The organism is Faecalimicrobium sp. JNUCC 81 (assembly GCF_053667625.1).
The window spans coordinates 1,614,037-1,671,707 of sequence record NZ_CM132203.1 but is presented as its reverse complement, the minus strand read 5'-3'; the positions used below and the strand labels follow the sequence as shown (position 1 = coordinate 1,671,707).

The 57,671-nt window shown below is 27.7% G+C and carries 51 protein-coding genes, 2 riboswitches and 1 other annotated feature (2 of these 54 only partly in view); of the genes, 5 read left to right on the top strand and 46 right to left on the bottom strand.

Translation table 11 applies throughout. From position 1 onward, the window contains the following. From JNUCC81_RS08260 to JNUCC81_RS08195, 14 genes are all read right to left on the bottom strand, one after another. Positions 1-814, bottom strand: the 5' portion of a protein-coding gene (locus JNUCC81_RS08260) for a bifunctional 3,4-dihydroxy-2-butanone-4-phosphate synthase/GTP cyclohydrolase II (protein ID WP_454096150.1). Its footprint begins 386 nt before the window's first position; 814 of the gene's 1,200 nt are visible here — the first part of the coding sequence; its start codon is at positions 812-814; the stop codon falls past the left edge of the window. 21 nt (positions 815-835) lie between these two features. Beyond that, on the bottom strand, positions 836-1,495 hold the full coding sequence (locus JNUCC81_RS08255; RefSeq protein WP_454096149.1) for a riboflavin synthase: 660 nt from the start codon (positions 1,493-1,495) through the stop codon (positions 836-838). 16 nt (positions 1,496-1,511) lie between these two features. After that, the gene (gene ribD / locus JNUCC81_RS08250) at positions 1,512-2,594 is read right to left on the bottom strand and encodes a bifunctional diaminohydroxyphosphoribosylaminopyrimidine deaminase/5-amino-6-(5-phosphoribosylamino)uracil reductase RibD (protein ID WP_454096148.1); all 1,083 of its coding nucleotides are present in this window, start codon (positions 2,592-2,594) and stop codon (positions 1,512-1,514) included. A 290-nt stretch (positions 2,595-2,884) separates the two neighbouring features. Next, a riboswitch (FMN riboswitch) is annotated at positions 2,885-3,001 on the bottom strand. Positions 3,002-3,122: 121 nt separating this feature from the next. Beyond that, positions 3,123-5,399: an alpha,alpha-phosphotrehalase gene (locus JNUCC81_RS08245; RefSeq protein ID WP_454096147.1), complete on the bottom strand. Its 2,277-nt coding sequence runs from the start codon at positions 5,397-5,399 to the stop codon at positions 3,123-3,125. 27 nt (positions 5,400-5,426) lie between these two features. Then, positions 5,427-7,067 (bottom strand): glycoside hydrolase family 13 protein, encoded by a 1,641-nt coding sequence (locus JNUCC81_RS08240; RefSeq protein WP_454096146.1) that lies wholly within the window; start codon positions 7,065-7,067, stop codon positions 5,427-5,429. A 26-nt stretch (positions 7,068-7,093) separates the two neighbouring features. Then, positions 7,094-8,116, bottom strand: coding sequence for a LacI family DNA-binding transcriptional regulator (locus JNUCC81_RS08235; RefSeq protein WP_454096145.1), 1,023 nt, complete (start codon positions 8,114-8,116; stop codon positions 7,094-7,096). 409 nt (positions 8,117-8,525) lie between these two features. Continuing rightward, a complete protein-coding gene (locus JNUCC81_RS08230; protein ID WP_454096144.1) occupies positions 8,526-9,695 on the bottom strand; it encodes an AI-2E family transporter in 1,170 nt (389 codons plus the stop codon). A 224-nt stretch (positions 9,696-9,919) separates the two neighbouring features. Beyond that, positions 9,920-11,263, bottom strand: a complete 1,344-nt coding sequence (locus JNUCC81_RS08225; RefSeq protein WP_454096143.1) for a hypothetical protein — start codon at positions 11,261-11,263, stop codon at positions 9,920-9,922. Between the two features lie 10 nt (positions 11,264-11,273). Further along, a complete protein-coding gene (locus JNUCC81_RS08220; RefSeq protein ID WP_454096142.1) occupies positions 11,274-12,071 on the bottom strand; it encodes a hypothetical protein in 798 nt (265 codons plus the stop codon). Positions 12,072-12,173: 102 nt separating this feature from the next. Then, a complete protein-coding gene (locus JNUCC81_RS08215; RefSeq protein WP_454096141.1) occupies positions 12,174-13,397 on the bottom strand; it encodes a hypothetical protein in 1,224 nt (407 codons plus the stop codon). 9 nt (positions 13,398-13,406) lie between these two features. Further along, positions 13,407-14,225: an ABC transporter permease gene (locus JNUCC81_RS08210; protein ID WP_454096140.1), complete on the bottom strand. Its 819-nt coding sequence runs from the start codon at positions 14,223-14,225 to the stop codon at positions 13,407-13,409. After that, positions 14,218-14,934: an ATP-binding cassette domain-containing protein gene (locus JNUCC81_RS08205; RefSeq protein WP_454096139.1), complete on the bottom strand. Its 717-nt coding sequence runs from the start codon at positions 14,932-14,934 to the stop codon at positions 14,218-14,220. The genes JNUCC81_RS08210 and JNUCC81_RS08205 overlap by 8 nt, the downstream gene beginning before the upstream one ends. Before the next feature lie 24 nt (positions 14,935-14,958). Beyond that, entirely contained in the window at positions 14,959-15,315 is a 357-nt protein-coding gene (locus JNUCC81_RS08200) for a GntR family transcriptional regulator (RefSeq protein WP_454096138.1), read from the bottom strand. Between the two features lie 241 nt (positions 15,316-15,556). Continuing rightward, positions 15,557-20,293, bottom strand: coding sequence for an endo-alpha-N-acetylgalactosaminidase family protein (locus tag JNUCC81_RS08195; RefSeq protein WP_454096137.1), 4,737 nt, complete (start codon positions 20,291-20,293; stop codon positions 15,557-15,559). A 266-nt stretch (positions 20,294-20,559) separates the two neighbouring features. Between JNUCC81_RS08195 and JNUCC81_RS08190 the strand changes: the two genes are divergently transcribed. Then, positions 20,560-21,411, top strand: coding sequence for a hypothetical protein (locus JNUCC81_RS08190; protein ID WP_454096136.1), 852 nt, complete (start codon positions 20,560-20,562; stop codon positions 21,409-21,411). 75 nt (positions 21,412-21,486) lie between these two features. Here the strand turns inward: JNUCC81_RS08190 and thiE are convergent, their stop codons facing one another. The 8 genes from thiE to JNUCC81_RS08150 all read right to left on the bottom strand — a co-directional run bounded on the left by thiE (position 21,487) and on the right by JNUCC81_RS08150 (position 28,284). After that, on the bottom strand, positions 21,487-22,119 hold the full coding sequence (gene thiE / locus JNUCC81_RS08185) for a thiamine phosphate synthase (protein ID WP_454096135.1): 633 nt from the start codon (positions 22,117-22,119) through the stop codon (positions 21,487-21,489). Beyond that, entirely contained in the window at positions 22,112-22,930 is an 819-nt protein-coding gene (gene thiD, locus JNUCC81_RS08180) for a bifunctional hydroxymethylpyrimidine kinase/phosphomethylpyrimidine kinase (RefSeq protein WP_454096134.1), read from the bottom strand. Before thiD ends, thiE begins: the two co-directional genes overlap by 8 nt. Positions 22,931-23,163: 233 nt before the next feature. Further along, positions 23,164-23,258, bottom strand: a riboswitch (TPP riboswitch). A 9-nt stretch (positions 23,259-23,267) separates the two neighbouring features. Next, complete coding sequence (locus JNUCC81_RS08175) at positions 23,268-23,570, bottom strand: GIY-YIG nuclease family protein (RefSeq protein ID WP_454096133.1); 303 nt, start codon at positions 23,568-23,570, stop codon at positions 23,268-23,270. A gap of 234 nt (positions 23,571-23,804) precedes the next feature. Continuing rightward, positions 23,805-25,169, bottom strand: coding sequence for a cation:dicarboxylate symporter family transporter (locus JNUCC81_RS08170; protein WP_454096132.1), 1,365 nt, complete (start codon positions 25,167-25,169; stop codon positions 23,805-23,807). Positions 25,170-25,216: 47 nt separating this feature from the next. Then, positions 25,217-25,756 (bottom strand): serine O-acetyltransferase EpsC, encoded by a 540-nt coding sequence (gene epsC / locus JNUCC81_RS08165; protein ID WP_454096131.1) that lies wholly within the window; start codon positions 25,754-25,756, stop codon positions 25,217-25,219. A 26-nt stretch (positions 25,757-25,782) separates the two neighbouring features. Next, a complete protein-coding gene (cysK, locus tag JNUCC81_RS08160) occupies positions 25,783-26,682 on the bottom strand; it encodes a cysteine synthase A (RefSeq protein WP_454096130.1) in 900 nt (299 codons plus the stop codon). A 60-nt stretch (positions 26,683-26,742) separates the two neighbouring features. Beyond that, positions 26,743-26,984: a binding site (T-box leader), on the bottom strand. 195 nt (positions 26,985-27,179) lie between these two features. Continuing rightward, the gene (locus JNUCC81_RS08155) at positions 27,180-27,590 is read right to left on the bottom strand and encodes a hypothetical protein (protein ID WP_454096129.1); all 411 of its coding nucleotides are present in this window, start codon (positions 27,588-27,590) and stop codon (positions 27,180-27,182) included. 85 nt (positions 27,591-27,675) lie between these two features. Beyond that, positions 27,676-28,284, bottom strand: a complete 609-nt coding sequence (locus JNUCC81_RS08150) for an NUDIX hydrolase (RefSeq protein ID WP_454096128.1) — start codon at positions 28,282-28,284, stop codon at positions 27,676-27,678. A gap of 253 nt (positions 28,285-28,537) precedes the next feature. Between JNUCC81_RS08150 and JNUCC81_RS08145 the strand changes: the two genes are divergently transcribed. Further along, positions 28,538-28,792 carry a DUF1294 domain-containing protein gene (locus tag JNUCC81_RS08145; protein ID WP_454096127.1) on the top strand — a complete coding sequence of 85 codons (255 nt, stop codon included), beginning with the start codon at positions 28,538-28,540 and terminating at the stop codon, positions 28,790-28,792. An 88-nt stretch (positions 28,793-28,880) separates the two neighbouring features. On the opposite strand, the gene JNUCC81_RS08140 is transcribed toward JNUCC81_RS08145, so the two are convergent. From JNUCC81_RS08140 to JNUCC81_RS08075, 14 genes are all read right to left on the bottom strand, one after another. Continuing rightward, positions 28,881-29,828: a polysaccharide deacetylase family protein gene (locus tag JNUCC81_RS08140; protein ID WP_454096126.1), complete on the bottom strand. Its 948-nt coding sequence runs from the start codon at positions 29,826-29,828 to the stop codon at positions 28,881-28,883. Positions 29,829-30,046: 218 nt separating this feature from the next. Beyond that, complete coding sequence (locus JNUCC81_RS08135; RefSeq protein ID WP_454096125.1) at positions 30,047-31,333, bottom strand: NCS2 family permease; 1,287 nt, start codon at positions 31,331-31,333, stop codon at positions 30,047-30,049. Positions 31,334-31,497: 164 nt separating this feature from the next. Further along, positions 31,498-32,553: a flavodoxin-dependent (E)-4-hydroxy-3-methylbut-2-enyl-diphosphate synthase gene (ispG, locus tag JNUCC81_RS08130; protein ID WP_454096124.1), complete on the bottom strand. Its 1,056-nt coding sequence runs from the start codon at positions 32,551-32,553 to the stop codon at positions 31,498-31,500. A gap of 27 nt (positions 32,554-32,580) precedes the next feature. Continuing rightward, positions 32,581-33,585: an RIP metalloprotease RseP gene (gene rseP / locus JNUCC81_RS08125; RefSeq protein ID WP_454096123.1), complete on the bottom strand. Its 1,005-nt coding sequence runs from the start codon at positions 33,583-33,585 to the stop codon at positions 32,581-32,583. A 48-nt stretch (positions 33,586-33,633) separates the two neighbouring features. Beyond that, complete coding sequence (locus tag JNUCC81_RS08120; protein WP_454096122.1) at positions 33,634-34,785, bottom strand: 1-deoxy-D-xylulose-5-phosphate reductoisomerase; 1,152 nt, start codon at positions 34,783-34,785, stop codon at positions 33,634-33,636. 193 nt (positions 34,786-34,978) lie between these two features. Further along, a complete protein-coding gene (locus tag JNUCC81_RS08115) occupies positions 34,979-35,758 on the bottom strand; it encodes a phosphatidate cytidylyltransferase (RefSeq protein WP_454096121.1) in 780 nt (259 codons plus the stop codon). Positions 35,759-35,770: 12 nt separating this feature from the next. Then, positions 35,771-36,505: an isoprenyl transferase gene (locus JNUCC81_RS08110; protein WP_208333954.1), complete on the bottom strand. Its 735-nt coding sequence runs from the start codon at positions 36,503-36,505 to the stop codon at positions 35,771-35,773. A 28-nt stretch (positions 36,506-36,533) separates the two neighbouring features. Next, positions 36,534-36,737 (bottom strand): hypothetical protein, encoded by a 204-nt coding sequence (locus JNUCC81_RS08105; RefSeq protein ID WP_454096120.1) that lies wholly within the window; start codon positions 36,735-36,737, stop codon positions 36,534-36,536. A gap of 2 nt (positions 36,738-36,739) precedes the next feature. Next, on the bottom strand, positions 36,740-37,294 hold the full coding sequence (gene frr / locus JNUCC81_RS08100) for a ribosome recycling factor (protein WP_454096119.1): 555 nt from the start codon (positions 37,292-37,294) through the stop codon (positions 36,740-36,742). 71 nt (positions 37,295-37,365) lie between these two features. Further along, on the bottom strand, positions 37,366-38,070 hold the full coding sequence (gene pyrH / locus JNUCC81_RS08095) for a UMP kinase (RefSeq protein ID WP_042273561.1): 705 nt from the start codon (positions 38,068-38,070) through the stop codon (positions 37,366-37,368). A gap of 74 nt (positions 38,071-38,144) precedes the next feature. Then, positions 38,145-39,053: a translation elongation factor Ts gene (gene tsf / locus JNUCC81_RS08090; RefSeq protein ID WP_454096118.1), complete on the bottom strand. Its 909-nt coding sequence runs from the start codon at positions 39,051-39,053 to the stop codon at positions 38,145-38,147. Positions 39,054-39,122: 69 nt separating this feature from the next. Further along, the gene (gene rpsB / locus JNUCC81_RS08085) at positions 39,123-39,839 is read right to left on the bottom strand and encodes a 30S ribosomal protein S2 (RefSeq protein ID WP_042273559.1); all 717 of its coding nucleotides are present in this window, start codon (positions 39,837-39,839) and stop codon (positions 39,123-39,125) included. 207 nt (positions 39,840-40,046) lie between these two features. Beyond that, entirely contained in the window at positions 40,047-41,231 is a 1,185-nt protein-coding gene (locus JNUCC81_RS08080) for a D-alanyl-D-alanine carboxypeptidase family protein (protein ID WP_454096117.1), read from the bottom strand. A gap of 82 nt (positions 41,232-41,313) precedes the next feature. After that, positions 41,314-42,372, bottom strand: coding sequence for a potassium channel family protein (locus JNUCC81_RS08075; RefSeq protein ID WP_454096116.1), 1,059 nt, complete (start codon positions 42,370-42,372; stop codon positions 41,314-41,316). Between the two features lie 185 nt (positions 42,373-42,557). Between JNUCC81_RS08075 and JNUCC81_RS08070 the strand changes: the two genes are divergently transcribed. From JNUCC81_RS08070 to JNUCC81_RS08060, 3 genes are all read left to right on the top strand, one after another. Further along, entirely contained in the window at positions 42,558-44,489 is a 1,932-nt protein-coding gene (locus JNUCC81_RS08070; RefSeq protein ID WP_454096115.1) for a sensor histidine kinase, read from the top strand. Positions 44,490-44,600: 111 nt separating this feature from the next. Next, a complete protein-coding gene (locus JNUCC81_RS08065) occupies positions 44,601-45,710 on the top strand; it encodes a DEAD/DEAH box helicase (RefSeq protein ID WP_454096114.1) in 1,110 nt (369 codons plus the stop codon). Positions 45,711-45,803: 93 nt separating this feature from the next. Next, positions 45,804-45,983 carry a hypothetical protein gene (locus tag JNUCC81_RS08060; protein WP_454096113.1) on the top strand — a complete coding sequence of 60 codons (180 nt, stop codon included), beginning with the start codon at positions 45,804-45,806 and terminating at the stop codon, positions 45,981-45,983. Positions 45,984-46,027: 44 nt separating this feature from the next. Here JNUCC81_RS08060 and JNUCC81_RS08055 read toward each other — a convergent pair whose 3' ends face one another. From JNUCC81_RS08055 to JNUCC81_RS08010, 10 genes are all read right to left on the bottom strand, one after another. Then, a complete protein-coding gene (locus tag JNUCC81_RS08055) occupies positions 46,028-46,618 on the bottom strand; it encodes a 3D domain-containing protein (RefSeq protein WP_208332862.1) in 591 nt (196 codons plus the stop codon). A gap of 251 nt (positions 46,619-46,869) precedes the next feature. After that, positions 46,870-47,763 (bottom strand): ribose ABC transporter substrate-binding protein RbsB, encoded by an 894-nt coding sequence (rbsB, locus tag JNUCC81_RS08050; RefSeq protein ID WP_454096112.1) that lies wholly within the window; start codon positions 47,761-47,763, stop codon positions 46,870-46,872. Between the two features lie 12 nt (positions 47,764-47,775). Next, a complete protein-coding gene (rbsC, locus tag JNUCC81_RS08045; protein ID WP_454096111.1) occupies positions 47,776-48,747 on the bottom strand; it encodes a ribose ABC transporter permease in 972 nt (323 codons plus the stop codon). A gap of 2 nt (positions 48,748-48,749) precedes the next feature. Then, positions 48,750-50,240 (bottom strand): ribose ABC transporter ATP-binding protein RbsA, encoded by a 1,491-nt coding sequence (gene rbsA / locus JNUCC81_RS08040; RefSeq protein WP_454096110.1) that lies wholly within the window; start codon positions 50,238-50,240, stop codon positions 48,750-48,752. A 33-nt stretch (positions 50,241-50,273) separates the two neighbouring features. Then, positions 50,274-50,669, bottom strand: coding sequence for a D-ribose pyranase (rbsD, locus tag JNUCC81_RS08035; protein WP_454096109.1), 396 nt, complete (start codon positions 50,667-50,669; stop codon positions 50,274-50,276). Between the two features lie 5 nt (positions 50,670-50,674). After that, positions 50,675-51,583: a ribokinase gene (gene rbsK / locus JNUCC81_RS08030; protein ID WP_208332853.1), complete on the bottom strand. Its 909-nt coding sequence runs from the start codon at positions 51,581-51,583 to the stop codon at positions 50,675-50,677. A gap of 262 nt (positions 51,584-51,845) precedes the next feature. Further along, the gene (locus JNUCC81_RS08025; protein WP_454096108.1) at positions 51,846-52,514 is read right to left on the bottom strand and encodes a Type 1 glutamine amidotransferase-like domain-containing protein; all 669 of its coding nucleotides are present in this window, start codon (positions 52,512-52,514) and stop codon (positions 51,846-51,848) included. A gap of 172 nt (positions 52,515-52,686) precedes the next feature. Further along, a complete protein-coding gene (locus JNUCC81_RS08020; RefSeq protein ID WP_454096107.1) occupies positions 52,687-53,961 on the bottom strand; it encodes an ATP-grasp domain-containing protein in 1,275 nt (424 codons plus the stop codon). Between the two features lie 47 nt (positions 53,962-54,008). Then, complete coding sequence (locus tag JNUCC81_RS08015) at positions 54,009-54,764, bottom strand: esterase family protein (protein WP_454096106.1); 756 nt, start codon at positions 54,762-54,764, stop codon at positions 54,009-54,011. A gap of 133 nt (positions 54,765-54,897) precedes the next feature. Beyond that, positions 54,898-57,671 carry the 3' portion of a ligand-binding sensor domain-containing protein gene (locus JNUCC81_RS08010; RefSeq protein ID WP_454096105.1) on the bottom strand. Its footprint extends 472 nt past the window's final position, so the window shows 2,774 of its 3,246 coding nt (coding positions 473-3,246); its start codon lies beyond the right edge, outside the window; it ends in the stop codon at positions 54,898-54,900.

Below are 57,671 nucleotides of genomic sequence, written 5' to 3'. Positions count from 1 at the left end.
GCCCACAATCACATCTTTTAGATCCTAGCACATCACCAGTTAGACACTCAGAATGTACTCTCGCTAGTACTGGATTACCATCTTCTATGTTACCTTTAACTAAAGCTACATGATGCTCTTTATTAATTTTATTTATAAATCCATATATCTTAAAGTCACCATATTTTGTGGGCATTTTTGTTTCTACTGCTCTTTCAATAATTATTTCAGCTTGTTTTCTGTACTCTACTAGGTCTTTTATTGTTATTATCTTTAAATTATGATGTTTCGCAAATTCCATTAAGTCTGGTGTTCTAGCCATAGTTCCATCATCTTTAATAATTTCACAAATAACCCCTCCTGGCTTTAGTCCTGCAAGTATTGATAAATCTACAGCTGCTTCAGTATGTCCATTTCTTTCAAGTACTCCACCTTTTTTAGCTATTAATGGAAACATATGACCTGGTTTTCTAAAATTTTTTGATGTTGATTTATTATCTAAAATTTTTTGTATTGTCAATGCTCTTTCATATGCTGAAATTCCTGTTGTAGTTTCTATGTAATCAATACTTGCTGTAAATGCAGTTTCATGATTATCAGTATTATTTTGTACCATAGGATATATATCCAGTTCTTTTAATCTATCTTCTTCCATTGGCATACATATAAGTCCTCTACCATACTTTGCCATAAAATTTATAGATTCTGGAGTTACTTTTTCTGCTGCCATTAGTAAATCTCCTTCATTTTCTCTATCAGGATCATCTACTACTATTACTATTTTCCCATTTTTAATATCTTCAATGGCCTCTTCAATATTATTAAATTTAAACATTTTAAACCTCCTTAAACTTTTTTATATGTAAAATCCATTTTCTTTAAGAAAATCTATTGATATTAAATCTTCTTTTAATTTTTTATTTTTAGGAACTAGTCCTAAAAGTTTTTCTACATACTTTCCAATTACATCACACTCAAGATTTACTGTTTCCCCCATATTCTTAGTAAGCAATATGGTATTTTCTCCAGTGTGTGGAATTATAGATACTTTAAATAAGTTATTGTCTACATAAGCTACAGTTAAACTTATTCCATCTATTGATATTGATCCTTTATAAACTATGTATTTTAATATATTATCTGGCACTTTTATAGATAGCCATACAGCATTGTCATCTCTATCTATTGCTACTATTTGGCCTATTCCATCAATATGTCCACTTACTATATGACCACCTAGTCTATCCTCAAGTCTTAGAGCTCTTTCTAAATTTACTTTACTTCCTATTTTTAGTATCTCTAAATTACTTTTAGTTAAAGTTTCACTCATAACGTCTGCTTCAAAATAATTAAAACTTGCATTTGCTACTGTAAGGCATACTCCATTAGTGCATATACTATCTCCTAACTTGGTATTTTCCAAAACTTTTTTAGCTTTAATAGTAAGTCTGCTTGATTTTTCTCTTTTTTTTATACCTACAATGGTTCCAATCTCCTCAACTATACCTGTAAACATTTTCATCCCCACTTTCTTATAAATATCCTTCTATTAAAATATCTTCACTTAACATTTTTACGCTAATATCTCTAATTTGGTAAGCATCTTTTAATTTTTCTATTCCATTGCCTCCTATAGGAGTTTTAGATGATTTTCCTCCTATTAATTTTGGAGCTATATAAACCTGTAGTTTATCTACTATACCCTCTTTTATAGCTGAAAAGTTAAGCGTAGCTCCTCCTTCTAGAAGTATGCTATCTATATTTAACTGCCCTAATTGTTTCACCATGTCGTTTAAATCAACACTATTATCTTTTGACTCTGCTATTATAATTTCTACCCCTTTATTTTCTAGTTCTTTTACTATACTTTCTTTTGCCAATAAAGTCGTTATAATTATTGTTCTATAGTTATGAGCATCTTTTATAACTTTTGAATCCATTGGAATTCTAAGATTACTATCTACTACTATTTTTATTGGAGTTTTTCCATTTTCTAATCTGCATGTTAGTTGTGGATTATCTTGAATTATTGTGTTTACACCTACTAAAATTCCCATTACTTCATTTCTTAACTTATGTACATTTTCTCTTGACTCATCAGAGCTTATCCATTTTGACTCTCCAGTTCTTGTTGATATTTTTCCATCTAAAGACATTGCTGATTTCATTATTACAAAAGGAATTTTTTTAACTATATACTTCATAAATACTTCATTTAGCTTCTTATTTTCTTCATCTAAAATACCTGAAACTACTTCTATACCTGCATCAATAAGTTTTATTACTCCTTTTCCAGATACTAATGGATTTGGATCTAGAGATGCTATAACTACTTTAGATATTTTACTTTCTATTATTTTTTCTACACAAGGAGGTGTTTTTCCATAATGAGAACAAGGCTCTAATGTTACATACATAGTTGAATCGTCTACACTTTCTTTAGTACTATTTATAGCATTTATTTCTGCATGACTTTTCCCATATTCTTCGTGGTATCCCTGCCCTATTATTTTATTATTTTTTACTATAACTGCTCCTACCATAGGATTTGGATTAACTCTTCCTTTGCCCTTTTTAGCTAATTCAAGGGCTAAATTCATATAAAATTTATCCATTTTCTCCTCCTAAACTTATAGTTAATATTAAATATAATTTTTATTTACAAAATAAAAACCCTAAGTTAATAACTTAGGGCTAGATAATATATCATAAACTTATACAATATATTTTGTTTATTTGACCGGTAAATGGTTACATCTATTATTTAAATATTGATAAAGATTATTATAGATTTTAATTATCTTTTACATATAAATAAAAAGCTCTGAAATATATAAATATTTCAGAGCATATCAGTCAAATCAATATAATTATACTGTATAATATTACAGTCTTATATCTTTTATATCATCTTCTTTCATCCAGACTTTACTGTCGGCTTCGGAATTTCACCGAATCATGCCTTTTAAGGCTCGCGGGCTTTACCGCCGGTAGGGAATCTCACCCTGCCCTGAAGATTTATTAAGTTTTTATAGTTACATAGTAATTGTTTTATTTATAATTGTCAACTTAAAATTTTAAATAATTGTTAGTATTTTAAATTTAAGTATAATTTAATAAAAAATTTTGCAATTTATAATAATTTATACTCTTCTATTTATTAATTTATTTTTATAGTATCTTTTCTTATCTTCTTCAGTTATTTCTCTTATAATCTTAGCTGGATTACCTCCAACTATTACATTTTCAGGAATATCCTTTGTTACTACACTTCCTGATGCTACTACAACATTATCTCCTATATTAACCCCTGGATTAATTATAGAACCTCCACCTATCCATACGTTATTTCCTATGCTCATAGCCTGTGCAAATTCAAGTCCACTAGTTCTAACTTCTGCATCTACTGGATGACCCGCTGCAAATATCTTTACATTTGGACCTATCATAACATTATCACCTATTTTTACAGTATTGCAATCAAGAACCATTAGGTTATGATTTGAATAAAAATTTTCTCCTATGTGCATATTATATCCATAATCACACATAAATGGCTGTTCCATAAATATATTTTTGCCTGTTGATCCAAATAAATATTTTATTATATCCATTCTTTCATCAACTTTACTTGGTCTCATATGATTAAAGTCATATAAAGCTTCTTTAGCAAATTGTCTTTCATCAAATAATTCCTTATAAAATGCTAAATAAAGTTCTCCATCTAATAGTCTTTCTTTTTCTCTTTTAGGATACTTTGCTTTATACATTCTACATTCCCAAGGCTTTAATTTTATCTCATTTACATCACTATGGATTTCAACTTCATAATTTGACAATACTAAATCGTTATATTTTAAGGTTATTTCATCGTGATAATATAAAGCTTCATTGTCAGTTAAGTTACATATTATAACAAACTTATCATCATCTAATACTCTTTCATATGCATATATACTTTCGTCATGCATCATAAGTAAGTTATTTTTCCCATATATTAAAGCTTTATTTTCTTTTCTTATTTTTATCATTTTCTTGTAGAAATTAAGAACTGAGTTTTCATCATTTTCTTGTTTTTCTACATTTATATCTTTATAGTTTTGATTTACACCAAGCCATGTTTTATCAGCATCACTAAATCCTGCATTTTTTGAGTTATTCCATTGCATTGGAGTTCTTGAGTTTTCTCTTGAAGACATCCAAACTTTTTTAAGTGCATCTTTTTCGCTTATTCCATTTTCTAAATCGTGATAATACTCATTTTTAGTTCCAACATCATCATAATCGTCTATACTATCAAAGGCAACATTTGTCATTCCTATTTCTTGACCTTGATATATAAATGGTGTTCCTTGTTGCATAAAGTATGACATACCTAAAGATTTAGCACTTTCCGCTAAATAAGTACTATCATTTCCCCAATTTGACACTATTCTTGGTTGGTCATGATTTTCTATAAATAGAGCATTCCATCCTTTATTATATAGAGCTTCTTGCCATTTGCTCATTGCCTTTTTATATTTTCTTATGTTAAAGGATTTTTTGTTGTCATGATTCCAAAGTGATAAATGTTCAAATGAAAATACCATATTAAACTTACCATCTTTTTCTCCTACCCACTCGCAACAATCATTTATAGTTACTCCGTTAGCTTCTCCTACTGTCATTATATCGTATTTAGAAAATGTTTCATCTTTTAATTCTTGTAAATAATTTTGAATTCCAAATACATTCATATGCTTTTCAAAAGAAGGCACATATTTTAAATTATTAGGATTTGACATGTCATTAAACCCTTCTTCTTTTTTAATATGACTTATAGCGTCTATTCTAAATCCATCTATTCCTTTATCTAGCCACCAGTTTATCATTTTATATAATTCATACCTTACTTCTTTGTTTTCCCAGTTTAAATCTGGTTGCTTTTTACTAAATAAATGTAAGTAATACTGCCCACTTTCTTCGTTTTTTCCCCAAGCAGATCCTTTAAATATACTTTCCCAATTATTTGGTTCTTTATTTTCTTTTCCATCCTTCCAGATATACCAATCTCTTTTTGGATTATCTTTCGATAATTTTGACTCTATAAACCACTCATGTTCATCAGATGTATGGTTGATAACTAAATCTATTATAAGTTTCATATCTCTTTTATGAACTTCATCTAGTAACTCGTCAAAATCATTCATAGTTCCGAATTCATCCATTATTTCATGATAATCACTTATATCATATCCGTTATCGTCATTTGGTGATTTATACATTGGACAAATCCATATTACATCTATACCTAAATCTTTTACATAATCAAGTTTTTGTATTATTCCTTGTAAATCCCCTATTCCATCATTGTTACTATCCATAAAACTTCTAGGATATATTTGGTATGCTACTGCTTCTTTCCACCATATCTTCTTCATCCTGTGTCCCCCCAAACTTTATAATTTTTACGAAAGTTTATATATTATAGCTTCATAAGCTCTTAGATTAATTTTTTCTATATTATTATTAGAATCTTTGTAGTTGCTTAATAAAATTTCACAATTTTTATAATCTATATTTTTATCTAGTATAAATTCTTCATTATCACCATCGAAGTTCGCTACTACTAATATTTTTTCATTATTTAATTCTCTTATATAAGCAAAAATTGATTTATGATCTTTATATAAAAGTTCAAAATTCCCATATACAACAGTTTCTTCTTCTTTTCTTATTTGTATTAATCTTTTATAGTGGTTAAATACAGAATTTTTATCTTCTATATTTTTCTTTGCATTTATATACTTATAATTTGGATTTACTTTTATCCACGGTTTAGCTTTACTAAACCCTCCATTTTCACTGTCATCCCAGTGCATAGGAGTTCTTGCATTGTCTCTTCCTTTAGCATATATAGACTTCATTATATCTTCTTCTTTGTATCCTCTAGATAAACGTTCTTGATACATATTTAAAAGTTCTATATCTCTATAATCATCTATGCTATCAAATTTAACGTTAGTCATTCCTAATTCTTCACCTTGATATATGTATGGTGTCCCCATTTGCATATGAAGTATTGTTGCTAACATTTTGGCACTTAATTCTCTATATTCTTCACTATCATTTCCCCATCTTGATACTATACGTGGTAAATCATGATTGTTCCAAAATAAGCTATTCCATCCTTCATTTTTAAGCTCTGTTTGCCATTTATTAAATACTTCTTTTAGTTTTATAAAATCAAGAGGTGCTAAATCCCACTTGCTTTTACCCGGTATTTCATCTAATCCTATATGTTCAAATTGAAATACCATACTTAGCTCTTCTCTAGGTGGATTACTATATAATTTTGCAATTTCTGGAGTTGCTCCCCATGTCTCTCCTACAGTTAATACATCTTTTTTTCCAAATGTTTTATTATTCATTTCATGAATATATTCATGAAGTTTAGGACCATTTCCCGTTATCTTTTTATCTGGCTGCTTTCCTACTAAATCTATAACATCTAATCTAAATCCGCCAACACCTTTATCTAGCCAGAAGTTTATCATGTCATAAAGTTCATTTCTCATATCTTCATTTTCCCAATTTAAATCTGGTTGCTTTTTAGAGAATAAATGAAGGTAATATTGACCACTTTTTTCATCAAGTTTCCATGCACTTCCACTAAAGATTGATTCTAAATCATTTGGTTCTTTACCATCAACTGGTTCTCTAAATATATAATAGTCTCTATATTTACTCTTAGGATTATCTATAGCTTCTATAAACCAACTATGTTCATCACTTGTATGGTTTAATACTAAATCCATTACTATTTTAATATTTCTAACTTTAGCTTCTTGTAAAAGATTCTCCAAATCTTTCATAGTTCCAAATTCATCCATTATATCCTTATAATTGCTTATATCATAACCATTATCATCATTTGGAGATTTATAAACTGGAGATAACCATATAACATCTATACCTAATTCTTTTAAATAATCCAGTTTTGATATTATACCTTTTAAATCACCTATACCATCATTATTACTATCACAAAAACTTCTTGGATATATCTGATAAACTACTGAGTTATGCCACCATTTTTTCTCTAACATGTTATTTCCCCCTTTATTATTGTTTATTAATCTTTATCTAATATATTACAAGACTCTCTTTTAATTAATTCTGTATCTAGTATAATATGCTTATGACTTTGTTTTTTTTCTATTAAATCTTTTAGTAGTTCTAGACTAATACTTGCCATAATTTCTTTAGGTTGCTTTATAGTCGTTATTGGAGGATTATAAAACTGACTTATTTCCATACCATCAAAACCTATTACAGATACATCTTTTCCAACTGTTTTATTACTGTCAACAATAGCTTTAGCACACCCTATTGCCATAGTATCTGATACGGCAAATATAGCACTAACTTTGGGGTTATATTTAAGTAATTTTTTAGTGGCTTCATAGGATATATCACTTCTATAGTGACCTTCTAATAAATTACTATCATTATAAGGTATACTATAATGCTCTAAGGCTTTCTTAAACCCTAGTAAACGTTCTTTATTTAAACCGTGTTCACTATAGTTATCCCCTACCATTAGGCAAATATTTTTATGGCCATTTTTTATTAAAAATTCTGTTGCTTCATATGCAGCTTTTTTATTATCTATTGAAATATACGAATATCCTTCAGTGTATTCTTTATTATAATTATTTACTGATGTTAGTACTATTGGGACTTCAATATCTTCTATATAATCTTTATTTAGATCTAGAAATTCTCCTCCTAGGCAAATTACACCTTGTAACCGTTTGTCTTTTACAAAGCTTTTTAGTATATCTATATCTCTATATTCTTCAGAGTAATTTTGCTTAAGAATCATAGTGTATCCTACATCATTTATTTTACAAGCTATAATATTTATCATTTCCGAGAAGAATGGATTAAACATGCCTTTAACTAATACACCTATATTTTTAGTATTATTTTGTTTTAAAACTCTAGCACTACTATTAGGTATATAATTGCTATCTCTAACTACTTGTAATACTTTTTCTCTAGTTGAGTCTTTAACATCTGGGTGCTTATTCAGCACTCTTGATACTGTACTAACTCCAACACCAGCTAATTTTGCAATATCTTTTATATTCATATTCACTCCTCTTTCTATCTTCAATCTTTATAAGTATAAGATCCCTTATATTTGTCAGTTTTAACTACTTGTTCCATAGGTTTTGGTGCTTCTTTAATTAAATCTTTATTAGATAATAAACAGATACACTAGCTAATAATATAGCTACTGATTTTTTAGATTTAATCATAATAGATTCCCTCTTTACTATAAATTATTTTTGGGAGTCATTTTCGGTATCGTTTCCAATTTTAATTATATACACTTGTGCATACGTTTGCAATAATTTTATTATTGTTTAGATAATTTTAAGAATAAAAAATAGAGGTATAAAATACACCTCTATTTTTATCATTAACTATATAAAGACAAAATACCATTAAAATCTGATATTTTACATTTTATAAGTTATTTTAAATCTACATAATTGTTACTTACTACTATAGTCTTTCGTATCTCTTGGCAATCCTTTTTTAGCTAATTTACCTTCAACAATATCTTTTATTACCGAGTAAATTATAGCAAATAATGGAACTCCTATTATCATTCCAACAAGTCCTAAAAACTTACCTGCAACAAGTAGTGAGAATAATATCCAAAATGCTGATATCCCTATAGAATCTCCTAATATCTTAGGTCCTATAATATTTCCATCTAATTGTTGTATTATAAATATTAATACTAAGAACCATATTACCTTTGTTGGATCTACAAATAGTATTATTATAGCCGATGGTATAGCACCAAAGAACGGCCCAAAGAATGGAATAATATTAGTTATACCTATAATCACAGATATTAATAAGGTATATGGCATTTTAAATATTGTAAGTAATACAAATGTTAAAACACCTATTATAACTGAATCTAATATCTTTCCACTTAAAAATTTACCAAAAGTGTCATTAGTTCTGTGCGCTAACTCAACTGCAACTTCTGCGTGTTGCTTATTAAACACTGCATAAGTTATTTTTTTACTTAGTGCACAGAATTTTTCTTTATCTATAAGTAGATAAATAGATACTACCAGTCCTATTACTATATTCCATATACTTGATGCTACCACCATTAAGGTATTTCCTAAAATTGGAATTAAATTCGTTGCTATTTTAATAACATAATTTACAAATTCATTCCATTTCTCAACTGCCATTCCTATGTATTCAGAGTCTACATTCATATTTTTTGTAATATCATTTAATACAGTACTTAAATTTGTTACATATGTTGGTATATCATTAACAAGCCCTGACACGCTATCAACTAATTGCGGAAGAACAAACTGTATAAATACATATATTAGTAAAAATGCAGCTATATATGTAAGAATTATACTAATTCCTCTTTTTGACTTGTGCTTAAGGCTTTTTAATTTATCAACCTTGTCCATTTTTTCTTCAATAAATGCCAATATAAAGTTTAAAAGGTATGCCATTACAAAACCTATTATAAATGGTTGCAGTATACCTATTATCTCGCTTAGCTTACTTGTAAAAGAACTCATTTGAGATAATATACTATAAAATAATATACTACAACAGATTACTATAAACGAATATACTGATACTGTAGTATACTTGTTATTCCAGTTTACTTTCATTTTTCCTCCTTGTATGTTACATCGTCTTTGTTATTATAATTATAACCATTAAAGTGGCTCTAGTGTCAATATAGTTTATTTTTTTTTCATAATAATTTCATATAAATATGTTATTTTATTAAATTTTATATTATCCTCTTATTTCTATAAAGACTTTTGAAACATTTATATTAAATAATTCCATATCATATATAATAAAAAGACTTATATAATATAAGTCTTTTTTAATAATTTCTAACTATAGATAATTTGTCTTCTATATTTCTATTTGAAGATATTATTTTGCCCTCATAAACTACTTTATTAATATTAGTATCAAATATTTTTATATCCACCGGTTTATTGCCTACAATTTCATATTGTTTTCCACTTTTATCTTTTCTTAATGTTCTAAATTTATCTTGGTACATAGTTATTATCTTTCCATCTAAATAATAAATCCTTTTTACACCCTCTTCATCATTAAAATCCTGACTGTAATTTATTTGAAAATTATATTTTTCTTCATTTATTAGATTTAGATTTGGCAATGAATAAACAAGTTTTGAAATATAATTTTCCTTATTCTTTACTATTATATTTAAATTATCGTTCTCTATATAATAATGTATTCTCTCTTTGAAAAGATCATATCCACTTTCACTTTTAGAACTCATAAATTCTTTACTTTCCATTAATTCATTTTTAGTTATATCATATATTATAAAATTACTGTAAGAATCTCCATCATTCTGTCTATCAATTTCTATATATATTTTATCTTTATTTATAAAGTTTATTCCACTAAGCCAATCATCTTCTTTTATACTTAACTCTCTTACTACTTCATACTTCTTTGAATTTATGTCTACTTTTAATATATATATATTTTCTCTTTTATTATCTTCTTCTGAATTAGTGAAATTTCTTAGTATCATGTATAAATTATTTTTATATATAAAATTGGCGTATACATCTTCAGATCCATTTTCATTATTTATATTAAAATCTTTATTTAAAGGTATTTTTATATTTTCTAATTTATTATTTTTCTTATTTATTTTTTCTATTTTTATATATTTATTTTTAGAATCTCCAAAATCATTACTTATATATGCATCCCCTATATAATTTTTATCTTCAAATAAATTTCTTGTATCTATATATGGATTACATAAAAGTTCTTTATATTTTTTATTGTAATTTAAGTAAATAGCATCTGTATTGTCATTATCTAACTTTGCTGTTTTCATTCTATCTTTATCTATTACTATTTCTTTATCATCTGAAACTGTTCCTAATGTATTTATTAATTTCGGAATAATTCTATTATTTTCCGGCATAAAATAAGCATACATACTATTTTCATCATGATTAGGATTGAAAAAATTATAATAAATTGGATATTGAAGTTGATTATAGTTTATACTTCTCGCTGGATTATATACAAAACTTATATCCCCTATAGCATCTCTATCTCCACTAATGTCTTTTAAAATAATTTTATCTTCATATGAATAGTTTAGTACCCCTACCATAATAATCATACTTAAACAGATTCCTATGATTCTTATTAAACCTCTTTTCATAATAACCCTCCTATAAATCTGTTTTATATAATAACTTATAACTTATAACTATATTTAAAATAGTAGTTATCAAACATATATATATATTTAATTGTAGAGAATATATATATATGTTATAAACTTTATAAAAAATAAATAGTAAATAAATAATCATTAATATACTTAAAATTAAATGTTTTACTTTTGATATATTTATATATTTGAAAAATAATATAACCATAAACAAAATCGATACTATACTAACTACAATTACTACATAATTATATATAAAACTATTAAAATTATATGGTAAAACAATAAAAAACTTATCTACTATAGATCGTACAAATCCAAAATTTTCTACATTGCCTTTCATCATAGGAGTCATTATCTTATATGCTGCAAATAAAGTTAAAACAAAGCTTATTACATACATATAAATCAGACATATTATATTTATAAATTTACTTATATAAATATTTATTTTATTTTGAGGTAACGTATATAAAGTATAGATGCTTTTATTTTTACCTATAAAATCTTTGTTCCATATTATTATTGAATATAACATGCAAACTAGAAGACCTATTAAAAATAATATTACCTCTGAATTGGTTATTAAGTTATCAAAACTTAAAATACCAACACTATTTACGTATAATTCTGAAACTTTAATCTTTCTAATTATTTTATCCATTATATAATTATAACTATTTAAATTCATTACTAATTTTCCAACTAACAAAACACAAAAAGTTAAAATTATGATAAGGTAATTTCTTATATTTCTTTTAAATTCAAAATCGAAAAGACTTAATATTTTCCCCATAGTATATCCCTCCTTTAATAATTTTTAATTAAAAATACTTGATATTGTATAGTTTCATCTCCATTCAAAATCTGAGTTTCATAAATTATTTTATTATTTTGTTTATTCATTTTGATTATCTACTTCTTTAAATTCTGTAGCCCAATTATTAGGATTTTGTATTATTTTCCCTTCATATGATATGTTTTGATTATTTCTATCTATAACATATAGCTTGTTTTTATCTTGCCATCCAGAAAAATAAAAATTACTTACATAAATATATATTTTTTCATTGTCCACTAAGCTTCCATGGATACTTCTTCCTCGGTCTTTATTTATATTTTTTTCTATTAAAATATCATTTTCAAAAGTTTTCTTATTGTTTATTAAATCATAACTTATATCACTTATTACTATATTTTCATTTATATCAGATGTAATTAAATTAAGTTTCCCCTCATCAAAGCTACTATCTATAACTTTTAAATATTCTTTTTCACTTATTGAATTAATACTATAAGTATTTTTATCTAAGTCGTAATCTAATAAATATAATTTACCTTGTTGTATAACCGAATCATCACCATTTTTTACATTTACAACTGAGTAAAACTTATTTTTATACTTTGTAGAATCTACCACACTTATTTCTAAGAATGGATACTTCTTATCTATCTCATCTATAAGTTCTATTTTCTTAACCAGCTCTAACTTATTTTCTTTTACATTCAGTCTAGAAATTTCAATTATATTGTTGTATGAGTACTCCTTGCAGTAATTACTCATTATATATAGATCCTCCTTATATCTATTAGAAGCTAATACTTTTATATCAGAAAAAATGTATATATCTTTAAAATCTAAATCGATTGTATTTCTTTTTATGTTTTTTTTATTTATATTTTGGTCAAATATAACATTATCTTTTCCTTGAGTTTGAAGTATTGTATTTTCATCTATTTTAATTATTTCATCATATATAAACTTTATATCTGTAGTATAATTCTCTTTTGTTCTTATGTACTCATATCCAATATTAGATATGTTATCATTTCCGCTTAGAACATCTATAAGATTAAATACTTTACTATTATTTTTTTCTCCATAGTATTTTGTTGGTATAGTTTGTTTTCTTGTATTTCCTTTTTCTAGTGTATATTGATTTATTATATATTTACTGCCTTCATTATTTTCATAACTTATTGCTAGATTATTTATTTCATTTATATTACCTTTCAAAGTTTTTATAGTTAATTTATCATTATTATTTCTAAGCGATAAAACTAAAAATAATAAAAACGTAAATACTATAACTACTATTGGTAGCTTTGATTTTAGATTCATTTTTCCCCCTTAAATATAAAACTTTTTATTTATTAGTTTATAGGACATATAGCTAAGTAATATTATAAAAAATGTACCTGATATAATATCTACCCCTATATTTCCTATATACTTAGCTCCTAAGTTACTATAAAAATCTCCTATATTTCTATAAATCATAATTTTACTTAGAATAATTACGTATAATCCAATAGTTATTATAAAAAAACTTTTATTCTTATTTTTAAAGCTTATTATAAATACTATTGCTGTAAATAATACGGATAGCTTTAAAACTAAACCTATGCCATAAATCATGATAAAATCTATCATATTTGTAGGCACATTATAATAAGTAGATAAATATGATAAGTCTTCAAACAATGATGTGGGTATTATCCCTATATTCCTAAACATTATATTAAATATATTTTTAGATATAAAAAGTATTATAATTTGAGTTATTAATACTCCATAAATCATAACTATACTCGATACCATTTTAGATAAGTAGAGATTAAACTTATTACACGGAATCATCTTCAAAGTATAAACACTATTTTGAGTATATTCTCTTACCCAAGTATAAATTGAATATATAAATATTCCTATTATGCTAAGTCCCATAATATTAGGTAGATAGGAGTTATTATATATAATTGAGATTCCATAAAATATTCCATCAAAATTATCCTTAATTTTTTCAACTATACTAAATCTATCTTGAAATCTATTAATCTGAATTATATTTAATCCAAGCATTATAGCTGATAAAATACTTAAGTATACTAAATAAAATTTACTATTTCTTTTTAGCTCCATATTAGTAAGTGCAAGAAGCTTATTCATATTTATAAACCTCCCTCATCTTATCTATTATGGATTTACCTTCATTTTCTCTTATATCCTCGGCATTAAATATTGATACTACTTTTCCGTCTTCAAGTAGTATTACATCATCTACTAATCCTTCTATTTCATCAATTTCATGAGTTGTTATAACTATGGCTTGATCTTCTTTCATATACTTTGTTATTGCTCTTAAAAATTCTTCTCTTTTAAAAATATCTATTCCTGAAAATGGTTCATCTAAAAGTATATAATCTGCATCTTGGCAAAATCCTAGTATTATTCTTACTCTTGCTACACTCCCTTTAGATAAATCATCTATTACAGAATTTATATCTAACTTAAACATGTTTATCATGTCATTTGCTTTATCTGCATTCCAGTTTTTATAAAAAGTTTCCATAAACTCAAAGCTATCTTTTATTGTTATTCCGCTAAAATGAGTATTTATATCCGGTACAAATGCTAGTTTGTCATATGTAGAATTGCTTAGCTTTTCTCCATCTATTAAAATTTCGCCCTTATCAATTTGAATAAGTCCACTTATAGCTTTCAAAGTTGTTGATTTACCTACTCCATTTATACCAAGTAATGCAGTTATTTTCCCCTTTTCTATATTAAAACTCACATTATCTAAAGCCTTAATTTTTTTTACTTTTAAACTTTTCACCTTAGTGTAAGTTTTACTAACCTTTTTTACCTCTATCATTTTTACTCCTCCAAACTTAAATTCTTAATATTTTTCGCTTATAATTTCAATCACTTCTTCTTTTGTTACTTTTATAGCTTTCATATTTTCTATAAATACTTCTAACGACTCATTTATTAATTCCATTTTTATATTTCTAAGTATATTTTCATCAGTAGTTATATTACTTTGGTAATTTTTAAATGTATTTATTATCCCCATATCTCCCATCTCCTTATACGCTCTTTGTACTGTATTTAAATTAACATTTAATTCTAATGCCATCTCTCTTCTAGATGGTACTGTATCGCCTGGATTCAATTCCCCTATTACTATTTGCTGTTTTATGTATTTAATAATTTGCAGATATATAGGAGATTTATTATCTAATTCAAACTTCATATTACCTCCTAAACCAGTGTATCAATCAATTAATACACTAATTTCAAAATTTTTTAGTGTATTATGTAATTAATACACTTTATATAAAAATTTTTGATAAGATGTATTAATTACATAATACACTTTATCCGAAATTTTTCTTCTCAAGTGTATTATACGATTAATACACACACTTTGTAAATATATTTTTTGTTTATTATAATAAAAATGGCCCTTGCTATAAGCAAAGACCATTTTTATATTATTTCTTTTCTACGTTTATTAAAACTTCATTTGAAGTTATAGTTTTTCCATCTAAAATTACCTTAACAGATAATTTTGTGCTACCCTTAGAATTGCCTATTATCTTTCCATTTTCTATTGAAGCAACCCTTTTATTTGAAATATTATATTCAACCTTAGCATCTTTTAAATTTACACTTTCTCCATTATCTTTTAATGCATTAGTATAAATTTCAACAGATTGACCAACTTTTAAGTTATTAGTTATAGTATTTAAATTTACATACTTTAACTTAGGGTTTTTTATTGATTGCTTATTTTCTTTTATATATAAATTATCTAATATCAGCTCTACAGGTTTTCCTTCAAAAGAATTTTTATCTATTGAGATATAATAATCATCTACATTTCCTGTAGTGAACTTATGACTTATTTCCTTTGCATTAGTAAGCTTATCTCCTGATACATTAGTTGTGTCTAGAGGAATATTAACTAAAACCCCTTGTGATTTCGATTTGATATTTATACTATATCCAGGTTTAGCATCTGCTAATGAGTATATAAATCCAAGTTCATAAGTTTTATTTTTATCTAATTTTAGCGTAGCTTCTTCAGTTACTATCATTTCACCATTTTCATTTGGCTGTTGATTTGTTTTCAATGAAAATCTTCCATCAAGAACCCAATGTTTATATTGTCTTTCTAAAAGATCTCTTTCTGCTAAATGAGTTCTATTTGAATTCCCTCTATTTTCTTCTAAATAAAACGGCCCTATACCTTCATCTACATTTTCAAAATCTTCATATAGTACATATCCATCCTTATTTGTATGACCTGGATGCTTCCATATTCTAAAATCATCTACATACACTTTTGAATCTTTACTTCCTTTTCCTACTTCTAGAGAAACTTCTGCTACTTTTTTCCCTTTTGGTACTGTAAACTCAACTTCCATTCTAGTAAATGTGTCTTCTCTAAATTTAACTGCTTGACCTGCTCTTTTTTTAGAAGATTGATTTATTTCAGCTTCTACTTCTACATCCCCACATTCAACTTCTAGACTTATTTTTCTCTTATCGTCGTTTTTAACCCATGCTGATACTGAGTATGTTGCACCTTCTTCAAGTCCTTTTATTTTTTGAGATATCTCAGCATCTGCGCCATTATTTCCACTTATTTTAACTATATCATTTCCTTTTCTTCTTTCAATTGACTCATTTATAATTTGTATATGATTAGTATTTTTAGCATCAGATTCCTTTTTCCAAATCTTCCAAGATTGAGAGTCAAATCCTGGATCTTTTATTTCTGATCCATATCCCCAATCATCTACCCTTTTTTCTTTAGTTTTGCCTTTTGTAACTAGATATGGTGTATCCTGCTTTACATCAAGAGTAACTTTTCCATTTTCAACTTTAACTTCTTTAACATAAGTTTTTCCTAAGTCACTTAATTCATAAAGTTTAACTGTATTTAAATTTTTCCAATTATCTGGGAGTTTCCACTCTGATTTTGTTCCTAATGGATTCCAATGATAAATTTTTTCATCTTCTTTCACTGGATCCCATGGTAAAAATAATTGAGTTTTCCCAATTCCAGTTTCACCTATTGAGTTTTTAGGTGTAGTTGCAACTAATCTATCGTCTCTATAATAATTTATATTTGTCCCTTCTTCCAAAGCCTTTACTCCATTTTCAAATAATACCTCTTTATCACTCATTTTCATTATAGGGAAATGTTGTAAATACTTAGTTGGTAATACTTGATTATAAAATACTCCTACACCAAATTCTCCTTCTACATCATGTCTATCTCCCCACCCTCCAGATAATAAGTGTTTATTACCTTTCAATAATGGATTTGCTAAGAATGAATCTTGAGTGTCATTTTTTATAAATCTCATTATATTACTTGCGTTACCTTTATTAGGGTAAGCTGGATCGCCTCCCCAGTGAGTCCATACTGCATCTTGTTCTAGTGGTCCATTCATTTCTGTTGCAAGCATATAGTCTAGATCATGGACCTTTTGTGCTAATTTATTTGCATTCCATCCATTTCCTGTATAGACATCAACATATACCCATCCTAAATCTGGAGCATCTTTCTTTAACATATCTAATCTTCTATACAATTCTCCACTTGTTATATCTTTTCTTTGGTCTACATAGAAAGTTTTGTCCATCCATGCCCATCCTGGAGCATTTTCATTTACTAACTCTTTTGGATATTCAAATGCATCCCTTGCATACTCTGTAGCATTTATATGAACTCCTATTTTAGCATTATATTTTTTTCCTTCATTAATTAAAGTGTTAAAATCTTTTACTCCACCTTGTCTTATGCCTATATGTCCACCATAATCTGGATGAGAGTCATCATGACCTTCAGCCTGATATCCTTTATGTAGGACTAATTGACCAAAATTATCTGTATAATTAGAAATCTTTTTAACCATATCTAAAGATCTTAAGAATGGATTTTGTGTATAACCAATGTTCATATCTATATATGAAAGATTATTTTTTATATCTTCTCCACCTTTTGATATCTTCATATTTTTTCTGTAGTGAATAGCTGCATCTTGCCAATCTACTATATTATCATTATTAGCATCTTTTGTTATAATAACTTCTGACCAAGGTAACTCTTCTTCTGCTTTATATCCATCTGGCATTTTTAATTCTTCTCTGTAAGTCCATGTTCCATTTCCTATTCCAGTTTTTTTGTACCCATTTCTATTTTCAGTTGACAAAACTACTCTATTTCCACCTTCTATAACATTGTTATTTACAGTTATTGCAAAGTCATCATTATTTATAAATGCATAAGTCTTTCCTTTTGATGAAGCTTCTAGATCTTTAACATCTTTAAATTCTTCTATTATATTGTTCCAGTCTCCAGTTGTTAAAACTGATGCTGTTTTACCATTTTGGTTGCTTTGCACTGATGCTAAGCTATGATTTGGGAAATTTATAGTTTTAACTTTTGTAGTTGATTCCTTTATATCAGTTACTTCCATTCTTAGTTTATTATTATTAATATTCATCTTAAGAGTTATTGTAACTCCAATTTCTTCAATAGCTAAATTATATATAGTTTCATTATTTAAAGTTTTACATGTAACTTTAGGAATATATTTTTCTCCATTCACTTCCATTATGTATAGCTGCTCATTTTCCCCTATTAAAGTAGATCCGTCTTCTTTCCATTCATATCTTAATACCCTTGGAAAATTATTATCTAATACTACTTTCATTGTACTTGATTCTATTACCTGTTCCTGTGTTTCTCCAAGTTCTGGAGGTAAAAGTGGTAAAATTTCCTCAACTTTTACATTAGATAGTGTTACATTTTTATTTCCAAACCAACCATGTAAGCCTATTTTACCTGCTTTTGATGGTAAATTAGATATAGATTGTGATCCAACAAGTTCATTACCTATCCATAATGATACATTACTATCTTGTACTTTTAGTTTTAATCTATATGTTTTGTCTTTTTCAAGTTTTACTGAACTTCCTCCAAATGATCCATATTGACCTTCTCCATTTTTCCATACCCAACTTCCATTATCATAACAAATAGCTCCCCATTGAGCATCTGATAAATGTCTAAATGTAAGTCCTATTCTTCCATCATTTGTGTTGTATTTAAAATCTGTCTCATATGTAAAATCTTTTAAATTTGGAGATTTTTCATCAACTGCTAATGATTTACCATTCATTCCAATAGTTACAGAGTTATTGTTATAAGATATACTTCCTCCACCTTGAGTAGTTTTCCATCCTTGATTATCTACTAAATTAAAATCTGGTTCATATATAACGCCATCTTCTTTAACTTCTACATTGGCAACAGCTTTTAATTCTGTACCTACTATACTTCCTTCTACTTTAAAAGTTCCTGCTTTTGAGTATAACTTTGGATCTATATAATCCCAAGCTACGTTTGCATTTCCTGTTGCTCCATTATTGTATGATACCTTTACTTTAGAAGGCAATTCTGGTTTCATTCTTTTAAATGTTTTAACATTTACTTCTTCTATCTTTTCAATTTTTATATCAGGTGCTTGTCCATCACCTAAGCTTCCTACTGGACCATATTTTATATAATCTACAGAAGTAGTTTTTGAATTATACCAACTTCTATATCCTACTTTTCCTTCTTGTACTGATATTATGTCTACAACTTCATCAAAGTACTTTTCACCATTAATATTTACAGTAAGTTTATTACCTATAAATGTTACCTTTAAAACAGCCCAGTCTTCTGGTTGAATTTCAGGTCCTTTAAATGTTTTATATGTACTTTCATTAAAAATTACCCATGTATCTTTACTATCATAAGCGATACCTGCATGTTTTGATTCATCTGCTCTAAATAGTACCCCAAATCTTCCTGAGTTTTCTTTACTAACTTGGAATCTACATTCTAGCTCTCCATCTTCTAAAATATTAGATTCATTTTCTATAAACCTATAATCGCCATTATTTGTAACACTTAAAAATCCATTTTCTGCATCTACTGTTCCTCTATCTTTTAAACTCGTCCATGTAATACCTTCTGGCCTATCATAATTTTGTATATAAGCCTTATTTGTCTCACTAATAGGTGTTATTTCTTCTACATTTTGTTGATTTATAACTTGTGGAGTAAAATTACCTTGTGCAAATACTTGTATCGGCATATTACTGACAATAGTTGCACCTGCTAAAATTATAGATAACTTCTTATAAATTTTTGCTCTTTTCCTCATATATTCTCCTCCCTACACCCTTTAAGAAAACACTTTCCAACTTGTCTTTATTATTATTATATATTTTTTAATATGGAAATTTTCTCCTTATATATGTATATATTTTACTTATTATCTATCTTTGATTTAAATTAACTCTATATTTTTTTATATAATAAATATTCTAATATTGATTAATTTGATATTCTATGTCCCATTTTTGCCATCTAAATCATATATCTATATTGTGTAGTAATACTACAAATTTTTAAACAGGAGTGTTGTATATGAGTAAAGACTGGATGTGTAACAATAATTGTACAAAGCCTTGTTATTCTAGCACACATAAGCATTGTGATAAATCATCTAAGTGTGATAGCAAACCTATAAAAAGTAAAAAGTCTTGTGGATGTTCTACTATGGATCAAGGTATGTGTCCTACGTTTGTATATCCTATAAATTTTTCAGATTTTCAAATTTATAGCTTATTATGTGATTGTATAGGGAAAATGGTGGGGTTAAAATTAGAAGATAGTGATTGTATATTAAGACTACGTATTTGTCAGGTAAATCAATTTGCCGTGATGGGTAAAACTTGCTCTGGTAAAGGTCCTATATATGTAAAAATAAGTTCAATACAATATATAGACTTTGGAAAAGAAATTTATGTTAATCCATTATGTAATGTAGGAACATCTGTTGGTGTTCCAGGACCACAAGGTCCTATAGGTCCTCAAGGTCCTGCCGGTAAACCTGGTAAGCCTGGCGCTATGGGTCCTATGGGTCCTCAAGGTCTTCCTGGAAAATCTGGTAAACAAGGTGCTAAAGGTGAGATGGGTCCTATGGGTATGGCCGGCATGCCTGGCCTTCAAGGTACTACTGGTCCTATGGGTTCTCAAGGTCCGGCTGGTTCTCAAGGTGCTACTGGTCCTATGGGTCCTCAAGGTCCGGCTGGACCTCAAGGTGCTACTGGTCCTATGGGTCCGGCTGGCCCACAAGGACCTACTGGTCCTCAGGGTGCTGCTGGTACTGCTGGTAAACCAGGTCCTAAGGGAGCAACTGGTGCTGCTGGTACTATTCCTACTCAAGTTAAAGAAAAGTATCTTCCACCTTCTAAAAAATTACCTTATAAAAAATAGTTTTGTATATTGAAAATAAAAAAAGGAAGCTATATAGCTTCCTTTTTTTATTTTCAATAAGTTTTGGTACATGTTCTAGATAATTGAAATAAACCTCTTAGTTTCTAAATATATATCGTCTTTTTTTAATATAGCTGACACAATAGCATATCCATCGCTACCTAATTCTTTTAATTCTTTAATTTTATCTATACTTATTCCACCAATTAAAACTATTGGTATATCTATATTTTTTCTTATTTCTTTGACTGTATTAAATTTAATACATTTTGCATCTAATTTAGTTGATGTATTATACATGGCGCCTACACCTATATAATCTGCACCATCTAACTTTGCCTTTTGTGCTTGCTCTATTGTTTTAGCTGATACACCTATAATTTTATCTTCATCTAATAACTTTCTAGCCAGACTAGCATCTATATCATTTTGACCAACGTGAACTCCATCTGCATCGCTGAGAATTGCTATATCTAATCTGTCATTTATTATTAATAGGGCATCATATTTTTTAGTTAACTTTCTTAACTTAATTGCCCTTTCTAAAAATTCTTTACCTGATGCATTTTTTTCTCTTAATTGGACTATTTTAACTCCGCCTTTTATAGCATCTTCTATACTTTCATAAAAATCCTTATTCTTTAAAATCTCCGAATCAGTAACTAAATATAATTTTAAATATTCTTTTAGTTTCTCTTTATTAAACATACTCTACCTCACTAGCTTTATCAAATTTATAGAAATGATGTACTGGTCCTACTCCATGACCTATATCAAAACTATTTTCTATAGCCTTTGTTATATAATCCTTACTAAGTTTAACTGAGTCTTTAATGTCATATCCTAATGCTAGGTAAGATGCAATTGCTGAAGATAATGTACATCCTGTTCCATGTGTATTTTTTCTGTCAAACCTTTTACTTTTGTAGACTTCAAATGTATCTTTCCCTATTAAAATATCTACTGCATCACCTTCTAAATGCCCACCTTTCATTAGTACATATTTAGGTCCCATTTTTAAAATTTCCTCTCCTGCTAGTTTCATATCTTTAGTATTTTTTATTTCTATTTTTGTTATTTCTTGAGCTTCTTCTGTATTAGGTGTTATTATATATGCCATTGGAATTAAATACTTTATTAAATTTTCTTGTGCTTGTGCTTTTAGCAACGAATATCCACTTTTAGATATCATAACAGGATCCACTACCAAATATTTTGGATTGTATTTTTTTAAAGTTCTTGCTATTTCTAATATGATTTCAGGGCTACTTACCATTCCTATTTTTACAGATTTGGGAACTATATCGTCAAATACAGTTTCAATTTGATTTCTTATTATATCATTACTTAATTCTTCTACTGCAAATACGCCTTGCGTATTTTGAGCTGTTATTGCTGTTATAACACTCATTCCATATGTTCCTATTGCACTAAATGTTTTTAAATCGGCTTGTACACCTGCTCCCCCTGATGAATCCGAACCTGCTATTGTAAGTGTTGGTATTCTATATTTTTGCATAAACATATCCCCCTTATCTTAGTTATAAAAAATTTGCTTTGCTCATGTCGCTCAAGTGTTTCGCCCACACGTGGCTCAAACGACCTAAAGACCAGGTCCGTTGCTCAAGTTTAGATGATAGTAAATTATAACTTATCCACGAAACAGATAAATTATAATTTACTTATAATTTAAAAAAGCTATACCTAATTTAGGTATAGCTTGACTACATAGTTATAAATATATAATATATTATATTTATGTATAAGCTTTCCTACGCTGGCATTATCCAGATCAGGTATAAGGGTCAGTTGTTACTTCTCAGCCATTGGCTCCCCTAGCTATTATATCTATTAATTTATATTATATCAGATCCAAGTGAATAGTCTGAACTATTTTCAAGTTCTTCTATAAACTCATTTGGACTTTCTATTATCTTTAGCTTTTTATTTCTAGATTGCTTTTTTATATAACTTTCCAACTTCATTGCTTTACTTCTGCTATTACTTGCAAAGTATACTTCTAGCTTTTCAAATCCTTTACTTTTTGTATATTTGCTATTTATACCAGTTTCATGTTCTTTCATTCTTCTTAATATATTATTTGTGTATCCCGTATATAAAGAATTATCCTTACATCTTATTATATATGTAAAATGCATATTCTACCTCATCTATATTATTGTATAGTTAAATAATACTATATAAAATCATATATTTAAAGTAATTATTATTTTTATGATAATTACTTTAAATACAAGTTCAACACTTTATACTCATATTTCTTAGGAATGTTCTTAAATGCTTTAATATTAAAAAACAGGCTAGTGATAATTATCAGTAGCCTGTTTAGGTTGTTTATCTTTTATATTTAAATATTTAATAAATGATATATCTTATTTTTTATTTTTATCTATTTTATTAAATGAATTTGCAACAGTCACTGCTGATGTCATACTACCATTTACATTAAGCATAGTACGACCCATATCTAATATAGGATCTATAGCTAATATACCTCCTGCAAGTGGGAAATATGCTCCCATTCCCATACCTGATATTACAACTGATACAGCCATAGCAGCTGTTCCTGGTATTCCAGCTATTCCTAGCGAACTAATTGTCACTACAATTATTAACATTGCATAGAAACTAAAATCCATAGGCGTACCTGACATATTTGCAATAGTTACTGCCATTAATGCTGGATAAATACCTGCACATCCATTCATCCCCATATTAGAGCCTAAACTAGCTACAAAACTTGCTATACCCTCATCCATTTTAACATTATCAGTTAAAGCTTCTATTGTTACAGGAAGTGTACCTACACTTGATCTTGATGTGAATGCCAGTATAAGAGGTTTTGAAACATTTTTTATATATTTTATAGGGTTTATTCCATTTAAACTTATTATAATTAAATGTATTATAAACATTATAAATACACTTACATATAAAGCTACTATAAAATCTATTACACCAAATATAGAGCTAATTCCACGACCTACTATTGTATTTGCCATAAGAGCTATGACTGCGTATGGCATAAATTTTATAACAGTTATAGATACGCTAACAATTATTTTATAAAAAGCTTCTATTAAATCTACAAAAGGTTTTATCACATCTGAATATTTTTTATTTAATCTTTTTATAGCTAAACCAATAAATGCTGCAAATATCACTACGGCTACTATATTAGAATCAGCCATTACTTTTACTGGATTTGATGGTAATAAACTTCTTAGTGTATCTACTACGGGAGTTATTTCTTTCATTTCTCCACTTGCCACTGCAACTTGTTGTCCAACCCCCAATTTAAATAAATTACCTATGATAATTCCTATAATTGCTGCTACTGCAGTTGTACCAAGTAACATTATTATTGTTCTTGCAGTTAGCTTATTTATATCTTCGCCTTCTTTTAAGTTCATAATAACTCTTATTATTGATACAAATACAATTGGAACTACAAGCATTTTTAATATGTCCATAAATCCGTATCCTATAAGTCCATACCACTTGTTTACTTCAGTTAACCATATTACTGTACTTGGATCTTTGGGGAATTTTGCAACCCATTGAATTACTACTCCTAATCCTATACCTAATAAAGTAGATATTATCATTAGTTTTGTGAAATTTACTTTTTTACTTAATTTTTGTGTTATAAAAAATAGTCCTATTAGTACTATTATTGAAACTATTGTAAATATATTTGTTATCATTATAAATTGTGAAAAAAATGTAGCGTCCATATTATTACCTTCCTTTATCTTATGTTAATCTATCGTTTCACTTAAAATCATTTTAGTGTGATTTTTATATCTTCCTTTATCTTTACAACTTTTCCAGGAATTCCAACTACTGTAGCTCCATTAGGTACATCTTTTAGTACTACTGAGTTTGCTCCAATTTTAACTTTTGAACCTATTGTTATAGGCCCTAGTACTTTTGATCCAGATCCTATTATTACATCATCTAAAACTGTTGGATGTCTTTTACCTTTGTCTTTCCCTGTACCACCTAATGTTGTACCATGATATATTGTCACTCTATTTCCAACCTCAGCTGTTTCACCAATAACAACACCCATACCATGGTCTATTAAAATTCCTTCGCCTAAGGTAGCTCCTGGATGTATTTCTATACCTGTAAGAAATCTTGCTATTTGGGATATTAATCTAGCTGTGAAAAATAATTTATGCTTATATAGAAAATGTGAAAATATATGCATTATTCTTGCATGGATGGATGGATATAATAAAAATACTTCTATCTTTGATCTTGCTGCTGGATCATTTTCCATTATATACTCTATATCTTTATTTATTTTCCTAAACATTTATCAATCACCCTTTTTGATATAATTTAATTGAATATTCCTATTGAAATATATTTTTCTATTCCATCTGGTGATATTGTCACTATTTTTTTATCTGGGTATTTTTTAGATACCTCTATAGCTGCATATATGTTTGCTCCCGATGATATACCAACTAAGATACCTTCTTTATCAGCTGCTATTTTCATTCCTTCAAAAGCTTCATCATCATCAACTAATATTACTTCATCGACTAGTTTTTCATCATAGTTTATTGGAACAAAGCCTGCTCCTATTCCTTGTATTTTATGAGGTCCAGATGTGTTTTGTGATATAATAGGAGATTTTTTAGGTTCTATTGCTATAATTTTTATATTTGGATTTTTTTCTTTTAAATACTTTCCAACTCCACTTAAAGTTCCTCCTGTTCCAACTCCACTTAAAAATATATCTACATCTGGTATATCATTTATTATTTCCTTAGCTGTTGTTTTATAATGAGCATATGTGTTATCTTGATTTTCAAACTGGCTTAAGCTTTTATAATTTTCATTTTCATCTATAAGCTCTTTAGCTTTTTGTATTGACCCTTTCATTCCAAGTTTTCCATCTGTCAATATAAGTTTTGCTCCATATGCCTTCATTAGTTCTCTTCTTTCTACACTCATCGTTTCTGGCATTACTATTATTACTTCATATCCTTTTAACTTTCCTATCATAGATAATGCTATACCTGTGTTTCCACTAGTAGCTTCTACTAATACATCACCTTTTTTTAATTCATTTCTTTTTTCTAATCCTTCTATCATATAATAAACTGCTCTATCTTTTACACTACCTCCAGGATTTGTTCTTTCTAACTTTAGATAAATATTTTTATTCTCTATATTATTTAATTTTATAATGGGTGTATTTCCTATTAAGCTTAGTACATTTTCGTGTATCATATAAATCACTCCTTAAATTAATTTTTTAGATTATAAATAAAAAAACCCCGTCTCTAATATAATAGAGACGAGGTTGACTCGCGGTTCCACTCTAATTTAGATATAAAAAAATATATCTACGCTCGAAAATTCCAGCACTAACATGCCTAATCACTGTAACGGGTGATACCGGAGAACTCTACTATTAATTCGAGCTTCTGCTCCAAAGTGCACTTCACATTTTTTCTAAATAGAAAACTCTCACCAATGTTTTCTTCTCTGTGATTTTCCAAAATGCTACTTTACTTTTTCAATGCATTTAAAATCTAACTATTTTTATTGATTTATATAAATAATAATACAAGATTTTTTTAAAGTCAATCTTTTTTTTTATTATTTTCTAAATTAAAATTAATTTTTAAAAAGGTTTTCTTATTTCTTTATAGAATTATATTATAGAATTATTATTTATAATTCACTGAGGCTAGAGCTTTAGAAAATACTTTTCTAGAGCTCTTTTAATTTTTATTAATATAGCATTCTATTTCTTTAGCTTTTTCTTTAGACTTGTCATCTTTAATTATTAATTTTAATTCTTTATTTTCATTTGATTTAATTATTACATATTCATCTTTCTTATCCTTATATAAATCAAAACTTACTACTTTTTTTAGTGGAATTTTAGATATATTCATAACCGAATAAATCCCTTCCCACGGAGAATAATAGATACTTTCAAGATATATATTTTTATTTGTAAGTGTTAATATATAATCATCAACTATTTGCCCTACCATTGGTGTAGTAGTTGTAGATATAAAGAAATTTAAAAGAAAACTATTTACCACTTCTATATTTGTAATTTTACGGCAGCAGCTTATTCTAGATATAATTTGTTCATTATTTTCTAGTTTAATATTTATAGCCATCATATCCCTCCAATTTTATATTTATATAATAATTAGTTTATATGGCTTTTTTCTTTATATTTTAATTAACACTCACAAATTAATATTAATTGAATAATTTATCCCCTAAAGCTACAAACATTTGAAGCATTAGATATGATTTAATATCTATAGTCTCTTTACTTTCTAATATATTCATAGCTTCTTTTTGTGATACTAAAATAGCTTCAATTTCTTCATCATCTTCTAAAAATTCATCACTTATCTCACCATCACATGTACAATATACAAAGGCTACTGATTCATCTGTCATACCTGGTGATAAATAAACTTTTTCTTTACTTGTTAAATTATTTATTTTTAAAAGGTCTAAGCCTGTTTCTTCTTTTAATTCTCGTCTTACAGTACTTTCAATATCTTCATCATTATCAATAAGTCCTGCAGGTAGTTCATAAATATAATCGTTTATAGGCACTCTAAACTGCCTTATAATAACTAATTTATTTTCACTTTTATGAAGTGCACAAATAACTACTGCATCTATTTTATCTTCTTTATTTTCTAGATAAATTTCATTTAACTCTTCTTCATTTTTTCTTGATGCTACCATCCAATGCCTATCTTCATTTTTTTTATTTTTATATTCAACATCATATAAACCTACAAAATCAGTTTGAACTAAAGCTTTTATTTTTTTTATTTTCGTATTTTTCAATTTATATACTCCCTTTCATTTTGTCTTATTTTTATATTATATGATTTTTTATTTATATATCTAATCATTTCCCCTATATAAATTAATTTTTTATTTCATATTATCTGATTATATAACTTAAATGATATCACTATATTTCAAATTAATATAGCCCCTATAAAGTTTTTATTTATATATTGTAATAAATTCTGTTATTAATTGATTTTTTAATCTATACTTATATTTAAGTTGATTTTTATTGTCAGGAGGTTTTATGGGTAATTTAATTTATATTTACTTTATTATAATTAATATTATAGGCTTTTACTTTATGTACATAGATAAAAGAAAAGCAATAAAAAACGAATGGAGAATTAGTGAATCTACACTTATTTCAATGGCTATAATTGGTGGTTCTTTAGGAAGTCTCTTAGGCATGTATACTTTTAGACATAAGACTAAACACCCTAAGTTTACAATTGGAATTCCATTTATAATTTTACTTCAAATAGGATTGTTTATAATATAAAAAATTCGCTTTGCTCATATCGCCAACGACCTACAAACCAGGTCCGTTGCTAAAAAAAGGTTGCCTAAATTTAGGCAACCTTTTTATGTTATGCTAAAGTTTTAAAAGCATATCCATTATCTTTAAAATGTTTTATTATTTGAGGAAGAGCTTTCGCAGTTTGCTCTTTTCCATAAGTATCGTGCATTAATAATACTACTATTTCTTTTCCTTGTGAAGTTTTTATTGCATAATCAGCTAACTCTTGAGCATTCTTCTTCTTACCTTCTGCATCAGCATTTAATGCATTCCAATCTATTGAAGCCATTTTATTTTCTGCTAAGTATGAATCTAATGGATCCATTCCTTTCCAAGACATATGTCCTCCTGGACATCTAATTACTCTTGTTGAGAAGTGTGGACCTAATACATTTTTAAGTATATCATCAGTCTTTTTAAAATCTGCATTAAAAGCTTCTAAATTTAATGTTCTTTGAGGATATAAAACTTTATAGTTGTGACTATATGAATGGTTTGCTATAGCATGTCCTTTTTCAAATTCTTGTTTTATAAGATCCTTTGCTTTTTGGCCACCACGCTCTATATTTTGACCAGTTAAAAAGAATGTAGCTTTTACATTGTTTTCATCTAATACTCTTAATATTTCTGGTGTTACAGTTGTAGATGTTCCATCATCAAATGTTAAAAATACTATTTTTTCTCCATTATTAGAGTAACTTCCTGATTTAAGCTTATCAGCTATTTCAAGTGCATCGTATGAATCTTTTTTACCATTATGGTTAACACCGATCACCATTTTTTTTCTTTCTTCTTCTTCTTTACGTTTTTTCTCTGCAAGAATTCGTTCTGCTTCTGCCTTCTTTTCCATCTCAATTTTTGCTTGTCTTTGTTCTTGTATAAAAGCTGTTGTTGCTCCGATTCCTTTAGCACCAACAAATACTATTACTACAGCAGCTATCGACACTATAGCAATCTTTTTCATGTCGATTTTTTTCTTTTTTTGAGTTCCAAAATTTATTTTATTTTGTTTTCTCATAGTATTACCCCCTATCTTGTATTAATTTGTCGTTTTCTCATATCTTTATTATATTACTTTAAATAAAAAAGTCTACATGATAAAATTTACAATACTGTAACAAGAAATTTTTTATATTTTAAAACTTTTTCGATACCCCCAACGTCTTAAGACTCAATCGGGTATTATTGCTATATTTAATCATGAAAAAGACAATGACATGAATCATTGTCTTTTTATTAATGAACAATCCCCATAGATATGTTCATTATAAAACTTAATATAAATAATCCTGTAAGTATATACATAGCAGGAGATATTTCTTTTCCTTTACCTGATGCAATTCTTAATAGTGTATAAACTATAAATCCTAAAGCTATACCATTTACTATATTGTAAGTAAAAGGTATTAAAGTAATTATAAGTATCATAGCTATAGTATCTATTACATCACCTTTTTCAATATCAAAGAAGGTTTGAATCATTAATATCCCGATAAATATAAGTACACTACTTATAACTCCATTTGGAATGAGCTTTAGTATAGGAATTAAAAATAATGATAGTAAAAATAATATTCCTGAAGTAAATGCTGCAACTTTGCTCTTTCCTCCAGCACTTATACCTGAAAAATTCTCTGCTGCAACTATTGTTGGGCTTGTACCAAGCATCCCTGCTATCATATTTGATATACCAGCTATTTTAAATGGCTTTTGGAACTCATCGACTTTCCCAATAGCTTCCATTTGTCCATATAAAATACCCATATTTTCAAATACAATAACTATAGTTATAGAAAAAACAGCAACTATAAATGGAATAGTAAGTATATTTTTAAATGACATTCCTAAAAATACGTCCTTAAAAGCTCCCATATTAAACATACTCATATCTACATTATTTAAAGTAGTTACTCCCATTATTAATGATAATACACTACCTATTATAATGCTTATAAGTAAATTACCATTTATATTTCTTATATGAAGTATAAGTATTATAAGTAAAGTAATTATACTAAGCAAAGTTTCTTTATTTGCTACATTCCCAAGTCCTACCATAGTATTTTCATTAGTTACAACAAGACCACTTTTTTGAAGTCCTATAAATAATATTAAAAATCCTACTCCAACTGTTATAGCATGCTTTAAGTTACTTGGTATTGATTTTAAAAGTATTGGTGTTAATTTAGTACTTGCTATTATGGTAAATATAATACCACTTACAAATACTGCACCTAGTGCATCTTGCCAACTAAGTCCCATAGAATTTACTATTGTATAAGTAAATAGCGAATTTATACCCATTCCAGGTACTACTATAAGTGGTGTGTCTGAAAATAAGCCCATAAGTATTGTTGATAAACTGCATGTAAATATTGTAGCTATCATAGCTGCATCTTGGCTTATTCCAGCGTCTGATAAAATAAGTGCATTAGTCATGATTATATATACGCTTGCTATAAACGTAGTGCATCCTGCTAATACATCTGTTTTAATTTGATCTTTTTGAAGTGTTTGTTTCATTCCTCTTCCCTCGTAAAATATATCCCTCGCCCGCCCGCATAAACAATGCTTGTATATTTTATCATTTTTTGCAAATTTAGTCTACATAAAAGTACAGAATATATTATATTTCTAAGTTATTTTCAATAAAAAAGTACTTATATTTTCATATAAGTACTTTTTTATTAATATTTATCTATCTCTTCTAATAACTCATCTACCAATGAATTACCTTTTATTTTTCTAACTATTTCACCTTTTTTGAATAATAAACCTTCACCTTTTCCACCAGCTATACCAATATCAGCTTCTCTGGCTTCTCCAGGTCCATTAACTGCACAACCCATTATCGCAACAGTTATATTTTTATCCATATGATTTATTTTCTTTTCAACTTCATTTACTACACTTATTAAATCTATATTACATCTTCCACAAGTAGGACAAGATACTACTTTTATCTTATCATTTAATAATCCTAAGCTTCTTAGTATTTCCTTACCTACTATTACTTCTTCACAAGGATCTCCTGTAAGAGATATTCTTACAGTATCTCCTATTCCTTTAAGGAGAAGAGCTCCTACTCCTATTGAAGATTTTATAGTTCCTTTTTTAACACTGCCTGATTCAGTTATACCAATATGAAGTGGATAGTCTACCTTTTTAGATATAAGTTCATAAGCATCTAGTGTCTTATATATATCTGATGATTTAAGAGATATTACTATATTTCTAAAATCTAAATCTTCTAGTATTTTTACATGTCCTAATGCACTTTCAACTAGAGCTTTAGGCGTTGCTGAACCATATTTTTGAAGTAATTCTTTTTCTAATGATCCACCATTTACACCTATTCTAATTTTTAGATTTTTTTCTTTACACTTTTCAACTACCATTTTAACTTTATCTATACTACCGATATTTCCTGGATTTATTCTAACACCGTCTATACCTTGGTCTATAGCTTCAAGTGCTAGTCTATAATCAAAATGAATATCTGCTATTACAGGTATATTTACATTAGACTTAATTTCACCTATATTTTTAGCTGCTTCCATATCTGGAACTGCAACTCTTACAACATCACATCCAACTTCCTCTAATGCTTTTATTTGAGCTATTGTAGCTTTGGCATCTCTTGTATCAGTATTAGTCATAGATTGTATACTTATAGGATTATTCCCTCCTATTTTCAAACGTCCTACACTAACTTCTCTGCTTTTTCTTCTCTCGTAACTCACGTCGTCACCTACTTTTTATTTCTCTTTTTAGAATAATCTAGTTATATCTTTATATGTTACAAATATCATAAATGCCATTAATACTGCAAATCCTGCTAAGTGTAACATTCCTTCTTTGTTAGGATCTAATTTTTTTCCACCTCTTATGGCTTCAAGTCCTATCATAACAAGTCTTCCACCATCAAGTGCTGGTATTGGAAGTAAATTAAATATACCTAAGTTTAAACTTATTAATGCTGCTATATTTATAAGGTTGATAATACCCATTTTAGCGGCATTTGAAACAATTCCGAAAACTCCTATTGGTCCTGCTACTGAATTTCCTATTCCACCAGGAACTGTTCCTGTTATTAATTGTCCAAAGAATGTTAATATTTGTACTATCATATCACCAGTCATTTTAAATGCTTTTGGTATTGCACCTATGTAATCTCTTTCATTAACTGGCATTATACCTATTTGATAACTTCCTTTTTCATTTTTAGCAGGCGTTAAGTTTACAGATTGAGTTTTTCCTTCTCTATCTATTTCTAATTTTAATTCTTTTCCATTAGAATCATGTACAGTCTTTACTAATTGTTCCCAAGATTTTATCGATTCTCCGTTTACACTTTTTATTGTGTCTCCTACTTCAATACCAGCCTTTTGGGCAGGACTATTAGGCATTACTTTATCAAACTTTGGTATTGGCGTTCCTATGTATATTATTACTGGTATTAATAATATTACTGTAAGTATTATATTGAAAAATGGTCCTGCAAATATAACACTTGCTCTTTGAAGTATACTTTTATTTCCAAATGAGTTAGGGTCATTAGATTCTCCATCTTCACCTTCCATACTTACAAATCCACCTAATGGTAGCAATCTTACTGAGTATTCTACATCCCTTTTTATACTAAATAACTTAGGTCCCATACCTATTGCAAATTCATGTATTGTTATTCCAGCTCTTTTTGCAAGAAGGAAGTGTCCTAATTCATGAATAAACACAATTAAACTAAATAATAACAATGCTATTATTATAGTCATAACATCACCATCCTTTATATAAATTTTTAACTTCTTTATTCTATATTATTAACGTATAGAATTTTTAACAAAATCTCTACTCCATTTATCTACTTCTAGTATTTCCTCTAATGTTGGGTTTTCTATACTATCATGAGCTTCTAAAGTCTTCTCTATGTAATATGGTATGTCATAAAAGCCAATTTTATCCTCTAAAAATTCACTTACTAGTACTTCATTTGCACTATTTAATGCAGCTGAGTATGTTCCTCCCATTTTTAATGTGTCATATGCCAACTTTAAACATGGGAATGTTTCTAAATCTGGATTTTCAAATGTAAGTGTAGCTAACTTTGCTAAATCTAATCTTTCAAAATCATTTACCGATCTATCCGGATAAGTTAATGCATATTGTATTGGAAGTCTCATATCAGGGCATCCAAGTTGAGCCATAACTGAACTATCTATAAATTGAACCATTGAATGTATTATACTTTGAGGATGTACTACTACATCTATATCATTGTAATCTACTCCAAATAGCCATTTAGCCTCTATAACTTCAAGTCCTTTATTCATAAGTGTAGATGAATCTATGCTTATTTTTCTCCCCATACTCCAATTAGGATGTTTTAGGGCTTCATTTTTAGTTATATGTAATAAATCTTGTTTTTTCTTTCCTCTAAAAGGACCACCAGATGCTGTAAGTATAATTTTTTCTATTTCCTTATTTTTTTCTCCATTTAAGCATTGAAATATTGCACTGTGTTCACTATCTACTGGTAGTATGTTAACATTATGTTTTTTTGCTTCACTCATAACTAAGCTACCTGCACACACTAATGTTTCTTTATTAGCAAGAGCTATATCTTTACCATTTCTTATAGCGCAAAGTGTCGGAAGTAATCCGATCATACCAACTATAGCAGTTAATAATACATCTATTTCATCTAATGATGATATAGCCTTTAACCCTTCCATACCACTTAATATTTCTATATTTATATCACTTGGTATCATAGATTTTAATTTCATACAGCTTACTTCGTCGTATACTGCAACATATTTAGGTTTAAATTCTTTTATTTGTTCTAATAATAAATCTACACTACTATTAGCAGAAATAGCAACAACTTCAAATTTATCTTTATTTGCTCTTACTACATCTAAAGTTTGTTTTCCTATAGATCCCGTAGATCCTAAAATAGATATCTTTTTCATAAAATTCACTTATCTTATTTCTAAGTAAATAGATATTAACTCTACTTAATTTTGAAATATTTCCTTTCTTTAAATATAAGCTTTAATTTACTGTTATATTATACCACTAATACGTATCTTTTCATATTATATGAAGTTTTTTTCATTTTAATAAATAGTTTTGAATATAATTAAAGCTTCAGTTAAACTGAAGCTACTTAATAAAAAAGTCGATTGCATAATATACATATGGTGCTACTAATATAACACTATCAAATCTATCTAATATACCGCCATGACCTGGTATTAATTTTCCATAATCTTTTATACCTACATATCTCTTTATTGAAGATGCAAATAAGTCCCCACATTGTGCAACTATACTGCCCAAACTACCTATTACAGCCATAGTAAATAAATTTAAACTAAATATATATCCAAATAAAATACAAAGGCATGCACTTCCTAGTATGCCACCAATACTTCCTTCAACAGTTTTTTTAGGGCTTACTTTAGGTATCAGTTTGTGTCTTCCAAATAAGTATCCAGTGAAGTATGCAAATGTATCTGTTGCAAAGGATATTATAAATATAAGCCATACAAAAATCTTTCCAAATTCAAAATCATTTATTGTAAGTATTATAAAATCTAAAAATATTGCTACATAAAAAATTCCTAAAAAAGTAATTGCAATATCTAGTATATTATTTTTACATTTTAAAAGATATCCTATACCTGTTAAGAAAAGTATAAATACTACTACGTAAGTATATTCTATATGCAAATTAAACGTATTTTTTATACCTAGATATGCTGCAAATATATACCCTATAATAAATAATGGATTTATATCTTTACTTTTGAATGCTTTATAAAACTCATTAAGTCCAATGCAAACTATTGCTACTTCCGCGATGTATAAAGGTATCCCTCCAACTATAATAAATAAAAATAACGGTATTAGGGCTAATCCACCAATAATCCTTGTAAGCATAAAATATTCTCCTTACTTTAGTCCTCCAAACCTTCTGTCTCTAGTTTGATATACGTAGATAGCCTTTTGAAGTTCACTCGCATTAAATGCTGGCCAGTGTATATCTGTAAAGTAGAATTCCGAATATGCAGCTTCCCAAAGTAGGAAGTTACTTAATCTTTCTTCTCCACTAGTTCTAATGATTAAATCTGGGTCTGGAATAGACTTTGTGCTCAAATAGTTTTTTATAGTATCTTCGTCTATATCTGTTACATCTATTTTACCACATTTTACATCTTTTGCTATATTTACCATAGCATTTTTTATATCATATCTACTTCCATAGTTTAATGCTAAATTTAAGTTAACTCCAGTATTATACTTTGTTAATTCATAAGATCTTTCTAATTCTTCTACACAACTCTTTGGTAATTGACTTACATCACCTATTGCTGTTACCTTCACATTATTACTGTGAAGTTCTCTTATTTCATTTTTTAGATATGTTGATAATAAGCTCATCAGTGTATCTACTTCAATTTTAGGTCTTTTCCAATTTTCTGTTGAAAAAGCGTAAAGCGTTAAGTGTTTTACACCTAATCTTGAACATTCTTTTACAACTTCTCTTATAGTTTCTACTCCAGCTTTATGTCCTGCTGTTCTAGGAAGAAATCTAGCTTTAGCCCATCTTCCATTTCCATCCATTATAATAGCTATATGAGTAGGCACTTTATTTAAGTCTATGTCATATGTATTCTTTTTATTCATATTTGCCTCCAATATTAATTCTAACTCCTTAATTTAAGGAGTTAGAAAAATATGTGATTAATAGTTCTACACTATCATCTAGTTGTGATATTTTTATAACTTTAGGTATAACTAATTTATCCTTGTCTTTTTTACCTTGGATAGTTTTAATAGTGTATTTTATATTTTTACTTTTAAAGTGACTTTCTACATCATTTACATGAAGGCCTAAAAGGTTATAATATTTTTCCAATATTATACCTCCATTATATCTGCTTCTTTTGACTTAGCTACTTCATCTATTTCTTTTATGAATTTATCTGTAGTTTTTTGAACCTCTTCTTGGCCCTTCTTTAATTCATCAGCAGTTATTTCCCCGTCTTTTTCCATCTTCTTTAATTTATCGTTAGCATCTCTTCTTTCATTTCTAAGTCTAACTTTAAACTCTTCAGCTACTTTGTGAACTTGCTTAGCTAATTCTTTTCTTCTTTCTTCTGTTAAAGCTGGAACTGATAGTCTTATAACGTTACCATCATTAGTTGGGTTTAATCCTAAATCAGAGTTTCTTATAGCTTTTTCTATTTCAGCCATAGCTGATTTATCCCAAGGGCTTATCATTATAGTTCTTGGTTCTGGAACAGAAACAGCTCCTACTTGATTAACTGGAGTTGGAGTTCCATAGTAGTCAACTCTTATTTTGTCTAACATTTGAGCATTAGCTCTCCCTGCTCTTATACTTGTGTAGTCATATTTTAAAGCTTCTATAGTTTTAGCCATTTTAGCTTCTAATTGCTTTTGTAATTCTTTCATTTTAATACCCTCCTGTGTTTATTATATTTATATAATAACTGCTTTTTATATAATTAGACAAGACCTATATATTATTTAACAGTTGTACCTATCTTTTCACCCATTACTGCCTTTATTATATTCTCTGTAGATAATTCAAATACCTTTATTGGAATTTGGTTATCCATACATAAAGATGTAGCCGTTGTATCCATAACCTTTAATTCTTTTTGTAGAACTTCCATATATGATAATTCTTCAAACTTAACTGCATCTGCATGTACTTTTGGATCTTTATCATATACCGCATCAACATTTTTCGCAAGTAATATTACTTCAGCTTCCATTTCAGCCGCTCTAAGTGCTGCTGCTGTATCAGTTGAGAAGTATGGATTTCCAGTTCCTGCACCAAATATAACAACTCTTTCTTTTTCTAAGTGTCTTACAGCTCTTCTTCTTATATATGGTTCTGCTATTTGTCTCATTTCTATAGCAGTTTGTACTCTACTTGGTACTTCCATATTATCAAGTGCATCTTGCATAGCCATAGAGTTCATTACTGTAGCTAACATACCTATATAATCTGCAGTAGTTCTATCCATTCCTTCAGAAGTTCTACCTCTCCAAAAATTTCCTCCGCCTATAACTATAGCTACTTCAACACCTTTTTCTTGTATCTCTTTTATCCCTAAAGCTATTTCATTAACAACCTCATTATTTATTCCGAATCCTTTTTCGCCTGCTAATGCTTCGCCACTTATTTTTAATAATACTCTTTTGTATGCTGGTTTACTCATTAGAAATCCTCCTACTTAATCTTTTTTCCTGATTTTTCAAAAAAAGAGAACACTTAAGTGTTCTCTTTTAACAATTACTTAAGTTGCTTAGCAACTTCTTCTGCAAAGTTTTCTTCTTTCTTTTCTATACCTTCTCCAACTTCGAATCTAACAACTTTAACAACTTCGATTTCAGCTCCTACTTTTTTAGCAGTTTCTGCAACTAATTGCTTTATTGTTAAATCTCCATTTTTAACGAAAGGTTGTTCTAATAAGCAAACTTCTTTTAATTGCTTTTCTAATCTACCTTTTATCATTTTCTCAACTATGTTAGCTGGCTTTCCTTCATTTAAAGCTTGTTGAGTTAATATTTCTGTTTCGTGAGCTATGTATTCAGCATCTACATCGTTTCTTGAAACGTACTTAGGATTCATAGCTGCAACTTGCATTGCTATATCTCTTCCCATAGCTACAACTTCTGCATCTCTTGCAGTAGTTGCCATTTCAACTAAGACACCTATTTTTCCACCACCATGTATGTATCCAGCAACTTGCCCTTCAGTAGTTAACTTAACGAATCTTCTTAAGTCTAACTTTTCTCCTATTTTAGCAGTTCTGTTGTTTAAAACTTCTTGTAAAGATATTCCTTCTGGATGAGTTTCCGCTAATAATCCAGCAACATCTTCGTTAGATGTAGATAAAGCCATTACAGCAGCATCTTTAACGAAAGTTTTGAAATCTTCGTTTTTAGCAACGAAATCTGTTTCTGAGTTTACTTCTACCATTGATGCAACAGTGTTGTCAGCGTTCATTTCTATACAAACTAGACCTTCTGCAGCAACTCTATCAGCCTTCTTAGCAGCTTTAGATAAACCTTTTTCTCTTAATATATCTACGGCTCTTTCCATGTTTCCTTCAGCTTCTACTAAAGCTTTTTTACAGTCCATCATTCCAGCGCCAGTACTTTCTCTTAACTCTTTAACCATTTGTGCAGTTATAGCCATTTTGGTATCCTCCTACATATTATTAATGGTAAGGGTTAGACCCTTACCATTTAGTTGTAATTTTTTTGATTATGCTTGTTCTTCTTCAGATACTTCTTCTTCAGCACCTTGTCTTCCTTCTATTATAGCATTTGCCATAGCAGCAGTTATTAATTTAACAGCTCTTATAGCATCATCATTTCCAGGTATAGCGTAATCTAATTCTTCTGGATCACAGTTAGTATCAACTATTCCGAATACTTGTATCCCTAATCTGTGAGCTTCTTGTATAGCTATGCTTTCTTTTCTTGGGTCAACTACGAACATAGCTCCTGGTAATTCAGGCATATCCTTCATACCATTTAAGTATTTTTCTAATTTTTCTTTTTCAGCTCTTAATTTTATAACTTCTTTTTTAGGTAAAACGTTGAATACACCTTCGTTTTCCATTTTTTCTAATTCTCTTAATTTTTTGATTCTTGTTTGTATAGTATTGTGGTTTGTTAACATTCCACCTAACCATCTTTCATTTACGTAGAACATTCCACATCTTTCAGCTTCGTCTTTTATAGCATCTTGAGCTTGTTTCTTAGTTCCTACGAATAAAACTGGCTTTCCAGTTTCAGCTACTTCTTTCATAGCCTTGTAAGCTTCTTCAGCTTTCTTTACAGTTTTTTGTAAGTCTATGATGTATATTCCGTTTCTTTCTGTGAAGATGTATTTAGCCATTTTAGGGTTCCATCTTCTAGTTTGATGTCCAAAATGAACACCAGCTTCTAATAATTGTTTCATTGATATTACTGACATGTTGCTACCTCCTTGGTTTTATACCTCCGACATGATCATCTCCCAAAAAAACCATTTTAGGCACCTTTTCAGGATCCCATTGTCGTGTGTGATTATTTAATTTTTTCACCTCTAGTAGTATATCATAGAGATTTATAAATTACAATATTTTTTATTTCTTTTATTTTTTACTCTTTTTATCTAAATTATATACATTTTTCTTTTTATCTAATCAGCAAATATCATTTTAATTTTTGTTTTGAAAGATGCATGATTTACATCATTTTCACTTACTATATTTACACTACCTAAAATTTCTCCATCATCAGTATAATATTTTATTACTCCAAGTACGTCTCCTTTTTTAACAGGATAACTTACTTCCTTAAATGTAACCTGACAATTTAAATTTTCTTCATTACCTATAATAGTGTAAAGTTCCTTGTCTGCTTTTAATGATACTTCTAATTCTTCTAAACCTTTTATATATTTCTTACCTATTAATTGATTTTTTTCAACTACCTTTTTAGTATTAAAATTATCTTTTCCATAGTTTAACATAGAAAGCGATGCTGATAACCTTTTATCTTTATGGTTTGCACCAAGTGTTACACCAATTAATCTTCTTTCTTTTTCATTTTTATCAGTTTCATTTACTTTCATCGAAAAAGATAAACAATACCCTGCATTTCCTGTATATCCAGTTTTAATACCATCTACTTCTGGTAACATTCTAAGTAGTGCATTTGTATTATTTTTTACAAATCCTCTTTCAGGATATGAATAAGTAGACATATCAGTTATAGCCGTTACTTCTTTTTCATAATTGTCAAACATGTATTTTCCAAGCGTAGCTATATCTCTTGCAGTTGATATATTTTCTTTAGGTGGCTTTTTAGGATCACTTAAATCATATATAGGAAGACCATTACAATTTACAAAATGTGTATTTGTCATTCCTATATCACTTGCTTTTTTATTCATTCTTTCTACAAATGTTTTATCATCCTTACCTATGTGTTTCGCAATTGCCACTGCTGCGTCATTTCCAGATACTATCATAAGCCCTTTCATAAGTTCATATAAAGGTACTTTTTCTCCTACTTTTAAATGATAACTTGATCCTCTAACTTTAGCAATCGATGCATCTACTGTTATTATATCTGTCTTTTTAACTTCCTTATTTTCTATAGCTTCTATTGCTAGTAAAAATGTCATCATTTTACTTAAACTAGCTAAAGGTAGTTTTGCATCTGGATTTTTTTCATATAAAACTCTATTTGTATCTTGGTCAATAAGTATTGATGATTTTGAGTACTTATCAATATTTTTATCTTTAGCATATGTTATTGTAGGAGTTGTACACGCTAAGATTATGAAAAGTATCAATAGTTGTTGAATTTTCTTTTTCACAGTTGTCACCTTCTTGAATTAATAAGTATATATTAGTTTTTTCCTTTTTAGGTTGATAATATATGTGTAATAATTTACTAACTTACCTTATCATTCTTTTTATTACCACAGATGCCCACGTTGCACCAATTGTGACTCCTAAAAAAACTTCAATGCTTACTAGTATTTTTCCAAATATACTAGTTACAATCATATCACCATATCCAACAGTACTAAATGTAACCATGCTAAAATACCACAAATCTATATATAACTTTATAATTTCTAAAAAGCTATATCCATTTAAATTATATACATTTACTCCAATCACATTGTTACTTATACTTTTTATTCCTGTAAACATATATAAAAATGCAAATATGCTTATTATAAGAAATGCTATGATAAATATGTTCCAAGGTCTCTCCCCATAACCTATAGTATATCTTGATAAAATATCAAAAAGCTTTTCTGACATATAGTCTCTATAACTTGGGTAGTCTGATGCTTTCATAGTTTTTGAACCATAAGCTCTTTCTTTATAATAATAATGACCTATTCTTTCATGATCACCTATTTTTTGTGCTTGATTTCTAGCTATTTTATAATTAACTTTACCATTTAAATAAGATTCTTTTTTATAGTCAATATTTTTAAGTATAAATTTTGTACATCCGTTAAAGCTTATCCCATCCATCCTAGGAAGGTTTTTAACTTTATTTATAGTAAGATTTTGGCCTCTAAATTTGACCTTTTCAAATATTTTTTCATTTATATGTTTTTTACTGAATTCAACTTTATAAAAGATACAATTATTATCAAATATACTATCTTTAAATGATACTTTTTCTTTAAAGTATATATTTTCAAAATATACATTTCCTCTAAACTCATATTCACTAAAAATAACTTCTTTTAAAAATTTAGTTTCTATAAATTTTAATTCATCATATTCATAATCTATAACTTCATTTATATCAAATTTATCTTCAAATATAAATCCACTAAAATCGCTTATTTTTTCTTCTTTTATTTTTTCTATAAAGACTTTATTTTCCTTATCATTTTTATTATGTTTATGGAATATACAATAACCACTTTCATCAGCTTTATTTTCACACCATCTATCTTCACATCTATTTGATTTCCATTTACAACTCATTGCTTCCTCCAAATTTACAATGCTATAACTTTTACTTATAGTTTTAATATTATTTCTATTTCTATTCTTATATTTTTAATAACCATTTATTTTTCCATTATTTACCATAGAGAAGTTTAATCATAGGTTTTATGATATTTGTTATAATAATACTTAATAAATAAAAACTACAAAGGACACTCATCATGAAAAATAAATTTTTTAAAATTATTACATTCATATTTTTAGTTGGTAATATATTTTTTTATCCTATAAAAATAAATGCACAAGATAAAAGTATATTATTTATTAGTTCATATTCTCCAGGTTTTACTAGCTTTAATGATCAAATTAAAGGTTTATCTGATGAACTTAACTCTAAATATGATTTACAAATTGAATATATGGATGGGAAAAAGTTTAAATCTGAACAAAGTGAAGAAACATTTTATAATTTGTTGAAGTTTAAGATTAAGAATTATAAAAAATTTGATGCAATAATTTTAGGCGACGATATGGCCTTAAATTTCGGTTTGAAATATAAAGACTCTTTATTTGATGATGTACCAATTGTTTTCTTTGGGGTAAGTGAAGAAAGTAATATAAAAAAAGCTAAAGAATTAAATATTAGTGGAGGTGTAATTGAATCCCCTTCTATATCTGAGAATTTAGATTTAATAAATACGCTTTATCCTAAAAACAGTAAAGAAAAAAGAAACTTAGTTTTAATTACAGGTGATGCAAAAAGATATAAAAAAGAAATAAATGAATTTTATAGTTTTAAAGATTCATATAAACAATTTAATTTTAAATATTTACCTATGCCATCAGAAGTTAATAATGACTTTCTAAATGATCTATTAAAGTTAAATTCTGATAAAGATATTGTATTTTTCCTATATCCTTATCGTGATGGAGCTGGAAAGTCTATAAGTGTTGAAAAGTCTATTGATGTAATCAATGAAAATATTAAAGCTCCTATTTTTACGAATTTAAGTTATGATATTTACAAAAATATGATAGGTGGTAAGGTTATTAACCATTATGAACAAGGTAAAGAAGCAGCTAAGTTAATTAATGATATTTTAAGTAATAAAATATCATTACCAAAATTTATAAATAATAATGAAGCTAATATATGGATGTTTAATTATGATAATTTAAAGAAAAATAATATTTCCTTAAATTCGATTCCAAAAGAGTCGACAATAATAAACAAACCTACTCCATTTTTAATAAAGTATAAAGGATTAATACTTCCCGTTAGCTTTACTATACTAGGATTTATATTAATAATTATAGCTCTTTTAATTAAATCAATAAGACATAAAAAATATCAAGATGAATTAATGCGTGCAAAACAGCTTGCTGAAGATGCAAACAATACTAAAAGTAATTTTATATCAAATATAAGCCATGAACTTAGAACTCCAGTTGCAGTTATATCTTCTTCTAATCAACTTTTGAGGAAGATAAATAATAATACTAATAATAATATCGATAATACGTTAGATATTATTGATCAAAATACTAATAGACTTATTAGACTTATTAACAATATAATTGATATTGCAAAAATAGATTCTGGTTTTGGTGATTTAAATTTAAAAAATATAGATGTAATAACTTTAATAGAAGACACAGTATTATCAGTTATTCCTTATGCTATATCTAAGGAGTTAGAAATAGTATTTGACACTAATACCGAAGAATTAATAATGGCTGTTGATTCAGAAAAAATAGAAAGAATCGTTTTAAACCTACTTTCTAATGCTATTAAATTTTCTAAAAGTAACTCAAAGATACTTGCTAATATAGTTGTTAAAGATAAATTACTTATATTTATTGTTAAGGACTTTGGAATAGGAATAGATGATAAAAACTTATCTAAGATATTTGATAAATTTACTCAAATAGATGATAGTTTTACTAAATATAATGAAGGTAGTGGTATAGGTTTATCTATTGTAAAGTCATTTGTAGATTTACATGAAGGAACTATATCTGTAGATTCGAAGATAAATAAAGGCTCTACGTTTAAAGTAAGTATTCCTATTAAAATTATTGAAGAATTTAATACTGTATCTGGAGATAACCTTTCTAATGTTAATATAGAGTTATCAGACATAATCAGATAAAAATTTCATTTTCAGGTCATAAATATTAGTATTAATCTAAATATTATGATATTATTAATAGATTACAATCTTATAATTTAATTAAATACACATAAATGAAAGGTAAGAAAAATGAATTTTAATAATTTAGGAATTAATGAAAATATAGTAAATATTTTAAATAGAAACGGCATTACAAATCCAACACCAGTACAAGAACAAAGTATTGAACTTATTAAATCTGGAAATGACGTTATTGCTCAAGCTCAAACTGGTACTGGTAAAACTTTAGCTTTTTTACTACCTATATTTGAAAATATTGATTTAAGCAATAATCATATACAAGCTTTAATCATATCACCAACTAGAGAACTTGCTATTCAAATAACTGAAGAAGCTATGAAGCTTAAAGAAGGTAAAAATGTAAATATTCTAGCAGCTTATGGTGGTAAGGACATAAGCTCTCAATTAAAAAAGTTAAAGGGTAATATTCATTTAGTAATAGCTACTCCAGGAAGACTTATAGATCATATAATGAGAAAAACTATTGATCTTAGCAAATTAAAAACACTAGTCCTTGATGAAGCTGATGAAATGCTTTTTATGGGATTTAAAAATGATATAGAGTCTATAATAAGTGCTATACCTAAAAAGCGCCAAATATTATGTTTTTCTGCTACTATGGATTCACAAGTTAAAAAACTTGCTTATAGATATATGAAAGACCCTTCAGTAGTTACCGTTGCTAAAGCCGATGTAACTCTTGATAATATAGTTCAAGAGGTAGTTGAAACTACTGACAGACATAAACAAGATGCATTATGTAGTGTACTAAATGAAGATAATCCATTTATGGCTATAATATTTTGTAGAACAAAAGCAAGAGTTGATAAACTAGAAGAAGGTCTTTATCAAAGAGGATTTAACTGTGCTAAATTACACAGTGATATACAACAATCTAAGCGTGAAAGAATAATGAAATCATTCAGAAATGCTGATATTCAATACCTAATAGCTACTGATGTTGCTGCTAGAGGTCTTGATGTTAGTGGTGTTAGTCATATTTATAACTATGATATACCTGAAAGTGTTGAGTCATATGTACATCGTATAGGTAGATGTGGTAGAGCTGGTGAAAAAGGTTATACTTGTTTATTCATAGATCCAAAAAATGAAAGAATGCTAGAAGAAATTGAAAAAACTATAAAACTTAGTATACCAAAAAGAACAATAAACATATAATTAGCATATAATCTCAATATATATCATATATACTTTTTAAGTTTATTATAAAAACTTAAATAAAGTAAATTAAAGGGAGGAATATATATTTCCATGGACAGGATCTGGGATATTTTATTAATAACTGCTATGGGTATTTGTATGGTTTCATTTGATATTTTTATGAAATCAAATCAGTTAGTATTTGTAATATTATCATCATTTGGAATAATATTAAGTGCTTTTATGTTTATAGTAAATAGCAAAAAATATCTTACTAAATCTAAAAAATAATAAAAGGAGGGATAATCCCTCCTTTTATTTTTAAATAGGTTAAACTATTTAAGTACTTGTATTTCTATAGTTCTTCTTCCCCAGTTGTAACACTCTTTTCTTGTATTCATAAATATATCTATTTTATTTCCTTTTATAGCTCCACCAGTATTATTTGCTACAAATACTTGATCAAAATAAGGTATATAAACCTTTGTTCCATAAGGTATTACCTTAGGATCAACCGCAATAGTTCCCCATACAGGTTTTTGCCCTGTTGATGTTGTACTATATCCTGTATATGCTGTTGCAACTACATTCATAGCATACTTACTTTGATTTTCTGTTGATGTATTACTTGTATTGGAATTAGTATTGTTTGAACTTGACCCTACTTTTATATATTTTCCACTTGACCATCCTTCTTTATTATTTGATAGTCTTACTTTATGCCATCCATTGCTACTACTTAATATTGTCACAGAATTATTTCTATATAAAGATCCTATTACTTTATATTTAGTCGATGGACCACTTCTTACATTAAGCTTTGATGTAGTGACTACTCCTGTACTATCTGCATATGAATCTAGAGTATTAAAAGCGAATATGAATGAACAAAGAAGCATACAAATTATCATTGTTTTCTTTATCATAAAATCCTCCCAATTATCTTTTTTTATACCAACATTATAATTTTCAGTTTTTGTTACTATTTTGTAATTTTTATATTTATAATAGTAATCTAATTGTAACTAATTTGTAAACCTTTTTTTGGAAATTTTTTTATTTTCTAAACATCCTTATATTTTTTAGAATATTTTTAATTTTTTAAGAATATAATTATTACTTAATTTATTTAAATAAAAAATGGCATTGCCAATAATTTTGACAATACCATTTTTTATTACTTAGTTATTAATTTTAATTCAACCGGTATATAAGCATCTATCTTTCCATTACTTAATAATTTATGAACTGCTTCAACTGCTGTTTCACCTATTAGTATTGGTTGTTGTGCCACTGTTGCTGCCATTTTTCCTTTTTTAACTGCATCAACAGCATCCTCTGTTGCATCAAACCCAACTACTAACACGTCTTTCATACCTGCACCTTCTAGTGCTTTTTGAGCACCTAGTGCCATTTCATCATTTTGTGCAAATACTGCAGATATATCTGATTTAGATTGTATTATATTTTCCATAACTGAAAGTCCTTTAGTTCTATCAAAGTCTGCACTTTGTTTTGATACTAGATTAAAGCTACTTCCTTTAATACCATCTTCAAATCCCTTACCTCTATCTCTAGTTGCAGAAGATCCTGCTATACCTTCAAGTTCAACTATATTTCCTTGTCCACCAAGTTTTTCTATTAAAAACTTAGCTGCCATATCTCCACCAGCTACATTATCTGATGCTATATGAGATACTACTTTTCCACCATTTGAAGCTCTATCTACTGTTACAACCGGCAAATCTGAATTATTTGCAATCATAACTGATGCTACTGCTGAATCTGAATCTACAGGATTTAAAAGAACTACATCTACATTTTTAACGCTTATATCTTCCATGTTAGATACTTCTTTAGCTGGGTCATTTTGTGAATCAAGTACTACCACTTCATACCCTAACTCTTTAGCTTTTTTTATAACTCCATCTCTCAAATCTACGAAAAATGGATTATTTAATGTTGATACTATAAGTCCTATTTTTTTAGTATCATTATCTACTTGTCTACATCCTACTAATGTTAAACAGCTTAACACTAGTACCATTATTATAGAAAGAAATTTTTTCATTTTCATTTCCTCCTAGTTATTTTTTCTATCTAAAAGTACTGCTATTAATATAACTATACCTTTAACCATCATTTGGTAATATGATGATACGTCTAATATGTTAAGTGCATTACTTAATACTCCGATTATTAATGCCCCTATTATAGTTCCACTTATTTTACCTTTACCACCAGCTAGCTTTGTTCCTCCAAGAACTACTGCTGCTATTGCGTCTAATTCATAACCTGTACCTGCTGTTGGTTGTGCTGAATATAATCTTGATGTTATTATGATACCAGCTATTGAAGCTAATATACCACTTATAGTGTATACACATATTTTTATTTTATCTGTATTAAGTCCTGATAACTTTGTTGCTTCTTCATTTGAACCTAATGCATATGTATATCTTCCCATTTTAGTACTTTTAAGGACATATGCACAAACTACAAATACTACTAACATTATTATTGCTGGAGTCGGTATACCAAATATCATACCTCCACCTATATTTCCAAATTTAATAGCTAAATCGTTACTTCCTAAAGTTATTGGTTTACCATCTGTAAATACTAATGTTAAACCTCTTAAAATTGTCATTGTTGCTAATGTTGCTATGAAAGGTTGTAATTTTCCTTTTGCTATTACAAATCCATTTAAAAATCCAACGAAAGCTCCAACTAATATTGCTGCTATTATTCCTACTACTATACTTTGCCCTGAAGCAAGTAAACTTGCACATACTGCTCCACTTATTGCAAGAATTGAACCTACTGAAAGGTCTATTCCTCCAGTTAATATAACAAAAGTCATACCCGCTGCTATTATTGCATTTACAGAAGTTTGTCTAAGTATATTAAATATATTTTTACTACTTAAAAACGATGGACTTAATATTGATACGACTGCTATTAATAATACTAGTCCTATTAAACTTTTATATTTTACTAAAATTTCCTTCATGTCTATACTCTTTTTATTTTGTTTTTCTACTTTAGCTGTCAATTTTATGCCTCCTTAGCCTCTACTGCACACTTTAATATTGATTCTTGAGTCGCATCTTTTATGTCAAACTCTCCTGTTACTACCCCTTGACTTAAAACCATTATTCTATCGCTAAGTCCAAGTATTTCTGGCATTTCAGAACTTATCATTATTACTGCTTTACCACTATCTTTAAATTCATTTATAAGATCATATATTTCTTTTTTAGCTCCAACATCTACCCCACGAGTAGGTTCATCAAGTATTAATAAATCAGGGTGAGTCATTAAAGCTTTTGCTATTGCAATCTTTTGTTGATTTCCTCCACTTAAATTTCTTATTAGTTGATTTTCACTTGGAGTTTTTATTCTCATTCTATCTATATAATTTTTAACTCTTTCAAGTTCTTTAGATTTATTTATTTTAAATAAAGATGATACTCTATCTAAAGATGATATAGACATATTTTCTTTAACTGATAAATCAAGTATTAACCCGTCTCCTTTTCTATCTTCAGAAACGTATGCTATTCTATTTTTAAGTGCATCTTTAGCACTTTTATTATCTATTAATTTTCCGTACTTGTATATTTGACCACTAGTCTTTTTAAAGTGACCATATATAGTTTTAGCAAGTTCCGTTCTTCCTGCCCCCATTAAACCTGATATTCCTAAAATCTCTCCTGCTTTAACTTCAAAGCTTATATTATTTATATATTCATTAGTAAGATTTTTAACTTCTAATACTGTCTCTCCCATTTTTGTTTTCACTCTTGGGAATTGGTCTGTAAGTTTTCTTCCTACCATCATTTCTATCATCTTATCTTCATCTAAGTTTGATACTTCTTCATATCCAACGTATTTTCCATCTCTAAGAACTGTTATAGCATCACATATTTCAAATATTTCTTTTAATCTATGAGATATATAAACTATTGCCTTACCTTCATTTTTAAGCTCGTTTATTACATTAAATAAACTTTTTGTTTCTTTATCAGTAAGAGCATCTGTTGGTTCATCCATTATTATTATTTTTGCATCTAGTGATAATGCCTTTGCTATTTCTACCATTTGCATTTGAGCTATACTTAAGTTTTCTACTAATTCTTTTGAACTTATTTCTACATTTAATTTTTGTAATAATTTATCTGCATCAGCATGAAGCTTATTAAAATCTATTCTAAATCCACTTTTAGGCTCACGACCTAAGAATATATTTTCACCTATACTTAAATCTTTAACTAAGTTAAGTTCTTGGTGTATTATAGCTATGCCCTTTTCACCTGCATCTTTTGGACCTTTTATATCCGTTTCTATTCCTTTGTAGAATATTTGTCCACCATCTTTTTTGTAAACTCCACTTAATATTTTCATAAGTGTAGATTTTCCTGCTCCATTTTCTCCCATAAGTGCCATTACACGACCTTCATATAACTCTAAATTTACACCATCTAAAGCTTTTACACCTGGGAACTCTTTAACTATATTGTTCATTTTCAGAATCGGTTTATTCATTTTATTACCTCTTAATGTTCATAATAATTTTGTCTAGAATACTACACCTGATTTTAATATTATATTTGCATATGGAGAACATTCTCCAGTTCTTACTACTGCCTTACTCTCTTTTGTCATATTTTTAAATTCTTCATGACTTACTTTAGTTACTTTTATATTTTCAAATCTTTTTAGTATTTCTTTGTATATAGCATTGTTTTTATCTTCTATTTCACTAGCTATTACTATTTCTTCAACGCATAATTCTTCAAGTACTACATCTAACGTATCTAAAAATGATGGTACACCATGTGTTAATGCTAAATCTATTCTAGATACATTTTCAGGAATAGGTAATCCACAGTCTCCGATAGTTAAACTATCAGTATGTCCCATTTTTGATATTGTATATGATAATTCACTATTTATAAGTTTAGTTCTTTTCATTTTTTCTACCCCCTAAAGTTTAATACATCATTAAGTGTTGGTAGAGAACTTTGAGCTCCTTCTTTCATAACACTAAGTGCTCCAACTTTTGATGCAAAATCCATTGCTTCTTCAACATGTTTATCATTTGCAAATGCTACTGACAACGCTCCTGTGTAACTATCTCCTGCTGCAGTTGTATCTACAGCATCTACTTTATATGCTTTTTTAAACATTGATTTTTCTTTATTTATATATAAACTTCCTTTTGAACCTAATGTAACTATAAGTTCTTTAACACCTTTTTCAATCATTATCTTTGCAGCTTTTAATATATCATCTTCAGAATTTATTTCTACTCCACTTATTATTTCAAGCTCTGTTTCATTAGGAGTTAATAGATCAACATTTTCTATTAATTCATCTTCTAATTTAACAGCTGGTGCTGGATTAAGTATTGTATACTTGTTAAGCTCTTTCGCTCTTTTAAGTGCATACTTTATAGTATCAAGAGGTGTCTCAAGTTGAACAACTACTATATCACTATTTTTAATAGCATCTAAGTTTTTATCTATATAAGATTTATCTACCTTATAGTTAGCTCCTGGAGCAACTACTATTGAATTTTCTGCATTTTTATCTACTGTTATAAGAGCTACACCAGTAGGTCCTTTTTCTATATTTATGTATCTTGTATCTACATTATCATTTTTAAGTGCATTTATCATTGTTTGACCGAAACTATCATCTCCAACTTTTCCTATCATAGATACATTAGCTCCTAATCTTGCCATAGCAACTGCTTGATTAGCACCTTTTCCGCCAGGTACTTCTTTGAAGTTACTTCCTATTAATGTTTGTCCACCTTTAGGCATAGTATCTACTTTAACTACTAAATCCATATTAAGACTACCTATTACACATATTTTTTTCATGTCTACCTCCTAACAAATACACTATCTATATTATTTTTTAAAATATTTTTATCGTTATCATTTAATTACTTTATATAGAGTATCATATTAATTTATTTAGTGCAACATATTAATTATTTTTTATTTATATTAATTAATATTTAGACATTTTAAAACACCTATTGTTATTTTTTTACCATAAAATAGGTGTTTTAGACATAATTATTCATCTTTTATAATTTATGTTACACTCATATATATTTAATCTATCTTAAGCTTAAAATTAATTTAAAGACCATTTTTTTACTTTCCCTAACATAGTAACAGTACCATCTAAAACCATTATACATCCTTGATTTTCTATTGAGTAAATGGTTTTTATTTTTTCCTTTAAGCACTTACTTATACTTATATTTTGTATATCTGAATTTTCATAATGAACTTCAATATCAAAATCTGTTATTATATTCAATCCTTTATTATAAGAAAATTTATCATAGTCATTATCTTTGGTAATATGATACTCTTTTATTTGAATCATAGCTCCAGCACTACTTCCAATCATAATTCCATTATAATTTTCTAAAACATCGATTAAATCAAATTCTTTTAACCTTTTCATCATTTTGTCAGGATATCCGCCAGTAAAAAATATTATGTCGCTATTTTTTACCTTATCCTTTGCATAGTTTTTATCATCTATAAATTGATTTATCCATATTATATTCTTTTCTTGTATATCATATGATAAAAAAGGTGAAATAATATCTCTATAATGCGTTCCGGTTTTAGGATTAAAAGCACGATTCCAGTCACTTTCATTATTTAACCAATCTTCATGATATGAAAATGGAATTATTAAAACTTTATATTTAGGTTTAATTAATTCCTTAAATGTATCAAAACACCAATCTTCATCAAAATTATATAAGCTAAGTAAAATATTTACCATTATGACACATCCTTTATCTGCAAAAGTATTTAATAATCCACTTTCTAATAAATACTTTTTATTACACTTTCTATATAGTATGAGGCATATTATTTTTGTTGATATTTACTAAAAAAATAGTTCAGAACAAATTAGATTTATCAATCTAGTACATTCTGAACTTTAATTTAAATTATATCCGACTTTCTCCATCACTACGTCTTAATACAAATCTCATAATTTCCATTAGCTTCTTTTTATCTTTGCTTCTAAATAAAAAAACGTGATTACCCATTGCAGCTGATAAAACTTTTGGTACTTCTACATTTAATAATATTTCATTTTTATATCTATCAATAATATCTTCAAATGAGTACCTATAATTAATGCTACTTCTTCTACTTGCATATCCTACAAAATATTTTCTATCTATATCTACTAAAATTTTATCATTTACTAACATCTCTGCCCAAATTGAATAAACATCTACATCATAAGTATAATTAATCATATCAGGTATATATGCACCTGGAGCTCTCATATTAACTTCTAGACCCACTATATCTCCTTTTTTGCCTAATCCTTTTTTATCTTCATCTAATCTAAAAAATTCAAAATGAAAAAATCTACTTCTTGTATCGAATCCTTTAACTACTTTTGTTCCTATTTCTTCAATATCAGTTCCTTTAATAGGCTGACTATAAAAGGCTGTATCACTTAATTCATTTACACAATCCATAATAAAATTTAGCATAATATGACTTGAAGCTATTAAAATATTTTTATTAGAGTCAGTTATACCGTCAAAAGTTTCTACATGGCCACAAATAAACTCTTCCATTATATATAAAATACTATCATCTTTAGTTTCAAAAAAGTATGCTAATTCTTCATCATTTTTAAGCTTATAGGTAGATACAGCACCAACACCATTATCTGGTTTTACTACAATTGGATACCCTACATCCTTAGTAAAAGCTATTGCCTTATCATATTCTGTTACAAAATCATACCTTGCAACAGGTATACCTATCTTTTTATAAACTTCCTTCATTTTTGATTTGTATTTCATTGGAGCCATTCTCTCGATTTTAGTACCTGTATCTACATTAAATTTACTTCTTAAAGTGGCTTCTGTTTCAAGCCAGTATTCATTTTGAGATTCAATCCACCCAATATCACCATATTTTGAATAAAAAAACTCACAAGCTTTATATACTTCTTCAAAATTTTCTAAATTGCCGACTTTGTAATATTCCGTTAAAGAGTCTTTTGTATTTTTATCCAATGAATTATAATTAGCATCTCCAATTCCTAATACATTAGCTCCCTTTTCCTTTAAGTGTCTACAAAAGTTATGAAAATATAGCGGAAAATGAGGTGATATAAATACAACATTTATATTTTTCGATTTGCTTTCACTTTTTAATAAATTCTCAATAGGCCTTGAGATAGCTATAGTACTCATATTAAAATCCCCCCTAAATAAAAAATTCATCCCGTCTACTTAAGATATTAAATCATATATTTTAAAAAATATTTAAATTGAATCCTCCACCAATCCCAATCATGATTAACATCATTTCCCCATAAATCAATCCATGCTGGTATATTTTTATCTTCTAATAGCTTCTTCATTTTATTTATACTTAAAATCATAAGTTCTTCCCAATTACCCTGACCACAGCATAAAACTATCTTATTTTTTCTATACATATCTATATAATAATGATCGTATCTCATAGCATTAATGTACTTACGCGGTGAATTATTATAAACTAAATCATCACAGTAATCACCAAAGAAAATATCAGAATCATAATAACCACTTAATCCAATAGTACCTTTAAATATATCAGGTCTTCTAAACATAAAATTAACTGCATGTGTTGCTCCTAAAGAACATCCTGTAGTTATAATACCATCTGAATAATATCCATTACTACCACAAGAGCTAATTTCAAAGATTTTTGGTACCAATTCATTTACTATATAGTAAAACCATTGCTCATGCATATAAATACGATGTTGTGGATCTTTACTACTTGCAGACCATGATTCTAAATCTATACTGTCACAACAAAATAATTGAACCTTTCCTTTTTCTATTAAATCAGAAACAGAATCTACCATATTAAAATTTTCAAAATCATAATATCGACCATCTTGAGCAGGAAATACTAAAATAGGTTTGCCTTCATGGCCATATACTTTAAATTCCATATCCCTATTTAAACAATTACTATACTCTTTAAACCATTCTATTTTCATAAATCACCTCTATATTTCTAAATATATAATACTGTATACTAAATTATTTCATTATATGTTTGAAATTATTGTTTTATCCTAAAATAAATAAATTAAGTAATAAAAAAATGCTGTGAATAATTCACAGCATCTTTTATATATTTTCTATTTTTAATTTAAATTCTTTACTCTGTTTTATAGGAAGTATAACTATAAATTCGCTACCTAATCCTAATTCACTTTCTACATATATTTTCCCTCTATGAAGCTCTATTATTTGTCTTGATAGTGTTAATCCTAAACCATTTCCACCATATTCTTCTGTTGTGTCTTCATAAGCTTGTGTAAATCTATCAAATATTGACTCATGATATTTAGGGTCTATGCCTATCCCTGTATCTTTAACTGATATTCTTACAGCTTTACCTAAATCCCATATATTGACTTCTATTTTACCCTTAGGTTTTGTAAACTTAATTGCATTCGATATAAGATTTATAATTGTTCTTTCAATTTCTAAGTTATCACATTCTATATATTTTTCTTCTATATCAGGTTCTATAATAAGTTCAATTCCTTTTTCTTCAATATAGTCCTTCATAGAAAGAACAGCTTCTTCAACTAAATAAATAATATCATATTTTTTTATATTTAACTTGTAACTTCCTGACTCTATTTTCGATGTATGGATTATGTTGTCTATTAAGCTAATTAGTCTATTGCAATTTTTATCCATAATTTTCATATGATGGCTTATTTTTTCCTTTGGTATATGTTCTTCTTTTTTGTTTAAATTTTCTATAAGATTTCGAATTGAAACTATAACATTTAAAGGTGTTCTTAGTTCATGTGATAAGTTTACAAAATAATTATTCTTATATTTTTCCTGCTTTAATAATTTTAAATAAAGATCTTTATTTTCAGCTAGTTTCTTATTTAATTCTATAGTTCTTTGTTTTACTAGTCCATCTAATATTTTGACCCTATTCCATACTATAAATACTATACCTAGTAAAATAGATATGTAACCCATATATGCAATGGGTGTTTTCCATAATGGATTTTCTATTTCTATATTTATTTGAGAAGGATTGCTCCATTTCCCACTAGAATTTCTTCCAACTACTTCAAAGGTATATTTGCCCGGTTCTAAATTAGTATAGCTTGCATTATTTCTATTCTCTGAAAAAACCCAGTCTTTATCTAATCCAGATAATTTATATGCATATTGTATTTTACTTGTATTTCTATAGTCTGGAACAAAAAAATTAAATTGTAATTGATTATTCTCATAACTTAATTTCATATCACTTGTTAATGATAGCAATTCACCATTACTACTAATATCTTCTATAGTAACATCTGGTGTAAAATATTTTTCCTTTAAAGTTTCTGGTACAAAGCTGGTTAATCCATTTATTCCTCCAAAGAATATTTCACCATTTTTACTTTTATAATATGAATACTGGTTAAATTCATTAGATTGAAGACCATCTGTACTATCAAAATTTATGAATTTCTCTTTATGAATATCAAATTTTGAAATACCATAATTAGTGCTTACCCATACATCTTCATACTTATCTAAAATCACTCCATATACAAAATTATTAGCTAGTCCATCATATTCTGTATATCTAGTAATTTCTTCACTTTCTTTATTGAATTTAATTAAACCATAATCAGTTCCAACCCAAATATTACATTTACTATCTGCATTAACTGATAGTACTGTATCATTACTTTGTTCGCTTGTTCTAACAAAGTTATATCTTTTAACTTTCTTTGTAGCTTTGTCGTATTTTATTAATTCACCTTCAACTCCTCCTGCAAACCACATGGTTTTATCCTTATCTTCAACTATATCTGCAATTGAGTCTTTATTTACTCCAATTTGTTTAAATATTTCTGTATAGTTAGTGAATTTATTTTTTCTATCAAAGCTACATAATCCGTCCTTAGTACCAATCCAAAGTGTTTCTTCACTATCTATATATAAACTTCTTACATCATTATTAGATAATCCATCTTCTTCTTTGTATACTGTAATTTTGTTTGTGTTTTTATCAAGTTTATTCAATCCATATTCAGTTGCTATCCAAATTTCATTATTTATTCCTGTTATATCTCTTACTAAATCATTACTAATAGATATATCACTATTATTATTTATCCTAGTTACTTCATTGTTTTTTCTATCAAATATGTTAATACCATTATGGTTTGTTCCTATCCATAATAATTCTTCATTATCTTCATATATCCCTGAAATCATATTTTCACTTAAAGAATTTTTATTAAGAGGATCATTTTTATAGTGGTTAAATAAATTATCTGGATTAAATAAGCTTGCTCCCGACCATGTACCAATCCAAATAGTACCTACTTTAGATTCATATAAACTTAAGACGTCGTTAGAAGACAAGCTCCTATTATCATATCCTTTTGATCTATATGTAGTGAAATTGTTAGTTTTTTCATCAAGTTTACTAAGTCCATGATCAGTTGCAATCCATACAATATTACGACTATCTCTTAATATATCTTTGACATAATTTCCTGCGATGCTATTAGTATCCTTTGATGCCATAAATTTTTCTACTTTTCCATTGCTTAGATCAATCTTATTTAGTCCAGCATAATAGGTTCCTATCCATAAAAAATTTAAATCGTCTATATAAACCTTATAAATATAATTACTACTAATAGAGTTTTCATCTTCATCATTTGAATAATACTTAACTATCTTATTAGTATCTTTACTTATTCTATTAAGCCCTTCTTTAGTACCAACCCAATAATATCCATTATTATCTTCTGCTATTGAATTTATAAATTGATTACTTAATGAGTAGTCTTCATCTTTAGAATCATACAATCTAATAAAATTATCATTTTTTTTATCATATTTATTTAATCCATTTTCTG

Bases quoted from the DNA above. Each gene is read 5' to 3' on its own strand.
- JNUCC81_RS08255 (WP_454096149.1), bottom strand. From the start codon at position 1,495: ATGTTTACAGGTATAGTTGAGGAGATTGGAACCATTGTAGGTATAAAA.
- ribD (WP_454096148.1), bottom strand. From the start codon at position 2,594: ATGGATAAATTTTATATGAATTTAGCCCTTGAATTAGCTAAAAAGGGC.
- JNUCC81_RS08245 (WP_454096147.1), bottom strand. From the start codon at position 5,399: ATGAAGAAGATATGGTGGAAAGAAGCAGTAGCATACCAAATATATCCT.
- JNUCC81_RS08240 (WP_454096146.1), bottom strand. From the start codon at position 7,067: ATGTTAGAGAAAAAATGGTGGCATAACTCAGTAGTTTATCAGATATAT.
- JNUCC81_RS08235 (WP_454096145.1), bottom strand. From the start codon at position 8,116: ATGAATATAAAAGATATTGCAAAATTAGCTGGTGTTGGAGTTAGTACA.
- JNUCC81_RS08230 (WP_454096144.1), bottom strand. From the start codon at position 9,695: ATGAAAGTAAACTGGAATAACAAGTATACTACAGTATCAGTATATTCG.
- JNUCC81_RS08225 (WP_454096143.1), bottom strand. From the start codon at position 11,263: ATGAAAAGAGGTTTAATAAGAATCATAGGAATCTGTTTAAGTATGATT.
- JNUCC81_RS08220 (WP_454096142.1), bottom strand. From the start codon at position 12,071: ATGGGGAAAATATTAAGTCTTTTCGATTTTGAATTTAAAAGAAATATA.
- JNUCC81_RS08215 (WP_454096141.1), bottom strand. From the start codon at position 13,397: ATGAATCTAAAATCAAAGCTACCAATAGTAGTTATAGTATTTACGTTT.
- JNUCC81_RS08210 (WP_454096140.1), bottom strand. From the start codon at position 14,225: ATGAATAAGCTTCTTGCACTTACTAATATGGAGCTAAAAAGAAATAGT.
- JNUCC81_RS08205 (WP_454096139.1), bottom strand. From the start codon at position 14,934: ATGATAGAGGTAAAAAAGGTTAGTAAAACTTACACTAAGGTGAAAAGT.
- JNUCC81_RS08200 (WP_454096138.1), bottom strand. From the start codon at position 15,315: ATGAAGTTTGAATTAGATAATAAATCTCCTATATATCTGCAAATTATT.
- JNUCC81_RS08195 (WP_454096137.1), bottom strand. From the start codon at position 20,293: ATGAGGAAAAGAGCAAAAATTTATAAGAAGTTATCTATAATTTTAGCA.
- JNUCC81_RS08190 (WP_454096136.1), top strand. From the start codon at position 20,560: ATGAGTAAAGACTGGATGTGTAACAATAATTGTACAAAGCCTTGTTAT.
- thiE (WP_454096135.1), bottom strand. From the start codon at position 22,119: ATGTTTAATAAAGAGAAACTAAAAGAATATTTAAAATTATATTTAGTT.
- thiD (WP_454096134.1), bottom strand. From the start codon at position 22,930: ATGCAAAAATATAGAATACCAACACTTACAATAGCAGGTTCGGATTCA.
- JNUCC81_RS08175 (WP_454096133.1), bottom strand. From the start codon at position 23,570: ATGCATTTTACATATATAATAAGATGTAAGGATAATTCTTTATATACG.
- JNUCC81_RS08170 (WP_454096132.1), bottom strand. From the start codon at position 25,169: ATGGACGCTACATTTTTTTCACAATTTATAATGATAACAAATATATTT.
- epsC (WP_454096131.1), bottom strand. From the start codon at position 25,756: ATGTTTAGGAAAATAAATAAAGATATAGAGTATATAATGGAAAATGAT.
- cysK (WP_454096130.1), bottom strand. From the start codon at position 26,682: ATGATACACGAAAATGTACTAAGCTTAATAGGAAATACACCCATTATA.
- JNUCC81_RS08155 (WP_454096129.1), bottom strand. From the start codon at position 27,590: ATGGCTATAAATATTAAACTAGAAAATAATGAACAAATTATATCTAGA.
- JNUCC81_RS08145 (WP_454096127.1), top strand. From the start codon at position 28,538: ATGGGTAATTTAATTTATATTTACTTTATTATAATTAATATTATAGGC.
- JNUCC81_RS08140 (WP_454096126.1), bottom strand. From the start codon at position 29,828: ATGAGAAAACAAAATAAAATAAATTTTGGAACTCAAAAAAAGAAAAAA.
- JNUCC81_RS08135 (WP_454096125.1), bottom strand. From the start codon at position 31,333: ATGAAACAAACACTTCAAAAAGATCAAATTAAAACAGATGTATTAGCA.
- rseP (WP_454096123.1), bottom strand. From the start codon at position 33,585: ATGACTATAATAATAGCATTGTTATTATTTAGTTTAATTGTGTTTATT.
- JNUCC81_RS08120 (WP_454096122.1), bottom strand. From the start codon at position 34,785: ATGAAAAAGATATCTATTTTAGGATCTACGGGATCTATAGGAAAACAA.
- JNUCC81_RS08115 (WP_454096121.1), bottom strand. From the start codon at position 35,758: ATGCTTACAAGGATTATTGGTGGATTAGCCCTAATACCGTTATTTTTA.
- JNUCC81_RS08110 (WP_208333954.1), bottom strand. From the start codon at position 36,505: ATGAATAAAAAGAATACATATGACATAGACTTAAATAAAGTGCCTACT.
- frr (WP_454096119.1), bottom strand. From the start codon at position 37,294: ATGAAAGAATTACAAAAGCAATTAGAAGCTAAAATGGCTAAAACTATA.
- pyrH (WP_042273561.1), bottom strand. From the start codon at position 38,070: ATGAGTAAACCAGCATACAAAAGAGTATTATTAAAAATAAGTGGCGAA.
- tsf (WP_454096118.1), bottom strand. From the start codon at position 39,053: ATGGCTATAACTGCACAAATGGTTAAAGAGTTAAGAGAAAGTACTGGC.
- rpsB (WP_042273559.1), bottom strand. From the start codon at position 39,839: ATGTCAGTAATATCAATGAAACAATTATTAGAAGCTGGTGTTCATTTT.
- JNUCC81_RS08075 (WP_454096116.1), bottom strand. From the start codon at position 42,372: ATGAGTTGTAAATGGAAATCAAATAGATGTGAAGATAGATGGTGTGAA.
- JNUCC81_RS08070 (WP_454096115.1), top strand. From the start codon at position 42,558: ATGAAAAATAAATTTTTTAAAATTATTACATTCATATTTTTAGTTGGT.
- JNUCC81_RS08065 (WP_454096114.1), top strand. From the start codon at position 44,601: ATGAATTTTAATAATTTAGGAATTAATGAAAATATAGTAAATATTTTA.
- JNUCC81_RS08060 (WP_454096113.1), top strand. From the start codon at position 45,804: ATGGACAGGATCTGGGATATTTTATTAATAACTGCTATGGGTATTTGT.
- JNUCC81_RS08055 (WP_208332862.1), bottom strand. From the start codon at position 46,618: ATGATAAAGAAAACAATGATAATTTGTATGCTTCTTTGTTCATTCATA.
- rbsB (WP_454096112.1), bottom strand. From the start codon at position 47,763: ATGAAAAAATTTCTTTCTATAATAATGGTACTAGTGTTAAGCTGTTTA.
- rbsA (WP_454096110.1), bottom strand. From the start codon at position 50,240: ATGAATAAACCGATTCTGAAAATGAACAATATAGTTAAAGAGTTCCCA.
- rbsD (WP_454096109.1), bottom strand. From the start codon at position 50,669: ATGAAAAGAACTAAACTTATAAATAGTGAATTATCATATACAATATCA.
- rbsK (WP_208332853.1), bottom strand. From the start codon at position 51,583: ATGAAAAAAATATGTGTAATAGGTAGTCTTAATATGGATTTAGTAGTT.
- JNUCC81_RS08025 (WP_454096108.1), bottom strand. From the start codon at position 52,514: ATGGTAAATATTTTACTTAGCTTATATAATTTTGATGAAGATTGGTGT.
- JNUCC81_RS08020 (WP_454096107.1), bottom strand. From the start codon at position 53,961: ATGAGTACTATAGCTATCTCAAGGCCTATTGAGAATTTATTAAAAAGT.
- JNUCC81_RS08015 (WP_454096106.1), bottom strand. From the start codon at position 54,764: ATGAAAATAGAATGGTTTAAAGAGTATAGTAATTGTTTAAATAGGGAT.